46 protein-coding genes and 16 pseudogenes (2 of these 62 only partly in view) are annotated in these 57,671 nt (G+C 51.7%); 43 read left to right on the forward strand and 19 right to left on the reverse strand.

From position 1 onward, the window contains the following. Positions 1-1,571 carry the 3' portion of a hypothetical protein gene (locus KM295_RS06345; protein WP_256029120.1) on the forward strand. It extends 808 nt beyond the left edge of the window, so 1,571 of the gene's 2,379 nt are visible here — the last part of the coding sequence; the start codon falls outside the window, past its left edge; the stop codon is at positions 1,569-1,571. A gap of 181 nt (positions 1,572-1,752) precedes the next feature. On the opposite strand, the gene KM295_RS06350 is transcribed toward KM295_RS06345, so the two are convergent. The 3 genes from KM295_RS06350 to KM295_RS06360 form a co-directional block, all read right to left on the reverse strand. After that, positions 1,753-2,979: an RNA-guided endonuclease InsQ/TnpB family protein gene (locus tag KM295_RS06350; RefSeq protein WP_256029121.1), complete on the reverse strand. Its 1,227-nt coding sequence runs from the start codon at positions 2,977-2,979 to the stop codon at positions 1,753-1,755. Positions 2,980-3,131: 152 nt separating this feature from the next. After that, positions 3,132-3,437 carry a hypothetical protein gene (locus KM295_RS06355; protein ID WP_256029122.1) on the reverse strand — a complete coding sequence of 102 codons (306 nt, stop codon included), beginning with the start codon at positions 3,435-3,437 and terminating at the stop codon, positions 3,132-3,134. 263 nt (positions 3,438-3,700) lie between these two features. Next, a complete protein-coding gene (locus tag KM295_RS06360) occupies positions 3,701-4,528 on the reverse strand; it encodes a DUF4330 family protein (protein WP_256029123.1) in 828 nt (275 codons plus the stop codon). A 182-nt stretch (positions 4,529-4,710) separates the two neighbouring features. Between KM295_RS06360 and KM295_RS06365 the strand changes: the two genes are divergently transcribed. Then, positions 4,711-6,120, forward strand: a complete 1,410-nt coding sequence (locus KM295_RS06365; RefSeq protein ID WP_256029124.1) for a sugar transferase — start codon at positions 4,711-4,713, stop codon at positions 6,118-6,120. Positions 6,121-6,297: 177 nt separating this feature from the next. Here the strand turns inward: KM295_RS06365 and KM295_RS06370 are convergent, their stop codons facing one another. After that, the gene (locus tag KM295_RS06370; RefSeq protein ID WP_256029125.1) at positions 6,298-7,500 is read right to left on the reverse strand and encodes an RNA-guided endonuclease InsQ/TnpB family protein; all 1,203 of its coding nucleotides are present in this window, start codon (positions 7,498-7,500) and stop codon (positions 6,298-6,300) included. A gap of 794 nt (positions 7,501-8,294) precedes the next feature. Here KM295_RS06370 and KM295_RS06375 point away from each other — a divergent pair. The 10 genes and pseudogenes from KM295_RS06375 to KM295_RS06420 all read left to right on the forward strand — a co-directional run bounded on the left by KM295_RS06375 (position 8,295) and on the right by KM295_RS06420 (position 17,147). Then, positions 8,295-8,519 (forward strand): ribbon-helix-helix domain-containing protein, encoded by a 225-nt coding sequence (locus tag KM295_RS06375; protein WP_256029126.1) that lies wholly within the window; start codon positions 8,295-8,297, stop codon positions 8,517-8,519. A 39-nt stretch (positions 8,520-8,558) separates the two neighbouring features. Then, positions 8,559-8,828: a type II toxin-antitoxin system RelE family toxin gene (locus KM295_RS06380; protein WP_256029127.1), complete on the forward strand. Its 270-nt coding sequence runs from the start codon at positions 8,559-8,561 to the stop codon at positions 8,826-8,828. A 171-nt stretch (positions 8,829-8,999) separates the two neighbouring features. Further along, positions 9,000-10,316, forward strand: coding sequence for an RNA-guided endonuclease InsQ/TnpB family protein (locus KM295_RS06385; protein ID WP_256029128.1), 1,317 nt, complete (start codon positions 9,000-9,002; stop codon positions 10,314-10,316). A gap of 178 nt (positions 10,317-10,494) precedes the next feature. Further along, a pseudogene (locus tag KM295_RS06390) lies at positions 10,495-10,797 on the forward strand (helix-turn-helix domain-containing protein); the annotation flags it as partial. A gap of 223 nt (positions 10,798-11,020) precedes the next feature. Next, complete coding sequence (locus KM295_RS06395) at positions 11,021-11,542, forward strand: DUF7342 family protein (protein WP_256029129.1); 522 nt, start codon at positions 11,021-11,023, stop codon at positions 11,540-11,542. An 83-nt stretch (positions 11,543-11,625) separates the two neighbouring features. Then, positions 11,626-12,000 carry a hypothetical protein gene (locus tag KM295_RS06400; RefSeq protein ID WP_256029130.1) on the forward strand — a complete coding sequence of 125 codons (375 nt, stop codon included), beginning with the start codon at positions 11,626-11,628 and terminating at the stop codon, positions 11,998-12,000. Between the two features lie 445 nt (positions 12,001-12,445). Beyond that, positions 12,446-13,567: a glycosyltransferase family 4 protein gene (locus KM295_RS06405; protein ID WP_256029131.1), complete on the forward strand. Its 1,122-nt coding sequence runs from the start codon at positions 12,446-12,448 to the stop codon at positions 13,565-13,567. 75 nt (positions 13,568-13,642) lie between these two features. Next, a complete protein-coding gene (locus KM295_RS06410) occupies positions 13,643-15,109 on the forward strand; it encodes a flippase (RefSeq protein ID WP_256029132.1) in 1,467 nt (488 codons plus the stop codon). An 87-nt stretch (positions 15,110-15,196) separates the two neighbouring features. Continuing rightward, positions 15,197-16,096 carry a glycosyltransferase family 2 protein gene (locus KM295_RS06415; RefSeq protein ID WP_256029133.1) on the forward strand — a complete coding sequence of 300 codons (900 nt, stop codon included), beginning with the start codon at positions 15,197-15,199 and terminating at the stop codon, positions 16,094-16,096. 46 nt (positions 16,097-16,142) lie between these two features. Continuing rightward, positions 16,143-17,147 carry a glycosyltransferase family 2 protein gene (locus KM295_RS06420; RefSeq protein ID WP_256029134.1) on the forward strand — a complete coding sequence of 335 codons (1,005 nt, stop codon included), beginning with the start codon at positions 16,143-16,145 and terminating at the stop codon, positions 17,145-17,147. A gap of 1,269 nt (positions 17,148-18,416) precedes the next feature. Here the strand turns inward: KM295_RS06420 and KM295_RS06425 are convergent. Further along, entirely contained in the window at positions 18,417-19,289 is an 873-nt protein-coding gene (locus KM295_RS06425) for a glycosyltransferase family 2 protein (RefSeq protein ID WP_256029135.1), read from the reverse strand. 157 nt (positions 19,290-19,446) lie between these two features. Continuing rightward, positions 19,447-20,601, reverse strand: a complete 1,155-nt coding sequence (locus KM295_RS06430; RefSeq protein WP_256029136.1) for a hypothetical protein — start codon at positions 20,599-20,601, stop codon at positions 19,447-19,449. 122 nt (positions 20,602-20,723) lie between these two features. On the opposite strand from KM295_RS06430, the gene KM295_RS06435 reads away from it, so the two are divergent. From KM295_RS06435 to KM295_RS06445, 3 genes are all read left to right on the forward strand, one after another. Continuing rightward, positions 20,724-21,932 carry a glycosyltransferase family 4 protein gene (locus KM295_RS06435; RefSeq protein ID WP_256029137.1) on the forward strand — a complete coding sequence of 403 codons (1,209 nt, stop codon included), beginning with the start codon at positions 20,724-20,726 and terminating at the stop codon, positions 21,930-21,932. A gap of 211 nt (positions 21,933-22,143) precedes the next feature. Next, positions 22,144-23,034, forward strand: coding sequence for a glycosyltransferase family 4 protein (locus KM295_RS06440; RefSeq protein ID WP_256029138.1), 891 nt, complete (start codon positions 22,144-22,146; stop codon positions 23,032-23,034). Next, the gene (locus tag KM295_RS06445) at positions 23,027-24,736 is read left to right on the forward strand and encodes an asparagine synthetase B family protein (RefSeq protein ID WP_256029139.1); all 1,710 of its coding nucleotides are present in this window, start codon (positions 23,027-23,029) and stop codon (positions 24,734-24,736) included. The genes KM295_RS06440 and KM295_RS06445 overlap by 8 nt, the downstream gene beginning before the upstream one ends. Here KM295_RS06445 and KM295_RS06450 read toward each other — a convergent pair. Continuing rightward, a complete protein-coding gene (locus KM295_RS06450; RefSeq protein WP_256029140.1) occupies positions 24,729-25,823 on the reverse strand; it encodes a glycosyltransferase in 1,095 nt (364 codons plus the stop codon). The two genes, KM295_RS06445 and KM295_RS06450, sit on opposite strands and share 8 nt — an antisense overlap. A gap of 327 nt (positions 25,824-26,150) precedes the next feature. Continuing rightward, positions 26,151-26,354, reverse strand: a pseudogene (locus KM295_RS06455) (IS4 family transposase); the annotation flags it as partial. Between the two features lie 48 nt (positions 26,355-26,402). Here KM295_RS06455 and KM295_RS06460 point away from each other — a divergent pair. The 5 genes and pseudogenes from KM295_RS06460 to KM295_RS06480 all read left to right on the forward strand — a co-directional run. Next, positions 26,403-27,507: pseudogene (locus KM295_RS06460) on the forward strand (IS630 family transposase). 252 nt (positions 27,508-27,759) lie between these two features. Continuing rightward, entirely contained in the window at positions 27,760-29,280 is a 1,521-nt protein-coding gene (locus KM295_RS06465; protein WP_256029141.1) for a hypothetical protein, read from the forward strand. A gap of 521 nt (positions 29,281-29,801) precedes the next feature. Continuing rightward, positions 29,802-30,437: a hypothetical protein gene (locus tag KM295_RS06470; RefSeq protein ID WP_256029142.1), complete on the forward strand. Its 636-nt coding sequence runs from the start codon at positions 29,802-29,804 to the stop codon at positions 30,435-30,437. 72 nt (positions 30,438-30,509) lie between these two features. Next, a pseudogene (locus KM295_RS06475) lies at positions 30,510-31,470 on the forward strand (IS701 family transposase); the annotation flags it as partial. An 86-nt stretch (positions 31,471-31,556) separates the two neighbouring features. Continuing rightward, positions 31,557-32,378, forward strand: a pseudogene (locus KM295_RS06480) (IS630 family transposase); the annotation flags it as partial. Positions 32,379-32,409: 31 nt separating this feature from the next. On the opposite strand, the gene KM295_RS06485 reads toward KM295_RS06480, so the two are convergent. Next, on the reverse strand, positions 32,410-33,237 hold the full coding sequence (locus KM295_RS06485; protein WP_256029143.1) for an IS5 family transposase: 828 nt from the start codon (positions 33,235-33,237) through the stop codon (positions 32,410-32,412). A 78-nt stretch (positions 33,238-33,315) separates the two neighbouring features. On the opposite strand from KM295_RS06485, the pseudogene KM295_RS06490 reads away from it, so the two are divergent. Together KM295_RS06490 and KM295_RS06495 are read left to right on the forward strand one after the other, a co-directional pair. Beyond that, positions 33,316-33,483, forward strand: a pseudogene (locus KM295_RS06490) (IS630 family transposase); the annotation flags it as partial. 4 nt (positions 33,484-33,487) lie between these two features. Further along, positions 33,488-33,748, forward strand: a pseudogene (locus tag KM295_RS06495) (IS701 family transposase); the annotation flags it as partial. Positions 33,749-34,119: 371 nt separating this feature from the next. Here KM295_RS06495 and KM295_RS06500 read toward each other — a convergent pair. After that, positions 34,120-34,269: pseudogene (locus KM295_RS06500) on the reverse strand (ISH3 family transposase); the annotation flags it as partial. Positions 34,270-34,313: 44 nt separating this feature from the next. On the opposite strand from KM295_RS06500, the gene KM295_RS06505 reads away from it, so the two are divergent. Further along, positions 34,314-34,667, forward strand: coding sequence for a helix-turn-helix domain-containing protein (locus KM295_RS06505; protein ID WP_256029144.1), 354 nt, complete (start codon positions 34,314-34,316; stop codon positions 34,665-34,667). Between the two features lie 53 nt (positions 34,668-34,720). Here the strand turns inward: KM295_RS06505 and KM295_RS06510 are convergent. The 3 genes and pseudogenes from KM295_RS06510 to KM295_RS06520 all read right to left on the reverse strand — a co-directional run bounded on the left by KM295_RS06510 (position 34,721) and on the right by KM295_RS06520 (position 38,428). Beyond that, positions 34,721-36,338, reverse strand: a pseudogene (locus KM295_RS06510) (transposase). 274 nt (positions 36,339-36,612) lie between these two features. After that, on the reverse strand, positions 36,613-37,293 hold the full coding sequence (locus KM295_RS06515) for an IS6 family transposase (protein ID WP_256029145.1): 681 nt from the start codon (positions 37,291-37,293) through the stop codon (positions 36,613-36,615). Positions 37,294-37,468: 175 nt separating this feature from the next. Then, positions 37,469-38,428, reverse strand: a complete 960-nt coding sequence (locus KM295_RS06520) for a hypothetical protein (RefSeq protein WP_256029146.1) — start codon at positions 38,426-38,428, stop codon at positions 37,469-37,471. Between the two features lie 220 nt (positions 38,429-38,648). Between KM295_RS06520 and KM295_RS06525 the strand changes: the two are divergent. From KM295_RS06525 to KM295_RS06535, 4 genes and pseudogenes are all read left to right on the forward strand, one after another. Beyond that, a pseudogene (locus KM295_RS06525) lies at positions 38,649-39,220 on the forward strand (IS5/IS1182 family transposase); the annotation flags it as partial. A gap of 267 nt (positions 39,221-39,487) precedes the next feature. Further along, positions 39,488-39,784: pseudogene (locus tag KM295_RS17005) on the forward strand (helix-turn-helix domain-containing protein); the annotation flags it as partial. Positions 39,785-39,797: 13 nt separating this feature from the next. Beyond that, positions 39,798-39,980: a hypothetical protein gene (locus KM295_RS06530; RefSeq protein ID WP_256029147.1), complete on the forward strand. Its 183-nt coding sequence runs from the start codon at positions 39,798-39,800 to the stop codon at positions 39,978-39,980. Beyond that, positions 39,950-40,423: pseudogene (locus tag KM295_RS06535) on the forward strand (transposase); the annotation flags it as partial. The gene KM295_RS06530 and the pseudogene KM295_RS06535, both read left to right, overlap by 31 nt. Positions 40,424-40,518: 95 nt before the next feature. On the opposite strand, the gene KM295_RS06540 reads toward KM295_RS06535, so the two are convergent. Next, positions 40,519-41,817, reverse strand: a complete 1,299-nt coding sequence (locus KM295_RS06540; RefSeq protein ID WP_256029148.1) for a glycosyltransferase family 61 protein — start codon at positions 41,815-41,817, stop codon at positions 40,519-40,521. A 197-nt stretch (positions 41,818-42,014) separates the two neighbouring features. On the opposite strand from KM295_RS06540, the pseudogene KM295_RS06545 reads away from it, so the two are divergent. After that, positions 42,015-42,657: pseudogene (locus tag KM295_RS06545) on the forward strand (coiled-coil domain-containing protein); the annotation flags it as partial. Between the two features lie 231 nt (positions 42,658-42,888). Here KM295_RS06545 and KM295_RS06550 read toward each other — a convergent pair. Further along, positions 42,889-43,917: a glycosyltransferase gene (locus KM295_RS06550; protein WP_256029149.1), complete on the reverse strand. Its 1,029-nt coding sequence runs from the start codon at positions 43,915-43,917 to the stop codon at positions 42,889-42,891. Positions 43,918-44,212: 295 nt separating this feature from the next. On the opposite strand from KM295_RS06550, the gene KM295_RS06555 reads away from it, so the two are divergent. Both KM295_RS06555 and KM295_RS17010 read left to right on the forward strand, forming a co-directional pair. After that, positions 44,213-45,109, forward strand: coding sequence for a glycosyltransferase family 15 protein (locus KM295_RS06555; RefSeq protein WP_256029150.1), 897 nt, complete (start codon positions 44,213-44,215; stop codon positions 45,107-45,109). 150 nt (positions 45,110-45,259) lie between these two features. Continuing rightward, complete coding sequence (locus KM295_RS17010; RefSeq protein ID WP_418904760.1) at positions 45,260-45,520, forward strand: sugar nucleotide-binding protein; 261 nt, start codon at positions 45,260-45,262, stop codon at positions 45,518-45,520. Between the two features lie 734 nt (positions 45,521-46,254). Here KM295_RS17010 and KM295_RS17195 read toward each other — a convergent pair. Both KM295_RS17195 and KM295_RS06565 read right to left on the reverse strand, forming a co-directional pair. Further along, entirely contained in the window at positions 46,255-46,590 is a 336-nt protein-coding gene (locus KM295_RS17195) for a hypothetical protein (protein ID WP_256029151.1), read from the reverse strand. Then, entirely contained in the window at positions 46,508-47,650 is a 1,143-nt protein-coding gene (locus KM295_RS06565; protein ID WP_256029152.1) for a hypothetical protein, read from the reverse strand. The genes KM295_RS17195 and KM295_RS06565 overlap by 83 nt, the downstream gene beginning before the upstream one ends. A gap of 161 nt (positions 47,651-47,811) precedes the next feature. On the opposite strand from KM295_RS06565, the gene KM295_RS17015 reads away from it, so the two are divergent. From KM295_RS17015 to KM295_RS06615, 10 genes and pseudogenes are all read left to right on the forward strand, one after another. Then, positions 47,812-47,979 carry a sugar nucleotide-binding protein gene (locus KM295_RS17015; RefSeq protein ID WP_418904756.1) on the forward strand — a complete coding sequence of 56 codons (168 nt, stop codon included), beginning with the start codon at positions 47,812-47,814 and terminating at the stop codon, positions 47,977-47,979. A gap of 350 nt (positions 47,980-48,329) precedes the next feature. Continuing rightward, positions 48,330-48,605: a helix-turn-helix domain-containing protein gene (locus KM295_RS06570; RefSeq protein WP_256029153.1), complete on the forward strand. Its 276-nt coding sequence runs from the start codon at positions 48,330-48,332 to the stop codon at positions 48,603-48,605. Next, a complete protein-coding gene (locus tag KM295_RS06575) occupies positions 48,517-48,822 on the forward strand; it encodes a winged helix-turn-helix domain-containing protein (RefSeq protein WP_256029154.1) in 306 nt (101 codons plus the stop codon). The genes KM295_RS06570 and KM295_RS06575 overlap by 89 nt, the downstream gene beginning before the upstream one ends. A gap of 13 nt (positions 48,823-48,835) precedes the next feature. Further along, positions 48,836-49,360, forward strand: a complete 525-nt coding sequence (locus KM295_RS06580) for a transposase (protein WP_256029173.1) — start codon at positions 48,836-48,838, stop codon at positions 49,358-49,360. Between the two features lie 112 nt (positions 49,361-49,472). Further along, the gene (locus KM295_RS06585) at positions 49,473-49,979 is read left to right on the forward strand and encodes a transposase (RefSeq protein WP_256029155.1); all 507 of its coding nucleotides are present in this window, start codon (positions 49,473-49,475) and stop codon (positions 49,977-49,979) included. A gap of 147 nt (positions 49,980-50,126) precedes the next feature. After that, entirely contained in the window at positions 50,127-51,188 is a 1,062-nt protein-coding gene (locus KM295_RS06590; protein WP_256029156.1) for a GDP-mannose 4,6-dehydratase, read from the forward strand. Beyond that, positions 51,185-52,162 (forward strand): GDP-L-fucose synthase family protein, encoded by a 978-nt coding sequence (locus KM295_RS06595; RefSeq protein WP_256029157.1) that lies wholly within the window; start codon positions 51,185-51,187, stop codon positions 52,160-52,162. The genes KM295_RS06590 and KM295_RS06595 overlap by 4 nt, the downstream gene beginning before the upstream one ends. A 239-nt stretch (positions 52,163-52,401) precedes the next feature. Continuing rightward, positions 52,402-53,399 (forward strand): IS630 family transposase gene (locus KM295_RS06600; protein WP_256029158.1). Its coding sequence is split into 2 segments (ribosomal slippage): positions 52,402-52,894 and positions 52,894-53,399, totalling 999 coding nucleotides; the frame shifts between segments, so codons are not numbered across the junction. Between the two features lie 327 nt (positions 53,400-53,726). After that, positions 53,727-53,888 (forward strand): annotated as a pseudogene (locus KM295_RS06605) (sugar phosphate nucleotidyltransferase); the annotation flags it as partial. Between the two features lie 291 nt (positions 53,889-54,179). Continuing rightward, positions 54,180-54,919 (forward strand): annotated as a pseudogene (locus KM295_RS06615) (IS5 family transposase); the annotation flags it as partial. Here the strand turns inward: KM295_RS06615 and KM295_RS06620 are convergent. Beyond that, a complete protein-coding gene (locus KM295_RS06620; protein WP_256029159.1) occupies positions 54,908-55,147 on the reverse strand; it encodes a hypothetical protein in 240 nt (79 codons plus the stop codon). The pseudogene KM295_RS06615 and the gene KM295_RS06620 sit on opposite strands and share 12 nt — an antisense overlap. A gap of 47 nt (positions 55,148-55,194) precedes the next feature. Here KM295_RS06620 and KM295_RS06625 point away from each other — a divergent pair. Beyond that, positions 55,195-56,324, forward strand: a pseudogene (locus tag KM295_RS06625) (ISH3 family transposase). 146 nt (positions 56,325-56,470) lie between these two features. Here KM295_RS06625 and KM295_RS06630 read toward each other — a convergent pair. After that, positions 56,471-56,704 (reverse strand): hypothetical protein, encoded by a 234-nt coding sequence (locus KM295_RS06630; RefSeq protein WP_256029160.1) that lies wholly within the window; start codon positions 56,702-56,704, stop codon positions 56,471-56,473. A gap of 106 nt (positions 56,705-56,810) precedes the next feature. On the opposite strand from KM295_RS06630, the gene KM295_RS06635 reads away from it, so the two are divergent. Then, positions 56,811-57,281 carry a dTDP-4-dehydrorhamnose 3,5-epimerase family protein gene (locus KM295_RS06635; RefSeq protein ID WP_256029161.1) on the forward strand — a complete coding sequence of 157 codons (471 nt, stop codon included), beginning with the start codon at positions 56,811-56,813 and terminating at the stop codon, positions 57,279-57,281. Then, positions 57,278-57,671: the 5' portion of a glucose-1-phosphate thymidylyltransferase gene (locus KM295_RS06640; protein ID WP_256029162.1), read on the forward strand. 680 nt of this gene lie beyond the right edge of the window; 394 of the gene's 1,074 nt are visible here — the first part of the coding sequence; the start codon lies at positions 57,278-57,280; its stop codon lies off the right edge, out of view. The genes KM295_RS06635 and KM295_RS06640 overlap by 4 nt, the downstream gene beginning before the upstream one ends.

A 57,671-nucleotide genomic window follows, 5' to 3' on the forward strand; every position in this document is an offset into this window, starting at 1 on the left:
GTTGGCTCGCCGTTGACCTACAGCGGCGGCGTGAGAGTCGAACGGAGAATATAGTTGCCGCCAAGTGCCATCTCCGATCGCGGTCTTCGTGGATCGTTGCCGGCGTCGTTGCGTTTGCTGTCGGGGCCTCAGCGCATATTTGGACCGGCTCGCCACTGACGTTCGTTCCGGTTGCGATATATATCGCGCTGCGAACCGTTTCGGATGTCAGAGCCGATGTCCCGCCGCTTTTCGCCAACGGGCCAGCGATCGTCGGGCTCGCTGGCGGAAGCCTACTAGCGATCGGCGCACACGTCGGCCTCGGCTGGCACAACTCTCTCGCTGCGCTCACGCCGGCGCTGGTTGCGGTCGGTGCCGTCGCTGTCATCGGAGTCGGGGAGCTGTGGCACCGACTCGAGCGTCCCGCATACGAACTGCTTGCGATAGAGGGGGTCGTCGCGATCGCCGGCCTCGCTGGCCTGTTTGTTTTTGAGTTGATCGAGCCCAGCCGGATAACTAACAGTCTTACTCAGGTGTTCTTCCGGGAGGGGGCGACAGAAACAACCTCGCTTTTCGCTGTCAAGCACGCGGTCATTCTTGGACCGCTCTGGCAGATCGGACTCCCGTACTATTTCGGTCTCGCTGCGCTGGCGGTCGCGACGACGCTCGTTGTCCAGCGTTATGAGCCAGCGTGGCTCCTTTCGGTCTGTTTCGCGTGGTACTACATGGCTTTGGCAGCGTTTCAGGTTCGATTCGCCGCCCAACTAGTACTGTTCAGTTCGCTGTTTGCCGCCGTCAGCGGGGTATATTTGCTGGCCCACATCGGGTTAATTCGTTCATTCGTTCCCTTTGCCCGGGATGAAGCAGAACGTGACAAACCCTTCAAGATCCCAGGCGGCCGCACGTCCGGGTATTTGTTCGGCACTATCGGGTTACTCTTGATTTTGAATCTTATTTTAGTCCCCTCGCTTGTCGGGCAGGTAACCTACAGCGACGAGCAGTTCGAAGCGGCACTCACGATCGACGAACACGCCGACGAAATGGACCGATCGTACCCCGAGACAGCTGTCGACACTGCGTGGGGCGATGTTCGGATGTATAATTACTTCGTCAACGGTGAATCGAGTAGCTACGGGAGCCGATACGAACAGCTGTTAGGGGCCGAGCATCCCGATGGGCGAGCCGATGGACTCCGGCAAAATGGGAAATACGTCGTTGTCAGCGAACGTGAGGACCCCTCCTCAGAGAGCTACGAAATTCTCTTCGAGGGCCTCGGCGTCGGCCATGGAGATGTTGAAACCACCAGCGGTCGGTTCCAGCCGGTATACGTGGGTGACTCTCATCGAGCATTCACCGTCGTTGAGGGGGCGGTACTGAACGTGAGTAGCTCAACTGCAACCTCGGTAACCGCGTCAACGGTTCTCGAGGTCAATGACGAAGAGATCATGTATGAACGACACGGCGAGATCGAAAACGGATACGTCGAAATTCGAGTCGCCCATCCCGGAGAGTACACTATCGGCACCGAATCCCGGACCGTCAACGAGACAGCTGTCCACACCGGCGAACAGATCGAAGTGCATCTGGACTGATCGGTCAGTCATCTATGGACCCGTTCAGGCGGTCAGAGTGATATCCGATTCAGCGCCCACCGACAACCGCATCGTCGTCGATCAACGCGACTACGTTGCAAGTCACGTATTTGAAGACGTGATTGTTACTGCGTCAATCGCCTCGGGGTCAAGCCCCGAGGCTTGTCAGTGGACTCCCGCTCTATCCGCGTAACGCGGTAGGTCGAAAGTGACCATTCGCGTTCAATGTCCCTGACTTGAGGGCCAATTGACTCGTGGCCCGTTCAGCACCAGACTTGAGCCAGTGCTGAACAAGTCGCCACCCGACGTTCCGAGCAGCGTTATAGTCGGCGTGCAACTGCTTCCCGCATTTCAGACACTCAAACCTGTCACCGTTACGGTTATGTTCGTGCGTGAATCCGCACTCACCGTGACTACATCGCTGGCTGGTATAGGCAGGAGCCACGTCATCTACGTCAATACCGTATTCTTCGGCTTTGTACTCAACGTGACGCCGAAGTTCACGGAACGCCCACTGCTGGAACTTGCTGGCGTTCGAGATGCGGTCTCGGATATGTTCCAAGTTCTCGAACGCAATCGCCGTACAGTCGTTTTCAACGGCTTCTCGAACAAGTGCTTTTGACACTCTGTGAAGGTAGTCTGCGCTCCACCGGGCGAAACGACTGCCGATGCTCTTGATGGTGAGATGTGCCGACCGAGTTCCTGTCTGTCGCAGGTTGCCACGCCGACGTTCGTACTCGTCACGCTTGTGGTTGAGGTAGTCTGCATTGCCGAGGAACGCTCCAGTTGACGTGACGGCGAGGTAGCCATCCACGTTCAAATCGACACCGAGAACCACTCCGTTCTCGGATGCTTCGTCGCTAGAATCAGGTTCGACTTCTTTCTTCACGGCGACGTGGAGGTAGTACGTGCCATCCCGTTTGTGGAGCGTTGCTTCGCCTTTCTCCCAGTCATCAGTCCAGTAGTCCTCAAACGGTGTCCCTTCTTCGTTGACTGGTGTGACATATTCGGCAGTCACGCGGTCGTCAACCGTTGCGAGAGATACGTGGTCGTCGTTGTACGTAATGGTTCGACCATTGTAGACGACAACTGTGCCTTTGAACTCAGGCTTGCTAGCGTTTTCACCGTCTTCGATGATACGGTCTTTGCAGTTACCGAGTGCTGTGGCCGCAAGGTTGCGGGCACTCTGGACAAGACTGGATTGCAGAGAGAGTTTGTCACGAACGTCAGCGTACGTTTCGTCGTGGAGTGTATTCTTCGTGTCCGTGATTTCGTAGGGGTTGTCGTTCCATCCGTGGTCAGCGACGTGTTGCGCTGCTTGACGGAATTGCTCGAACGTCTCATCGAGAACACTGTGTTTGTCCTCGGGAACGTCGAGCTTTATCTGGATGTTTCGGACAACCTCCATACTTCATAAGAGCAGTTAGAGATACTTGAATTTATATATAAGATGTGGGAGAGTTGGTCTTGCTATTCAGCGTGATTTGCATCGTCGAGTGTCGGCTTCCTCCCCGACCTCAAGGGTCGGGGTATCCGCCTCGACAGCCGATGAAGCAACTGCTAGTCCCGTCGGTCCAGAGTCGCCATCGCACCCGTAAGTGTCACGAGACCTCCGAGGACGAGAACTCGGAGTGCGACCCCCGACATCGCTTCCGTCATCAGGAGCGTTCCGATCGTAACCACCGCCCCGAGTAACATCAAAATGAGCCCGAGAACACGAATCGGGACCGCTCGCATCGCCGTCGCCGCCGCTACGGCGAGAGCTGCGGTTCGTGACTGTTCGAGCGAACGGTTCAGTTTGGGGAGGATCCGATCGAGCACAGCAATAAATGGCCCTACCGTCCATGTCTCCCGTAAGTCGATCACGATCACCTCCGGGTCCGGTTCCGCCGTGAACCACTGGGAGAGAAATGAGCCACGTACGTAGCGTCCGAGTTGAGCGCTCCACGACCGTACGGCGCCGACGATACGGGATCCAGACTGATAGAGAACCGAAGCACGCACGTAGGGCCTAGCCTGGGCTATCCACGACTGTACGGCACTGACGATACGGGACCCAGAGAGCGCTTGTGTGGCCGTCTGTCGGAATACTTCGCGGGCCGATCGCGGTTCCGAAGCCTCTGTCACCGTTACTCACCTCTATTGATCACGGTTGTCTCGACGGTCACCGTTCCGAGATCAAGCGTCGTCTGAGACCCGACACGGAGGGGTTCGCCCTTGAACTGGGGCCCCGAACTCGTCTCACGAACGAGCAGGTCGGCGGTGATCGTCACCTCACGGTCGGTTGGGTGTTCGACCACATTGACTGATCCGTCATCAGCAACCGCGATGAGGGGGGAAGGCTCTGTGTCCACGTCGGTGACACGGGCGATAGTGCGGTCGCCGATCCGCTCGGTCAAGCCAGGGGCGATGGCTTCAGCGATATCCGCATCAACCTCCTGCATGCGAAGAGTCACGGTTCGCATCCTGGACTCCATCGCAAGCGTGTCACGCTCACCGATGGCTCGAATCTGGCCGTCTACCTTGTATACATCCGTTGAGATGCTAAGTGTTCGTCCCAGCCGTGGTGGCGCATTCCCGTACATGAGACGCCCGTTGGTCACCTCGCCGGTCAGGTTAACACGGAGAAATACTCGGACAGCATCGTCCTGTGGAGTGAGATGTACGTCGGTGATCCGGAGCTGTGCGGCGCCCCCTGGCGCGTACGTGTCGCCTTCGTTGATCGCAGACGCGATGTAGTTTGGCTGCGTACCGAGATCAAGCGTCACATACGTTGTCTCCGTTTCCGGCTCCGACTCGGATTCCGGGGACGGACTGTCCGGAGAACCGTCCGAAGGACTGTCAAAGAAAACGAACGCGCCGCCGCCCACAATCACGGCAACAATCAAAACTACGACGAGTGCATCAACGATGTTGACAATTCCGAGGAAGTTTCCCTCGTCATCAATCAGCCCCATCGATAACCCCCAGAGCGTGACATTAGTGACTCCCACTCAATAAGCGAATAAAACGGTAACGCTATCGGAGAGTTGGATGCGTGTCTATCAAAATCAAGTGTATTAGCAGTTGACACTAGATGGGCGACGCCTGAAAACCAGAACATAGTTATTAAAACGTCTTGATCACTAATCGCGCAGTAATGGAGACCGGCTGGCGCTATCGGCTCGTGAGCGTCCTTGGCGTCGCCGTACTCACAGCTGTCAGCGTTGTCGCCCTGAACAACGGGACTGTTCAAACAGCCGTGACATCGCTGCCGGTCCTGTCGCGGCTGCCGAAAAATCCACCGAGGGGAGTCGAATTCTCGCTTGAGGTGCTGTTGACTGTCGCCGTGGTAACTGGGGCGTTTCTCCCGCTATACAAGCCGCGACCACGGCGGATCCTCGATATCATCGCGCTCACCCACAAGCGGGCCCTCGTCGCTGTATTTGCGCTGGCGACGATCGGGTATTTCGATTATACCTACAAGCTGCCCCGGCTCACACTCCTGTTGATGACGCCAATCCTGCTGGCCGTGCTGCCGCTGTGGTTCGTCTGGCTTCGCCAGCCCGACACGCAAACCGAGCGGGCAGTCGTTGTCGGCGACGACATCGACGCGATCAGGCAGGTCGTTGCAACGGTCGACGCCCAACTGCTTGGGTATCTCTGTTCGACGTCCACGCTGGCGAGGAACAGACGCGACGACGTCGGACAAGTCATTTCGGATGGCGCCGGGGCCGTGGACATCGATCGACTCGGCGGGCTCTCGCGGCTTGAGGATGTCCTCGTCAAGTACGATATCGACACCGCCGTGTTGGCGTTCGCAGAGGCCGATCGAGCGGAGTTCTTCGGTGCGCTGGACGCGTGTTATGAACACGGTGTCGACGCGAAGGTGCACCGCGATCACGCCGACGCGGTATTGAGCGGAGGTGGGACTGCGGGCCCGCTCGTCGATGTCGAGATCGAGCCGTGGGATATACAAGACCACCTGTGGAAACGCGCGTTCGATGTGGTCTTTTCGCTCGTCGGCCTACTGGTGTTGCTGCCTGTCGTCGCAGGAATCGCCGTAGCGATCAAACTAGAGGACGGGGGCCCGATCCTGTACAGCCAAGAACGGACCGCCGTGTTCGGTGAGACGTTTACCGTATTCAAGTTCCGAACGATGAGCCCCGACGGCGAATCCTCAACACCCGTCAACGACGAGGAAAACGACCGGATCACGCGTGTCGGGCGCGTGTTGCGCAGGACGCATCTGGACGAAATCCCGCAGTTGTGGTCAATCCTCCGTGGCCAGATGAGTGTCGTCGGCCCGCGGGCGGTATGGACCGAAGAGGAACACCTCTTGGAGGAAGATTCGGAGATGTGGCGAAAGCGGTGGTTCGTCAAGCCCGGACTGACAGGGCTAGCCCAGATCAATGACGCGAGCAGCTTAGAACCAGCCGAGAAGTTACGATACGATCTGCAGTACGTCCGCGAGCAATCGCTTCAGTACGATCTGAAAATCGTAGCCCGACAGCTATGGAAGGTGGCAGCCGACGTATGGAAGACGCTTTTCGGACCAGAGGATTCCTGATGAACGGAACATCTTCGATGCCATTCCTCGACGAGGTCGTCTTCATTGCGCAGCGTGTCATAGAATCCTTTACAGTCGATTTACTACGGTACAACCGGAGGTAAACTACCCTACTTCGCTCGGGGGCAACCGCCCCGCTCGCTCGTTGAGGGTAGGGCTTTCGCGTGGACTCCCGTTCTACGCCGCATCAACGGCGGGAAGGTTGTACTCTCCACTCACGTTCAGCGTCCCGCGATTCAAGCGCACGTCTACGGGTGCGCCTCCGTCATCTGCGTTTTGCCGACGCCGGAGGTACTGAAGGCCGATGTTCTTGGAAGCGTTGTAGTCGGCGTGGTTCTGGTAGCCACAGTCCTGACACTCGAAGTCCTCGTCGTGGCGGTTGTCGTTGTGGGTAAACCCACAAGTTGAACACCGTTTCGAGGTGTTCCGTGGGTCCACTTGGACGGCTTCGACACCCTGCTCTTTGGCTTTGTATTCGACGTACTCGTAGAGGCGACGGAACGCCCACAGATGGTGCCACGACGCCTTTGGCACGTTCTCACGAATGTCGGTCAGGTCCTCGAACACGATATGCGAACAGTCGTGTTCGGTGGCTTCGGCTACGATTTCGTTGGCGACACGGTGCAGGAATATTTCGAAGCGCCCGTCCTCCTTGCGCTTGACGCCTGCTATTGCGTCATGTGCCGCCCGTGTCCCGCACTGCTGGAGGTCGTCACGTCGCTTCTCGTACTCTTGCTTCCAGTGGTTGAACTCGGCTGCCGACCAGAACCGTCCGGTCGAAGCGACCGCGAGTTGATTCACACCGAGGTCCACACCGAGGACTGTTCTGTGCCCGGTGCCGGTGTCGTCGTCCTTTTTGAGCATCGACGCATGGAGATACCAGTCGCCGTCGCGTCGATGGAGTGTTGCCCGCCGAAACTCGTAGTTCTCGTTGGCGACGTACTTTGTCGGCGGTGTGTCGTCGTCCTCGGGGAGAATGTAGTCGCACTCGATTCGTCCGTCCACAGTCGAGAGCGAAACGTGGTCACGGTGGAACGTGGCACTTCGCTTGTCGTAGACGGCGGTATCAGTCGTGAACGTCGGACGAGACGTATCTTGGCCGTTTTTGAGCCGTTCGACGCCGCTCTTGATGGCTTCAACGGCTTGGCGTATCCCTTTCTGGACGAGATTTGCGGTCAACTCCGTATCCTCGCGTAGTTGGCCGTACAGCGCATCTTCAGCCTTCGCTTTCGATGTAACGTGGTAGCCGTCGTCGCCGTGCCAGCACCATTCGCTTGCGGTGTTGGCACAGTATTTGAATTGCTCGACGGTCTCCCGCAGGTGTTCATTCGCGCCTTCGGGTGTGTCGAGTTTGATTACGGCGGTTCGACGGGACTCCACGATATTTCACATATATGCTTTCAGTTACTTAATAATTGGGAGTTAGCAGGCAAGAATCTGGTCGCCAGTTAGTACCGTGTCGGCTTCCTCCCCACCCTACTCGCTTGTGCTTCCGCCGGAGCCGGAAGCCCGGCGCTCCTTAAGGGTGGGGCCTCCGCCTCGAATTAGTGAATTAGCCGCACAGTGTATCACCTACTGGGTCGTTCTTAGCGGCATTAGTAACTACATAACAAGGTATGAAGCAGCATGATTTCTGAGATATGAGCGTATATGGTGGATTGCATCTGATTGCACTCGGAGGGTTTCTTTGGATTTTGGCTATTAGCGTGGTCTGGATGCTCTTGTACGCATATGGCGAAAAGAACGGAACTGTTTCAGTTCCCTCGAAGTAGAGACAGCCTGTAACCGACCCCACCCTACTTCGCTCACCCTGAGGGGTTCACTCGTGGAGGGTGGGGCTTTGATGTGGGACTCGCCGTCAGTTGTCGCCGGGGAGGAAGGTCGTTCCTCGCCCGTATTGAACGACCTTCGGGGTCGGCGTCTCCACCATTCAGGGGCCGGGCTACTGCGGCCCGTGATACTGGCGACGTGTGCGACGGTATCACTACGTACAGATACGGTAGCCACCGGAAAAATGTATCGGGGGGGGCGAGTCAGTCAGCAGCAGCCACGTTACTCGTTTCACACCGTGTCGACTTCCTCCCTGGCCTACTCGCTTGTGCTTCCGACCGGATGTCGGAACCCCGGCGCTCCTTGAGGACGGGGCCTCCGCCTCGAAATGGGTGAAGCTCAATGTGAAGGTGCCGAAGCGGCTTCTGGAGGAGATCGACGAACTGGCCGAGGAACTGGAGTACACCAACCGCTCGGAGTTCATTCGGGAGGTGCTGCGTGATGCCACGGAGCCGATTCTGACGCCCGGCGCGAAAGAGGGCGCCTCAGAGGGCTACGCGGACGTTGCGGCGGGCCGGACGATGTCCACGGACGAGGCCCGCGAACGCCTCGGCATCGATCAGAACTGAGGGCAGACCGGTGCTCACGAGGTCGTTCTGACGGAGACTGTGGTCGAAACGCTGGAACAGTTCGAGACGGAAGACGCCGAGCGGATCATCAACAAGCTGGAAGACATCGGCGACTTTCCGGACCACTTCCTTGACCGGTTGAAGAACCATCCCGGCTACAAGCTTCGTGTCGGTGGCTTCCGCGTCCTGATCGAGTGGGACAAAGACAACGAAGTGCTCTACGTCATCGATGCGTTCGAGCCGAAGAAGGAGTACCGCGAGCTCGGCAAGTACCGTGAAGTGTGGGGGTCGTGGCGAGATGATGAGTAGGTGGTGACTGATTATAGGCTGAACAGGCGCAATACCACGGCCTTCAGGCCGTGGATACGCGCCGTCACTCAGTGACCCATTCCCCTGCTTCGACAGGTCTGGATATTCCACCGTTCCCAATCCGAATATTTACAATAGAAACGGCTATAAGTGATTATACAGGCGTTCAGAATGTTGGAAGTCCACCGCACCCATCAAGCGAAAATCCGCAACCACGGACAGGTAGCGGACTCGCTTGACAGGCACGGGTGGAGTGCCAGCAAGCTCTGGAACGTCGCTAATTACTACTCCCGCGAAGTGTGGGAGAATACGGGCGAGATCCCTGACCACGGAGACCTCAAAGACGAGTTGAAGGCTCACAACACGTACAAGGGACTGCACAGTCAGTCCAGTCAGCGGGTTCTTGAGGAACTCGCTGAAGCCTTCAACTCGTGGTACTCCAGTGATGACAATAGAGACAATCCGCCCGGCTACCGCAAGAAAAACTACTACGACAACCAAGGACGCCGCGTCCACGAAGAACACCCGCGTTCCACCGTGACGTGGAAGCAGAACGGCATCAAACACGACAGGGAGAATAATCGCGTCCGGCTCTCGAAAGGCGCGAACCACAAGGAACACCCCAAAGCGTGGGAGTACATCCTCGTCGAGTACGAAACTCGTCCCGGTGTCACGATTGAGAACCTGCAACAAGTTCGCGCCGTCTACGACAAGGCGAAGGGACGATGGGAACTGCACCTCGTCTGCAAAGACGAAATCGAAACTCCCGACGCACCCGGCACCGAGACAGCGGGGATTGATCTCGGTATCTGCAACTTCGCCGCTGTCGCGTACAGCACCGAAGAAGCCGACCTGTACCCCGGCAACCGCCTCAAACAGGATGGCTACTACTTCCCGAAAGAGATCGCTAAATGCGACGACTCGGGTAGTGAACGAGCCACTCGGTTGCACGCGAAGTGGTCGGAGCGCCGCACCCACTTCTTCCACTCGGTAGCGAGACACATCGTTGAACAGTGTGTCGAGAAGGGTGTTGGGCGAATCAATGTTGGAGACTTGGAAGGTGTCCGCGAGGACGAAGACGGCGACTCGAAGAATTGGGGTCGGCACGGCAACCTTGACTTGCACGGGTGGGCGTTCGACCGCTTCACGTCGATTCTCACGTACAAGGCGAAGGTCGAGGGCATCGAGGTCGTAGAAGTGTCGGAGCGTGACACGAGCAAGACGTGTTGCGTGTGCGGTAGAGAAGACGACAGCCAGCGCGTCGAGCGTGGCCTGTACGTCTGCGAGACGTGTGATGCGGCGTTCAACGCAGACGTGAACGGGGCGGAGAACATCCGTCTCGACATCAACGACGAAAGTAACTCCGAGTCTGCGTCCAATTTAGACGAAGATAGGAGTACCGGCTGGTTGGCACAGCCAGGTGTCTACCTTCATGACCTCTCCCGAGGATTCCAACCTCGGACAGAGGTGGTAGACTGCAAACCCTAATATCCCAATCCAGCGGTGCGGTACCGTGGGATTCACCCGCGTTCACGCGGGTGAGGATGTCAAGGCGAGGGAGAAAGACGAAGCTGCCGAGCGAAACACCGAGACCAGAGGAAGCATCGACAAACGGCGGGAAGAGAGAGCCGAAATCAGTCAAGGCTACAGGGAAGCCCGTCAGGAGTTGCCCGACAACCGAGATCCCGAGCGCGCCGTCAATGGTCTGCTGTCAGTCGCCCAGCTACTGGAGAAGCCGCGGCTTGCACGGCTGTACACGTTCGTTCTCCGAGAGAGATGTCACTATCGACGACATCGGTGGTGAATTGGAGATACCGCGGACGACAGCATATTCGGATGTCGGAACACTCGTTGACCTGGGAGTTCTGACTCGAGACGAAGAACAAAAGACAGACAAGTATTCGGCAATCTCGATACGCTCTCCGCGAATCTCTACGGGCACGAATATACGATTATCCGAGGCTTGATCCCGGGGATGAAGCCAGCCCGCCCAGCATCCAGCCGGCAGGAAGCCAGCAGGATGTTACGGTCTGGTAAACGACCACGGGTCGGGTGACCCGTGGAACTCTCGCTGTTTCCTTTAGATGAACCTCTCCCGTTTTTGTCGGTCGGACGAATTCGCTTCCACGCGCAGATTTTCAACATATTTTCGTTCCAGTAGATATATATTACGGTAGAATATAGATATATGTATGGGGAGTAAAAACGACGGCACTAACCGTGGTCACGAATCCATAACGCGTGGCGAACGGATACGAGCAGCGGCTCGGACACTTCGAACCCCCCGGACAGCTTCGTGGATTGCCGACGAAACGGATGTCTCTGTGCAAACAGCCCAGAAATATCTCGATCAGCTCGTTGCGGACAACGTGCTTCGGAAGATGGATCAGGGTGGACAGAGTGTGTACTGTGTCGATCAACTTGTAGCAACCTATCGAGAGGTCGCCACCCTCCAGCGAGAACACGATCGGGAGGAACTCACAGATTCACTTGCGTCTATGCGACGTGACATTGCCTCGTGGAAGAGGACATATACTGTCGAGACACCGGACGAACTTCGTGCGAGCATCGGTGATCTCGACGATCCCGAGACCATTGCCGAGCGACGAGATGTAGCGAGTCGATGGGAGCACTTCAACGACCGCATTCCAGTCATCCAAGCGGCACTCAACCACTACGAGTGGGCTGTCGAGCGTGATCACCTCTCCACCTAATACTGATGGGGCTTCCAGGAACGACCGATAACTCAGTCTATGAGGGGCTAATCGATGTCCTACAGCGCTATCCCAGGGTGACGATGGCCACGTACGAACCCGACAGCATTGTCAGGCGATATCTTCGCGCAGAGATTGCGCCGTCCCGTGTCGTACCGCCAACCGGTCCTGACTCCCCATCGATCGAAGTCGAATGGCGGTTCGTTGGGCAGGAACCCTACTATCGCATACACTATGCGGATCCAAATACCGGGTTTAACTGTGGGTGGCACCGCGACGATGATCACGCCGACCTCGGTCCGATTCACTTCCAGTATAAGCATCCGGAGACAGGGTGTAGTAGTCACGAGCGTGCGACGTTCGAGAAGACAATCCCGACTGAGATCCTTTGGAGCGCCCTTGACACTCTCTTTGAGGAACGGATTCCGAAGTTGACTGACGACGGAGAGCCGACGTAGGGATATCTTACTTTCGTGAGTGCCATGTACATCTGGATATGTCCCGCGAATCGAAGTCGAAACAGCGGTGAACGAGAGCGACCCGATCACGATCCCAGCAGCAATAGGACGGGAGGGGTGACAAACTCCGCTGGCACGTAGACGAAGACGGGACAATTTCGGTCGAACTCGTCAAACAACACTACAGCGCGTTTTCACAGTTGACCCGATCGGCATCGGCGGACCAACCGATATCACAGAGGATCATGACCTCATTACAGGCGATAATTAACGGCCAGTATTGTGATCGATGCGTAGCGAGCGGAAGCCCACTCGTTTACTCAATCGATCACCGATAGCTGCTCAACTGGCACTGGTTTCATCGATACTGAAACGTAGCTGAACCGCCGTCGAAAAAACCGGAGATTAAATCACCGAGGGCCATCACTGCGTTCGTGAACAGCAGATGACGGGCCGAGAACGGCCGCACGTGTTTCACCTTATCACGCGATTGCTCAAAGGTGGCGCCGAGGCCAAGACGATCGCCACAGTACTCGGCCTCGAGGAGTACGAGTTCACGGTCGGATACGGCGCGGCGTCTGATCAAGCGCAGGTTGATCGACTCGAACGGAACGGTGTCGAGACGAAACGGTTCCCGTTGATCCGTCATTACAATCCGGTGACGACAGTGCCAGCCGTCGTCTCGCTTGCCCGGTATCTACGACGGAACGAGTTTAATATCGTCCACACCCACAGCACGGAGGCGGGGATCATCGGCCGGTTTGCGGCTTGGCTCGCCGACGTCCCCGTGGTCGTACATACGGTTCACGGCGTGCCTTTCGCCGAGGATCGGAACGCACTTTTGAATCGGTTCGTACTACAGTGTGAGCGGGCTGCGGCACGGCGGACGGATCGGATCGTGACGAACGCGGATGCGATCACTGAGGAGTATCTTCAGCGAGGGATCGGACGTTCTGAGCAGTACACGACAGTTTACAGCGGGATCGATCTCGATCGGTTTCGGGACGCGTCGCCGGCCGAGGATATTGATGGGTCGGACGTTCGCGTGTTGATGGTAAGTCGGCTTGTCGACGGCAAGGGGTTTTACGATCTCTTCGATGCGCTCGAACGGATCGAGTCGGATGCGGTGACAGTATACATAGTTGGTGACGGGCCGCTCAGGGAAGATCTCGAAATGGCGGTTGAGCGTCGGGGACTTCCGGTTCGCCTGCTTGGCTATCGATCTGATGTTGAATCGATTATGGCGGCCTGTGATCTCTTCGTGTTGCCCTCCTATCGGGAGGGGACGCCGCGGGTGATCACCGAGGCGATGGCGAGTGGGTTGCCCGTGGTTAGTACTGATATTGCAGGCATCCCGGAGCAGGTTGTGGATGGCGAAAACGGGTTTTTGATTCAGCCGGGAGATGTTGACGGACTTGTGGATCGTCTTGAGCGGCTGATTGAGTCGGCGGAGTTGCGCGAGGAGTTTGGTGCAGTCGGACGCAAGCGAGTTGAGCAGTTTTCTATCGAGGCGATGCTGTCGGATCTGGACGCGGTGTATCGGGACATTCTCGAAACAAAGTGCTAACGACACGCTACGGGATCTTCGCGTGTTTCGAGAAATAACAAGTATAAGGGTTATCTGGACTGTCAATGCGAGCAGATGGCCCAGTTTTCGGATCTCCTAACGCGGGTCAAGGGTGAACTTTTAGGGCAGATACTGACAACGTTTCTCGGTGCGGCACTCATTTTTCTTTTGGCCCGCTTGCTCGGCCCCGAGCGGTACGGATTATTGTTTTTGACAATTTCGATACTCGGGTTCATGCGGGTATTCAGCGAAGCCGGTGTAGCTAACTCCGGAGCTCGGTATATTGCAGAGTACAAAGAGTGCGATCCGGATCAGATCCCACACATCCTCCGCATTTCATTCGGATATAACCTGGTGACGATCGTTACCGTCGTCGCTGTACTGGTCGGTAGTCGTCACTATCTTGCGGGACTGTTCGGCGAGAGCGAGCTAGCTGTACTGTTGTTATATGGTGTTTTCTTCGTCATCTTCGGAACGCTCGTGAGATATGTTCGAATCGTTCTGCAGGGATTCGAGAAAATAGAACTCTCTGCGACGATTCATGTGTTGACCATTCTGTGTCGGTTCGTCTTTGCGATCGGATTGGTACTGTTGGGATACGGCGTCTGGGGGGCATTCGTCGGCTATATTATCAGCTTTATACTGGTTTCGATGCTCGGGCTGGGGCTTGTATATGTACGGTTCTACCGAGCGGTGGAAGCGGACGCTACTGTAGCGCATACACTTCGGAGACGTATCGCGGAATATACGGTCCCACTAACCGCGACAAACACGGCTAGAGCCATCGATCTCCACATTGATACGATCTTAGTTGGCTTCTTTTTGACACCGGTTAGCGTCGGGTTTTACGTACTCGCAAAGCAGATCACTCAGTTCCTCGAAACGCCAGCGTACGCGGTCGGGTTTTCGCTTGCACCGACGTTCGGTGCTGAAAAAGCACGGGAGAACGTTCAGCGATCCGCCCAGATGTACGAGACGAGCCTAGTTTACTCACTTCTCGTGTACCTCCCTGCGTCGGTAGGGGTAGTTTTAGTTTCCGAGCCGGCTATCCAGTACGTTTTCGGGACGGCATATCTCGGCGCAGTTCCAGTACTCCAAGTTCTCGCACTGTATGTCGTTTTTCGATCAATGACGACGATCACGGAGAACAGCCTAGATTATCTCGGTCGAGCCCGCTCGAGAGCGATTATAAAACTGCCAACTGTCGGGTTAAATATCGTCTTGAATGTTCTATTGATACCGCGTCTCGGCGTTGTCGGTGCCGCTCTGGCGACCGTAGTTAGTTACGGGCTCTTCACGATGGCGACGATGTATGTTATTCACACCGAACTGGGCCTTCGAATTCGCTATCTCGGGAGACAAGTAACGAGTATTCTCGCAATTACAGTGATAATGGCAATTGGTGTCGCGTTCGGATTGCAGTTTGTTAGTGGTCTGTTCAGTCTGCTGCTCGTTGTTCTTTCTGGAGCGATTATATGGGGTATTTCAGCGGTGTTCTCTGGCATATTTGATTTGAACAAATTTGACATATACCAGTCGTGAACTCTCTCAATATTCGGTATACGATGAAATCGGCCGTCAAGATAATCAGACACGAATGACTTATTCCGACCCGTAAGATAATAGCGAATGATGGATAGCGATGCTCCCATATTTAGCGTAATCTGTGTTTACAACGATCGGGAGACACTCGAAAAATCACTTCTATCTAGTCTGAAAAACCAATGCGAAGACTGGTATGAAACTATTCTGATCGATAACCGTAACCAAGATTATCACTCCGCAGCAGCAGCGTTGAATGCCGGTGCCGAACGGGCGAGTGGCAAATACTATCTGTTTCTACATCAGGATGTCAAACTACTCGGCGATAAGTGGTTTAAAAAAGCAAGACACCAAGCCGAATCTATAGGAGATCTCGGAGCTGCGGGATTCGCTGGTGTCACGGTATCTGGGATTGATCCTGAAACAAAAGGACGCAACACTATATCCCAAGGTGCTGACAAACGGAAGTGGAGGTTGGGAACAGAGATTACCGCCCCCCGACCGGTACAAACTGTCGATGAACTCGGTTTGTTGGTTCCGCGTGATGTCTTTTCTGATCATCAATTCGATTCGACAGTCTGTGATGGATGGCATCTATACGCTGTTGAATATTGCCTGCGAATGAAATATCAAACAGATCTCGGGGTCTATGCATTGCCAATGAACATATGGCATAATTCTTCAAAAAATGCAGCATCCGGAGCAATCCAGGACATCGGTTATTATAAAACGCTTGTTTCTGTCGTTGAATCATATTCTGACCTAGAAATGATATATACAACATGTGGATTTTGGCCAGCAAATATCTGGTATACGAAAACGATACTCTACAGCCTATCGATTCTCAATACGATCTTACCCAGTAGCCTATCGGAACGAGTGATAAATTCCTGGCCATCAATCTGGGGTGGCGCTGTTCCACTACTCTGGCAAGAAGGGAGGAAGGCAGTCCCAGTACTACTGAAAGAGATACGACAGCAAACATGAATTCTTGTGAATATTATCCATATTTTCAGATCTCCCGAATTAATGCATGAATGATCAGACCAGCGTAATCGTTGTCACGTATAACAGCGAGAACGTGATCGAACGATGCGTAGATTCTATACTCACCGAAGACCCTCACGAGATCATCGTCGTTGATTCGGGATCGACAGATACAACCACAGATATTCTCAGAGACGACTATCCGACCGTATCACTGTTTGAATTAGAGGATAATCCAGGCTACGGGAGTTGTGTTAACCACGCTGTCCGTCAGATATCCTCCGAATATCTTATTGTAATGAACCCGGACACGGAGCTTCACTCCGGAGCGATCCGGACACTCGTTGAACCACTTATCGAACAGCCGAGGCGTATCACAGTACCACAGATACGCACTTTCGATGGGACGATCAATACATGTGGTAACCGTGAACATATGACTGGGTTGGCGTTCACCCGTGGCTTTGGAGAGCATCCCGAAGCACACGCCACTCGCGAGCAACTTGCTGGATTCTCTGGAGCCTGTTTCGGAGTCTGCAGGGACACCTTTGAAGAGTTGGGCGGGTTCGAAGAAGAACTCTTTCTGTATATGGAAGACGCGGAACTTTCCTGGCGAGCGCATTCGAAAAGCGTTGAGGTTCTGCTCGTCCCGGCCGCAATCGTCTACCACGAGTATAGAGGGCCAGTCGTTGACGCAAAAAAGCTGTATCATCTGGAGTTCGGGCGCTACGTCATTCTACGGAGATACTATGATTTCCCAACGGCGTTGCTTTTCGCCCCGTCATTGCTTTTGACTGAACTACTCACCTGGGGCTATGCTCTACTGATCGGTATCGACGGTATCCGTATGAAGTCCCGTGGAGTGTTTGATGGCCTCCGAGTTGATATCGAAACGGAACCATCCGCCGATCCAAGCATCTTTGCGAAACTCGATATCACACTTCCGGAAGTTGAACTTACAGGTTCGTCTGCGGGCCGTCTCATGCGTCGAATTGGCAACAGTATTTACAAGATGAATTACGCTCTCTATCGGTTTTTTAAGGATAATTGACCTGTTGAAACCGTATAAATTAAGCGCAGCGGGCATCCAGAAGCCTACATCTCAACAACAGTCTTGATACCCCTTTCAAACCATGCGGACCAACTATAGACGATCAATTGAGTGGGCTCGGGTCGATATTGCTTTCATTACGGTTGTCGCACTCGTGGGTCGGGTCGGTTACTGGATGATGAGTGGAACAAGAACTGGGGGCGACACTCCCACTTACACGTCCACGTGTGAGGTTTGGCTCTCAGAACCGTGGCTACTGCCCAGAATTATTAATGCCGGATTCACAATCCCCTTTTGTCTTTTCACAGAACTACTGGGGTTGTCGTGGGATCTCTGGATAGCAGTCCAGATCAGTTTATCTACGATCGCATGTATCCTGATCTATTCGATCGCGAGCGCCCACCTTGATCGAATCGCTGGTCTTGTTTCGGGACTCTCGATGGCCGTCCTCTGGGATTCCTTCCAGTGGGACATTTATATCCTCACGGACTCTCTCTTCGTGTTCGCAGTGACGCTAGCACTGTGGGCCGTGTCTCGACACCATCGATACCAGACTCGGCAAACGTACTGGACCGCGTGGGGAACGCTGATATTTGTGTTTCTAACTCGGGCGCACGGATTCCCCATCGTCGCAGGATGGCTATTGCTCGATTTCCTCCCGCGAGGACATCGGTATCGGTTGAACCTGATTCCGAATCCCCTGTACGGTATCGCCGTAGCTATGCTCGGCACTGGTATTCTGTTAACCCAGTATTTCGAATTCCTCACCGGGACCATCTTTCAGTGGTATGCTGATGGGCTGTTAGTCTGGGATTCTTCGATGTTCCAATATCCGTATGCATTATCGGAACACACCTCTCCGATCGCGTTCGTCGTTTTCAACATTCACCATATCATCCTGATAACGATGCTTCGGTTCGTGCTGATTTTCGTTCCAGTCCTCCCACGATGGAGTACGATTCACAACGTGGCAAATGTCGGGACTCTCATTCCCGTCTTGATTGGGAGCTTTTGGGGTTTCATCGCGATGCTTCGTTCGAGACGTGATCTTTTTCGGCTATGGGCAATACCGCTGGTGATGCTATTGATTACTATCTCGCTGACACACGTCGACTGGGATTGGCGGTATCGTGCTCCTGCCGCACCGATGTTTTCGCTGCTGACTGGCTATGCTGGGTGGCGACTTTGGCACAGTGGGCACGTGGAGTTCCTCAAACAACTGTGGCCGACGACAGAGAGGTAGTACGACAGGCACTCTTCGGTTGAGAGTCAGTTGTTCCCTTTGAGTCTCACGGTATCGAGGATCAGCGCAGCCGTGATCAGTTGCGTTCCAATAATCGAAAACAGCATCGAGAGCATTGCTCTCCCCGGCCAAAACTCCTGTGTCGCCCAGTAATGGGTGGCCGTATCGTAGCCCAGATACCCGCCGAAAAGAAGGGATAGAACACCGACGACACCAAACACCAACAGAGGGTGATCGCGCCGTACGATTTTCAGCAATGAATTGAGGACGGTGAGCGCGTGTCCGACTGAATGTTGGTTCGGCGATGCGGTTTCTGGGTAGTGTTCTTCGATCGGAACTTCGGAGATGCGTGCGCTTGCGCCAGTCGCTTCGGCGAGCATGGTGGATTCAATTCCCATACCGGCGTCCTCGAACTCTACTTTTTTGAGTAATTCTGCACGCATCGCCCGAAAGCCACTCTGGGTATCGCTAATCGCGGTGTCGCTGACAGCATTTGTGACCGTATCCAGTACGGCACGGCCAAACTTCCGATGCCGAGGCGGTGTCCCATTCCCTTGCTTCACTCGCGAACCGATCACGAGATCTGATTCGCCGCGTTCGATCGGCTCAACGAGGTCGGGAATCGAGTCCGGATCGTGTTGGCCGTCGCCGTCCAAAAGTACGAGTACGTCGGCACCCTCCTTTACCCCGGCACGAAGCCCCGTTTGTATCGCAGCTCCCTTCCCCCTGTTTCGATCGTGTGAGAGCACCTGTGCGCCAGCCAGTTCGGCTACTCGTGCCGTTGTATCCGTCGACCCGTCATCGACAACGACGACCGTCTCAACGTACGGTTGTGTCTGTAACACAACCGATCCGATCGTGGCAGCCTCGTTGTGGGCCGGGATAATTGCGACTCGCACACTCGGTATCCGGAGAGCGATGTTATAAATATAGATATGTCAACTGTCTCGAGGTCAGGCCCCGTGGCATACGACTCGTATCGCCCATGAGATCGATCATGACCCACGACCGAACAGTGATTCGAAGAAAATCGAGTTTTAGCGAGATCTGTTGCTGTTAGTCTCTATCTTCGTCTCTTTCTAGGGTGATTGTCGGTAATCCGGTAAAACGCACGTGCTCGGCGATTCCGATCCCGCCGAACAGAAAGATGATCCAACTGAACATCTGACGGTGTCGCATGCCGGTTCCGTAGTTCACCGTTCCGACGCCGTAGAAGACAACCGCGAGAAGTAGACCGACAACGAGTGCGGCGGTGACCGCTTTGTTTCGCTGTGCGAGTGTTCTGACACCCCACACTGCGGCGACGGTAAATCCCATCGTGATGAGGCCTTCGGTGCTTACCAGAAGGTCAGGGATCGTTTCGATCATCCAGGGGAAGGGGGCATAGAGGAAGTAGGCTGCGCCGATCCAGCTGAACGCGGCGAATTCGGGGAGCGTTTGCGGGATCGTGTTGAGAAGGTAATCAGTTCTTCCGCCTCCACGTACGTCACGGATATATGATAAGTATTCTAACCCGGACTGGATGAAGGACCACGAGGCGATGACGAGAAGTGGCGAGAGTGCCGCTGTAATACCGATCGTTCGTTTCGATAGATATCCCGACTCGAACGCGTAGACGAACCCCCCGACGCCGAACGCCGCAATGTAGATGATGAAGTTATCGGGCCGGTGGATATGTGCCGCATAGAGAGCTATCACGGCGATTCCGTACGACAGCCATCTGAAGCGTTTCTGTGGCGGGCAGATCACGAAACGAACCGCCGTCGTAATCCCGAACAGAATGATCGCCTCACGAAGGAGTGTGCTGTGAACCGCGACGATACTCGGATAGAATATGAGCGGGATGACCGCGATAGCGCCCGCTTGGTGGGAGTGATAGTAGCGAGCGATAACATAGACGTTGTAGATCGCAAATGCACCGAGAAAGGCGTTACCAACACGTCCATAGAAGCCGCTCGGGCCCGGTAATAGCCAAAACGGAGCAAGGAATAGGCCCCACAATCGGAAGGTAATTGAGACATCGGGGAAGATAAATTGTCCTTGCAGGAGGCCATCCGCGATGTATTCGGCGGTGGATGCAAATACACGCGCATCGGCGCGTGAGTCGGGATTAAGGTTCGTCACCGTCGTTATCGCGGCGGCTACGAGTCGGAGACCAAAGGCTACGAGGAATATCCACAGTCCCTGGGTGGCCTCCGATCTACGTTTCAAAACGTGTCGTGTACTGGAATCTGGGCCATAAAAAATGGTTCGGTGATTTGTCGCTCTCGTTCTACTTCGTGTATAATTGAAGGGTTTTTATTGTCTCCATCACTCGGATTAGATACCGATCTATGGTGGATTCTGAACGAAGACACGTTCTCTATATCTCCTATACCGGATTACTGGAGCCGCTCGGACAATCTCAGGTCTATCGGTATCTACTACGACTCGCTGAATCCCACGATATTACGCTGATAACCTACGAGAAGCCTGAAGATCTCGAGGATACAGAGCGGGTCGCCTCACTCAAAGAGGCCGTCGGATCGGCCGGCATCGAGTGGCATCCCCTGAAATACCATCATTCGCCGACCCTGCCGGCCACTATCTGGGACTTACTGAACGGCTTTCATGTCTGTGTTCGAGCCATTCGGCGGAACGATATCGAGATCGTTCACACCCGAAGCTACGTCGCCTCCGTGTTGGGGCTGCTCTGTAAGCGACTGTTCGGGACGGAATTCGTCTTCGATATGCGTGGCTTTTGGGCGGACGAACGCGTCGACGGCGGGCTCTGGGATGCTGATGGACGGCTCTACCGGAGTGCGAAATGGTTCGAAACGCAGTTCTTTCGACACGCAGATGTCGTCGTTTCTCTGACCGAAGCCGGAATCGGGGCGATCGAAGAGTTTAATCACGTTGATACCGACGATATGTGGTTCGAGAAGATCCCGACCTGTGTCGATCTCGATCTCTTTACCCCACAACTGGATCATCGTGAGGACGGGTTCGTTCTCGGCTACGTCGGATCCGCTGGAACGTGGTATCGGTTCGATGACGTGCTCGAATGTTTTGAGATTCTATTGGAGCAGCGACCAGATAGTCATCTCAGGATTCTCAATCGTGGTGATCACGAATACATCCGCGAACGGCTTTCCGAGTTCGATATTGAGGAGGAAGCTGTGTCGATTAAAACCGTCGAACACGCCGAAGTACCTGCCGAGATGAATCACACGGATGCGGGGATCTTTTTTTATAAGCCGACATTCTCGAAGAAGGGGACATCCCCAACGAAGATGGGCGAATTTCTGGCTTGTGGCATCCCGTGTTTGAGTAATGCGGCTGTCGGTGACGTCGAATCAATTCTGGAAGGGAATAGCGTGGGGATAGCGATCGATTCCTTTGATACCGAAGCGAAACAGCAAGCGATAGAATCGTTACTCGCGTTGCACTCGGATTCAGAAATCGTTGAACGGTGTAGAAGTGTCGCCGAGTCATATTACTCACTTGAGACTGGCGTGAACAAATACGATGAGATCTACCGATCGGTGCTCAATAGTGACTGATATGGATGTACTATTTTTGACGAAGTACGATCGGAAGGGGCCCAGTAGCCGGTATCGATCCTTACAGTACTTCCCACACTTCGAGGATGTTGGCATTCGATGTACACACGCACCGTTGTTCTCGAATAAATACCTCGAAGTGCTGTACGAGACGGGATCGCGGCCACTCGGGGAAGTGATCCAGGGGTATATTGGCCGGCTTCGAGATTTGATGGAAGTCCGTACACACGACGTGGTTGTCGTCGAAAAGGAATTATTACCATATGTGCCCGCAGTGTTCGAGCGCCTTTTGAGTCGTCTCGAAACACCGTATATCGTCGATTACGATGACGCCGTCTTTCATAACTACGATCTCTCCGATAACCCGATCGTTCGGCGGCTTCTCGGCCAGAAGATCGATATCGTGATGCGTAGGGCTGACGCAGTCGTTGCAGGTAACGAGTATCTTGCCTCCCGGGCTCGAAAGGCGGATGCATCTCGTGTGGAGATCATCCCGACCGTGATCGATCTTGACCGCTATCCCCACGTACCGCCCGACGACGAAGGGCCGTTTACGATCGGCTGGATCGGTTCGCCGACGACAGCACAGTATGTCGAAGGAATCGCTCCCGCGTTACGGGAAGTGTGTCAGGACCGCGATGCTCGTGTAGTGCTTGTCGGTTCAGGAGATGTGAAGCTTTCGGGCGTTCCGTTCGAGGTTCGAGAATGGTCCGAAGAGAGTGAAATAGACGATATCACCTCATTTGACGTCGGGATCATGCCACTTGAGGACACGCCGTGGGAGCGCGGGAAATGTGGTCTCAAGCTGATCCAGTATATGGGATGCGGAAAACCCGTTGTAGCATCGCCCGTCGGTGTTAATGCTGAAATTGCTGAACACGAGTATAACGGCTTTCATGCGAAAACTGATAACGACTGGGTCGCGTCGCTGATTGAACTTGCTACCGACAACACCCTCGCCAGCACGATGGGAACACGCGGGAGAGAACAAATCGAAGAACGGTACTGTCTCGAATCAACAAGCTCAAAGTGGCAAACACTCCTTATCGAACTCAGCAAGATGAACAAACAAAACCAAATGGGGCTTTCTAACGATGGCTGAGGTAATACAAATTTGCTTCCGAACAAAACCCGAGAGGGTTAACGCAGATAATATTGAGCGTCTCTCTGAACGAGTGTTACCTGATAATGTCTCACCTGATCCTCCACTCATTATTGAGGGGGATCGATATCTGATTGGGGTGTTGAATCCACGCGGTGTTCACCGACGTAATGACAGCATTGGATTAGGAACTATCCTTGACGAAGAGTGGGCTACTCCCGATACACAGCATCCTTCAGGGAGTTATGCCATCTTTCGGAACGACGCTAAAAATACTGAATTCGTCTCTGATATCGTTGGTTCACGGACGATTTGGTATGGATCCACCAATGGGCTGTTCGTCGCTTCAACATTACAACGTGCTGTTGTTACCTTCCTTCAGCAATATACTCCAGATCCACAGACACAGGCCTGGATGCTCTCTTCGGGCACGCTCGGACCATATCGCTCTTGGGCAAAGGAAGTTGAGCAACTACGACCAAACTCTATTTTGAGATTAGATCGAGAGTCGTGGAGCTGGGAGACTGACTATCATCCAGCAACTTTTGAGACAGTTTCACGATCTTTCGATGAGCACTACCGAGCCCTAGTGAACACAATTGAAGACACACTCTCAGCATGGCCAGTATCCACCGATACAGATGTTCTCACTCTTTCGGGTGGATATGATAGCAGAATACTTCTTCATCACTTCTCCAATCAGTATCCGGAAATCAAAACGTTAACCTGGGGAACTCCACAGTCTATTGAGACTGATCTAAGCGACGCAGCCGTTGCGAAACGACTTGCTGATTCATACGCTGTTGGACATCAGTTCAAGCCAATCAGGACGGACACTGTCCCAGTTAATGTCGTTATTGACCGATTTATTACGGCTGGGGAAGGTCGGATCGATCATCTCTCAGGATATCTTGATGGATTTGCGTTATGGGATGAGTTTCACGCCCAAGGCACCAAGCAGATCATTCGCGGCGATGAGGGATTTGGATGGGTACCAAGTATAACACGATTGACTGCAGAAAAATATGTTCGAAGGGGGATTGGTTTAACAACTGTTTCTGACATATCTGAGCTGGATAAGTTTGATATAGCGAACCAGCAATTACCAGATTATCTACGTAGGAATGAAAAAGAGCATCTCGGGGATTGGCGAGATCGGCTATATCAAGAGGTTCGAATCCCGACGACATTAGCTGCGCTAAATACGCTAAAGTCTCCGTATGTGGAGTTAAGCAATCCTCTACTATCAAAGGAAATCATTTCATGCGTTCGTCAACTACCAAGCGAACTACGGGATAGCAAAGGACTGTTTACAAAATACGTCGACTCTATCACACCTAAGATACCGTACGCGACAACAAGCGCAAATCCCGATCTCTCTACATTTCTTACTAGAACAGATACAGTTAAATATTTGAAATCGGAACTTGAGGAGGCAATTAGATCGACAGAACTACCTCCAGAATTGATCATATATATTTCTAAGCGCATTCGAGTATCGAATTCATCATCAACTACCCATCTCAAACTAGATTTTAAAAGGATTATTAAAAAAAACACCCCACGAGTGATAACAGATATAATAAAAAGATTGTATGATGATGAACTCTTTCCTGGTTATAATCGGCTGGGATTTCGAATCATTATTATTTCCAAGATGAACAAAAATTTAACTGAGGATTCAGAATATTTAACTAATTAGCAGCAGAAATCAAAACCCTCTCGTAATCGTCACATATTTTATCAATAGAGAATTCTTTAGCACGAGAGATCAACTCAATATCATCTGTTGGATTTAAAAGCATGGAATTAATTGCTTCAGCTATTGCGTGATGATCACCAACAGGTACAAGTGTTCCATACATCCCATCGTTAAGAATATCTGATGAGCCGCCAGGACAGTCAGTACATACTACAGGTGTCCCACAGGCCATTGCCTCAACAACTACGTTTGGAAATCCTTCCCAAGCAGACGAAAGTACAAAGACATCTGATTTCGACATATATGCATAAGGGTTATCTACAAATCCTGGAAAAGATATTCGATCGCGAACATCCAATTCTTCTGCCAAATTTTCCAAGTCCTTCTTAAGATTTCCTTTACCTAAAATTACAAGAAATCTTCTATCCTCTTGGTTAAGATCCCGAATTGCCCGAATTAGAGTTGAATAATCTTTTTGTGGTTTCAAATTTCCCACGCTGATTACAACATCCTTTTCAGGATCATTTATCCAGTCGTGATCAATTGGTTCCTGTGCTAGTTTCAGAATTTTTGAATGGTACGAGGGATTATTTATTGTTACAATTTTGTCTTGACTAATAGTATCCGGTAAGTCGTGAGCTACATCTTCAGAAACTGTTATGATTGACTCCGCATATGGATATACAAATTTTTTTAATACTGGAATTATTCTATACTTACCAGAACGCTCTTTCATCGAATTAGTGTTCGCTATGCGAAGAACTACCGGAATGGTGTTTGACGAATATGATGCAGTAAGGGAGACAATATTAGGTATTTCTAGTGTTGAAAGTAACACATCTAAATCATTTTTTTCTGAAAGGTATCCCCATAAATTATAAAATATCTGATATATATTTTTGCCGCCTATTTCTGCTACACGTAGTTCGGGATTTACAAGAGATTTATATGGGCCATTATTTTCCACAAGAAGTAATTCAACTTTGTGACCTCTATTAGATAATTCATTCCCAATTCGCACCATTATCTTCTCAGCACCACCACCTCTAAAAGAGTGCATGAATAATTTAATTTGAAGCGAAGGCATATTGCGATTAGCTCATCAACATATTTGGTTATGTCGACTTAGTGTAGCTTCAACCGTGAACGTATAGTGTTATCTTCTCTGGGCGCGTATCTACAGGAATGGGAGCAAAGAAGTACATCGTCAATCTCAGCGACGAAGACCGGAAGACGCTCGAATCGTTCATTTCTACTGGTGAACGGACTTCTCGATCCTAATACACGCGCACGCATCCTTCTGAAAGCTGATGACGTGCTCACTGATGGAACGTCAGTGAGCACGTCGGCTGTCACCCACAAACCGCCCACAACACGCGCAAAGACTACACTGACCGAGGGCTCGCGGCGATTGCTCGACGAGGTCGCGGAGATACTCTGCAAGAGTTGGTGTCAACCGGTGATAGAAACCGCCTGAAGAGACCGGTTCGTCAGCTGTAGCGTTGTAGCACCGTCTGAACCCAGCGAGTGTTCGGCTCTCGCCTGCGGCGAAGCCGAACACGAGCGCCCACACGAGGACAGGAATCTGAAGCTTGCCCTCTCGCTCGACCACGCCGAGTTAATAGTGGTCAGGGGAAGTTATGGAGGTGGCATCTGACATGAGAGTATGTCTGGAGATCGCCGCAAAGATATCGTCCGTCACCTCAGTGAGGACGATCCCGACCGGCTCCTTTCGGGGTCTACTAATGAGAAACTCACTGAACGGCTGATCTTCATCAAACGGATCTATAAGGGAGCAACGCTGGAGGACGCTGCAGACGATGTCGGCAGGTCCTCCGGGACAGGAACACGCTGGGCGCACCGGTGGAACAAGGGCGGATCGGCCTTCTGATGCCAAACTTCGGGGGCGGCAGGCCCCCGAAGCTCGGCGAGGACCAACGCGAACATCTCTTGGAACTGCTTCGTGACGGACAACCGTGGAAGAAACAGGAAATACAACACCTCATCAACGAGGAATTCGACGTAGAGTTCCACCCGGTCTATCTGAGTACGTTCCTCGAAGAGCTTGGCCTCTCCTACGCAATTCCACGGACAAAGCGTCCATCACGACCAGAAAACGCCGAAGAGATTCTCGACGAACGCGTCGCTGACGTGTTCGACGAGGAGTCTGATGACACTCCGCACAACAAACGCGATGGAGACGATGAGGAAGGATGGGTCGTTGACGAGGAAATTTGCACAGATGGCGGAACCGTCCTTGGATTTCTCGACACATCGCATCCACAGCCGTGGGACAACTCACAGCGGCTCCATACCGTAGATAATCCGCATATCACCCGACCGCTGGTGAAGTTAGACGAACCAGCGGTCGGGTTCTATGCTCTTTCTGGTGAGAGTGTCGTTCAGTTTCCGGCCAATCAAGAGAAAGAACAGATCTGTGAGTGTCTCGAAAGGATCCGCGAGCAGAATCCGGGCCAACGGATTCTGCTCATCTTGGATAACTTCTCGTCGCACGTGTGCGAGTACACGCGTAAACGGGCTCATCAACTTGGCATCGACCTCGTTTTCTCCCAGTTGGCTCACCGGATCTCAACCCGATTGAGCAAGTCTGGAAGAGTCTCAAATGGGAAGCCTCACCACTGATCGTGGAGAGTGCGGCAGAATACCGCACTCTCCTCTCGGAACTTTTCGAACAACTAACTACCCAGCTGAGCTTCGCAGCCTCTTGGATTGACGAATTCCTCGGCGGGTATCTCCAGAAGTTACGCTAAGTACTATTTTCCTCGGCGTGCTCTTCGAGGAACTCGGAGGGAAACAGTGTAGTGAGCCGACGCATAATTCTCGATGAGGAGGCGTCTTGGTGCACACTTTCCGCCTCCTCGTTCCTCTCGAAAAGAAGCCTCGATAAGCTACTGCTGTACTGCGGTTCTTCTCTTAGCTAAAGACGTATGGACTCAGCATCTATTCAACACAGCAGACTTCGACACTAATTTTATTATAGGCTGTATATAGTTGACTATCCGATGAAAAATCCATCAATTGAAGCGATGAAAAGTTTTCTGAGAAAGGCTGGAACCCCTGTACATTATCAAACTGCAATAAAATATAAGCATAAATTTCCCGACACTTTTTGTAGGCATTTTCTTAAATGGCAATATGTCAATGAATACGATACCCCTACTGCCATACATTATTTATATAAAAATAATGAAAGTGAACTATTAAAAGGGAGTCGTCTGACAGAATTAAATCTGCCTTTTGATCCTACTACTGTGTATCCAACTAGTAACGACGATTTACCCAAAGATCTAGGCAAAACTACAACAGGCCGACCACAGATTTTAACCACAACCGGAACAGTTATGTCGCTTGACGTCCTGGCAAATCTCCGACCAGACGTGATTTTCTTTGTAGACCCCAACCCAAATCAACTTATTTACCTAAACTTATTAATAAAATTGATAATAGAAAATGACTCTCGGATCGCTTTTTTGGCTAATTTATTTGGAAGAGAAAAATCTGGCATCGAAAAGATAATTGAAAAAATTGACCGTTCAAAGTCTTTGAACGATAGAGAGGTACTTTCCATAGAAAATAAATTTTGGGAAATATCAAAATCTCCTGAGCCGTTGTCAAGAGTTCATGAGTCTTTCTTAGATTATGATGTTGTCACTCAAAATAAGCAAAAAGTAGGGGTCGCTTTTGAAGAATTTGGCAAGGATGTGGTTGGGGATCTACGTGTCTTTACTAGCCTAATTTTAAATGAAATGGACTTCATCGATTCTTTACAGTATTTTCACGCTATTATGCCCATATACAGAAAAGATGGTTTTTTGTCGTCTGAGGAGGCTTATCAAAATGTACGTGAAACACTAAGCGATAACGATTGGATAATGTTTCCTAGAGTTATAAATTCTGATTTGATACATCAGATTTTAATGGAATATAGCTATTACGAACATCATCTCTGGCTTTCAAATATTCTTGGCCATAATTACTTTTGGTCACATATTCAGCCACAATTGGCTGACAAGATATGGTATCTCAAACATACTGTCGATGAATCTCATAATATTCAAGTGTGGGAGGATAATAGATCTCCATTTTTCAAAAATTCATATGATAAGAGATTGAGAACGTCTCACTGGGATGCATTTAGCATTGTAAATAAACATCGTGAGGGAAAGACTATTGAACTTGTAAATGAAGAAGCACAGATTGAATCATCTACTCATCTATCAAACACCACAAAAATAGTATATTATGACCTTAATAAATATATTAATAACGCCAACACGATTTTTTTCCACATCCTCTTAGGACATGGTATGTCATTTGATAAATTTGCATACCTTTTAGATACATGCCTAAGTAAAAATAAAAAGCTCATTATACTCGAGCATAATTCAAAAAGCAACGATTTTTCAGATGGAAAGGGTATTTCCCCGGAGAAAATCATTGAAAAGTTTGGAGAACCAAATGAGTATGAGTATACCATGGGCAAAAAAAGCAAAAACAGAAATTTTGTTATGGTATACGGTTAGATCGGCAGTAGTGAGTAAATGGGGATGTTCAGATAAGAATCACTCGTATATACTAATTTCAGTACTTTACAAGGCCCTGTTTCGACGCTAAATCTTGGAGGTGATAGCGGATCTGACGTTTTTCAGGATTTTAATCGGAAATCTGCTGAGACTATTCAAGCGATTATAGCTGTTTATTCAGCTTACTGGGCCGATTTGTAGCCGACTTTGGCACTTCTGTCATCGCTTTCGCGACCCAGCCAGGACGCCAATTAGAAGAGAAGCGCTCTACCCACCGTTTCCGAGCATCTAAACAAGGCCAAGCCACTGTGCTTCCGAACCCACGGATCTATATCCAGAATCGTTAATAGCCTGTGGGTCAATTCTCTCAACATTCAATGGTAGAACAGTCTTTACCAGATAAGGCTCGGAAAATATACTCTGACCACGGTTTATTAAGTTTACTAAACAGAGCCCAATCGTACATCCGATATAAGGCACATTCGAGGTACAAAAGTGCCGTATATTCCTTGGTGCGTTTCATGTCAAGTGAACTGCGGCAAGTGAATCTAAATAACATTGTTGTATCAGTATATATCAGCAAAATCGATAAATACATTCCCTATTACGATCCACCATATCCAATAGAGAATGACCCTGAATATGAGCATGCTGAGGTTGAGTCGATCAGAACTTACGCTAAAAAAGGAGACGATGTGGTCATTATAGGTGGTGGCCTTGGTGTCACAGCAGTAGCAGCGTGCAAAGAGACTAATGGGGAAGTGACAGTTTTCGAACAGTCCAAACCCACATATCGGATATTGAAACGGACAATTGAACTAAACGATTGTAGTGACAAGATTGATGTAGAATTGGCGGTAGTTGGGGAGGTAGGCCATTCGAATTTTACCCATAAACAACCATCCAAAGTTGATAGGATGTTACCAACTGAACTTCCCTATGCCGATGTGTACGAGATGGATTGTGAAGGTGCAGAGACAACAATCTTACAGAAGATGGATGTAAGACCCTCTGTTTTGCTTGTCGAGACACACAATAATCATAACGAGGTATGTGATATTCTAAGCAGTATTGGATACGAGATCATTGAAGTAATTGATGATAGCATGGGCCAATCTCCAGTTAATACTCATATCCGGGCACGGTTGTCAGAGTAACGAACTGTCTTTCTTAACCTTATTTTCCACGTTGAAGTGAGAGCGTGACGTAGGCGGTAGCAAGAACAGGTAATGCCGATTACGGACCCCTTCTCGTGTATGCAAGTGTTTGACGAGTTTGAATCGCTGTCACCAGCACAGCGTCATTATGCGAAAACCTACGCCACAGGTCTTGTTGCGGCCAGCAACAAAACCGTGGCAGGCATCGCACGCAAAGTCCTTCCAGTCCAAGGCAAACGTGCTCTCAACAAGATCCTCACCGAATGAGACTGGGACGAACAGCAATTCAACCACGACCGGCTTGAACAACTCCAGAAACACGGTGAAACACGCTGGGCAACGGATGGCTACATTATCCTCGACGGTACGATCACTGAGAAAACCGGGGACGAAGTCCCCAGAGTCGGCCACTTCTACGATCACACCGAAGGTGACACTGTCTGGGGCCAAGACCTCATCTACGCCTTCTACGCCGACGGCAAAACCGCCCACCCGCTCACCTTCCGCCTCTATGAAAACAGGACGAAGACGACCAAGACCACGACAGCAAGTACGATCTCGCTCGCGAGATTGTCACCGAACTCAAACAAGAGGTGGGTGTGCCTGCGGCCACCTACCTCTTTGACTCGTAGTTCGCCCACGATTCTGGCCTTCCCCAACACATCGAATCCCATGGCAAGGACTGGATCGGTCCGCTCCGGAGCAACCGACAGGTAACCTACGGTGGAGAAGAAATCCGCGTCAATGCGCTGGCAGAGCGCATCAACACGTCGAACGCAACATCGAAGACGAAACCTACCACATCTGGACGAAGAAGCTTCCCGTCTCCCAACTGGGAGACCTGAAGCTGGTCATTGCGGAGAAAGGGACCGACGAAGACGAAAAGGATCCGATCAAGTACCTCGCCACGAACAAGATCGACGCACCGACCGAGCACATTATTCGCTCCTACGGAATGCGCTGGCGCATTGAGACGTTCTTTGAGGACTCGAAGCAGGATCTCGGATTGGGAGATTGCGAGATGCAGACTGATACTGAAGGCTAAAATTTCATGAGGTTCGCGTATCTAACCTCCATACGGTGACGTTGGAGAACGTCTCAGCGGATCATCTCCGTTAGGTGTTGGAACAGGTCGAAGAAGCTGCTGCGTCGGAGCGTCTGATGGCTGCAATCACGTACAAAGAGTTCGGCGACGTTACGCAAGAAGACGCAGCAGAACTCTACGGCTACTCCGAAGGGTGGGCTTCGAAGTGGTTCAACCGCCTCGAACGGCTCGAAACTTAGCCGTTCGAGGCGGTTGTCTACGACGAACCACGTGAAGGCAGACCAACGGGACTCTCCGACGAACAGCACGAACAGTTCGTTGAAGCACTCCACGACCCACCTGAGGAAGTCGGATATGACGCGCCCGCGTGGTCTGTTCCACTGGCGCGTCACTATCTCGCCGAGGAATTCGACGTTGAGTACTGTGAACACCACGTCCGGCGATTGATGTCCGGGGCCGGGCTGTCCTGGAAGACAGCCCGGCCGGAGTTCCACAAATCCGACGAGAGAGCCCAAGAAGCCTGGCAAGAAGGATTCAAAAAAAAGCACAACGACCTGGACGACGAATACACCATCCTGACCATCGATCAGACGCGACAGGTACTCTCGACGCTGACCTGTGCGTGGTTTCCGGAAGGAGAGCGCCCGTCACTGCCGGTGACGAACGCGTGGGACAGCATCAAGCTACTCGGTGCAGTCAGCGATTCCGGCGAGGCGTTCTTTCTGCCCTGTGCCGAGAACTTCAACAGCGATACGACGATTCGCTTGCTAGACGCCCTCCAAACCGAGTTCGGAGAGAAAATCTGCGTTGTCTTGGACAACGGCTCGTATTTCACGGCCAACGCTGTGCAGGAATTCGCCGAAGACACGCTGATCGAACTGTGTTCCCTTCCGCGGGCTCTGGTGAATCGCCAGAAGGCGGTTGATTTCACTGTTTCACGGCTCGCTTGATGTTGTAGACCGCACACATCAGGACGATCTCACGAAATTCGTGGTACCATGCTCGGGCACGCACCGCGTGGCCGAGCGTCCGCTTGATCGTCGAGAAGACGGTCTCAGACAGTACTCTTTGGCCGTATAGAGACCCATCGATGCGCGCGTTATGCGCGCAGTCGATAGGTCGGAACTCACGGTGCTTGATCAGCGGTCTCACGCCCTCTTCGCGCAATTTCTCGCGTAAGCGCTTCCAATCGTAGCCTTTGTCAGCGGCGAGGCTGGCAATCTCGCCCGCGTTGCGGAGGGCGAGTTGCCAGCCGATCTGCGTGTCATGACGTTTCTTGGTCGTACAGTGAACGTCGAGCACAGCTTGTGTTTTCGTATCGACGAGCGCGGTCGTTTTCAGCGTTTGAACGCGGTAGTTCGTCCGGCGACAGTAGTGCTTGCTAGCGGTTTCACGGTCGAAGAATGTCGCGTCCATCGCAGCGTGATCGGCGGTGTCGTGCAGCTGCGCCGAAAGGCGCAGCAGCACTCGCCAGATCTTCATCTCTAACCTATCAAACGCCTTTACTAGCGTCGAGTGATGCGGGAGATCGCCCGGATCAAGGCCGATATCGGCCACTATTTGTGGCATCTCACTCAGCAGATCAAGCGCCTCGCGGTAGGATTTCTCTAGGTAAATCCGGAGACAGTGGAGCGAAACGACGGCGTAGTCGGCGAAGTCCCCACCCCCTTCGGGGGCGGCGGCTTCGCCTCGGCCACCAACAGCATTTTTAGCCAACGACACCGCTTTGCTCGTGAAGCGGGAGATCTTCGACATAGATCATCGCCGATTTCCCGCTTCACTTCCTTTGATTTGACGACCTATCCCGCCGCCTTACAGCGATTCACCAAAGCCCTTCCGCGGGGTTCAGCTCTGCTGAACCCCGCGGAAGAGTGCTGGCGACAGCTCGATCAAGAAATTGGCAACCGTCTGTTCGACACCCTCGACGCTCTTCGTGATGCTGCGCTCTCTGCACTCAATCGGATTGAAGTTCCAGATCTCTTCATGTACTTATGTCCGTGAGTATGACGAAGGTGCCAGTCGGCACTGGCACCTTCTGATGGCTGCCTACAGTCTCGTTCGCCTTGATCCTGAATCGAGCGCCTTGGGAACGGTTCGCTCGAAAGCGCCATCGCTTCGAGCGAACCTCGAACATTCCCTGAAGGAAGCCGTCTACAACCTTTTCTCATGGGTTCGAGACGACGATGATCGTGGCGTCGATGATCTCATGAACGAGATTGACCACCTCTTCGTTCACTCAATAGCTGAGGCTAACGTGCAAAGCTGACTTAACAGGTTCTTTCGGCTCGTTTATCATACCTTTTTTACAAACAGCCACACATCATTCGGTGGAGCGGGCTAGTTTTGAGCGCATAATCGACTGTGCACGCTTTGATACCTCGCTAATCCGATATAATGACAATATTACTACCGTCTAAACCCAGCCTACGCCTTCTATTCAGTAATGGTTAAGTGATAATTATCAGTACCTCACAAAGTATCGCCAGTTAAGCTGGCCTGACTCTCCCGTTCTGTTGGAATGAGTTGTCGATAGTGGTGGAAGAACGCTAATCGAAGACGGAGCTACCGCTGTCGGCGGCGATCAGCCGCCGACAGCGGCAGCGTTGCCACCCACAAGACGGCGTCCTCGGTCGGCGATTACCGGTTGAACCGGTCGTCCGGTGGCCGGTCATCGGGGACGGCCCGACGCACCGCGAGGGCCGTCCACGCAGCCCGGGGAACCATATTGATGAACTCCTTGTACGGCCACCACCAGAAGCGACGCCCGCCTCGCCGGGGCGTCGCTATAATAATCGGTAGAAATTTTTACTCGAAGACTGCTGCAGTATGTAGTGAATTATCTCGACGAGATCTCCGTCGAGGAATTACAAGACGCCCTCGACAACGTGGACGAGAAGAAGCCGACACAGCGACCCTTAGCCGCAATCGCGTTCAAAAACGGTGTTTCGCAAACTGAGCTATCTGAGCGGTACGATGTTCAGCGGCGGACAATCTACAGCTGGCTCAAGCGACTCGACACCGACGAGTCGTTTGAGCAGGCCGTGTCTAATGATAAACGAGCTGGGAGAAAACAAAAATTATCAGAATCACAGCTGGAAGACTTTGAAGAAACTGTGCACGAACCATTCGACGAGGTTGGCAGCGAGCTGATCCGTCGATTTCGACTGATGTTGCAGCGAAAATAGCCAGATTGCGTAGAGATGTCTCTCACAAGTCGGCGTTCCGCCCGGCGGAACGCCTACGTCACAGGCATCTCCTTGCGCACGATATTCAGGAACGTTCGTGCAGGCACGCGCGGCTTCAACCGCTGTTCAATATCGAGACTGATCTGTACCAGCAAGTCAACGACTAACCACATATCGTAGAGAATCACTGCAAATCCGAAGTAAAACACCCTCACAGCCGTGTTCCGTGATGTTGTCCACGCCAGAAAATCTTTGATTGACTTGTAGCTGTTCTCAATTCCCCCCTGCGGGCGTACCGCCCCATGACACGGCGGGTACGCCCGCGTGCTGCTTTCGTGCCATCGCTCACCTGGAGATTCGTCACGAACGTCACCGTCGTATCTTCCTTCCGAGTCGAGGGAACTCCGACCAGGGTCGGGGTGACCGTCACAGATTCCCCTCCACTCGTCTTCTCCATCTCGTGGGATTGCTTGACTGCTACTTCGTGATCCATAGCGGCGACAAACCGATCAACGCGGTTGTCCGATGACTTTCGGATCAAGTAGGAGAGACGCTTCTCTTCAAGCGTCTTGACGACGCCGATGCCGTCAAATTCGGCATCGGCATACACCGTTCCAAGCGAGACATGATCACTTGCTATATCAAGAAGTTGCTCAACGAGGACGCTTCGAGGGATGTAGCCGCGAAGCGGCCGCATCCCGAGCGTGAATTTCACTTCCTCACCAACGACCGAAATCGTTGCCATCTTGTAACACCACGAGTAGGACTTGCTCGGTGGAGCGCCGGGACTCATCTGAAACTCATCACGGTCACCGTAGTATGCGACGTAGGTGATGTCGATCGCCACGTCGGCGTGGCGATCTATCGAATAGTACTGCTCAGCAGCCCATACCATCTCACCAATCGCACCGTTGGCCATCGACGCGATCTCAATCGCGTCGAGTTGCTTGATGTATTGGAGATGCGTATCGCCGGCAGGACCACCAGCATCACGAGTGGTTTCCTCGTCGAATATCCGGCTGCCTTGGTTGGCAGCTGTCCCGGTTAATCCGAGGTAGCTCTGGAGATCGAGGAACGCAGTATCGACATACCGCGTTCCGGCATCGGGACGGTCAAGGTCAATCGCGGGGAACACGATCTGACAGAGTGTATCGGTCACGTCCTTGACTTTCTCGGTGATGTAGCGCTGTTCTGAGCGGTTCGAACAGTCGCCTTTGTCAGTTGGTTCGAGTTCGCGCATTCCGAGCGGGTTGCCCATATCGTGGGCAACCGCGAGGATGCGTTTTGCGGACTGTGTAATGAAGGATGTGAGCCGATCAGAGAACCGGTCATGCCATGCACGGCCGAGTGTGGTTCGGTCTGGAGCAGTCTTGTCAGCCGCGAATTGGTCGGGGTTGAAGCCGAGCGTGCGGGCACGCTCGGCGTCGGTGAGATACTCGTACAGTTCTGTGGTGGTAATCCCGCGAGTTCTTTGCAGTAGAACGCTCGCACCATCGGACGATATCCGTACTGCGCCTCCCACCCGTTTTCAGCTGGACCTGATACAGGCGTATCAGTGAACGCAAACTCAGTGACAACGGTTAGGAGATCAGTGTCTTTGGGTATCAATTCGGCAGCTTGGCGTTCGAGCCGCCTGATGGCCGGCTCGAACTCAGATGTCTTCTGTGACATCCTCTCAATGCTGGTGACCAAGTCTGGTTAGCCACCGGTCTCGTGCACAAAATCTGTCGTTCCGAACTCCTGACTATAGGTATTAGACACACCTTCAGCAAGCAGACCTCCTAACTAACCAGCTTTGTGGGGTACTGTTTATAACTCAAACCCAGTAGTCGCTCGCATAATCTGATGTCCGACTATCTGGGGACAAGCCGGACAATTTCTTCAACAGTTCAATCCGTTTTACTGAAGATTGAATTCGCAGTCAATACTGGTTCTTTGGCACTGTCTAGTTTAGCACCTCGTCAGCTGGCGTTCTTCCATCAAGCGATTGATGCGGTCGTTGGCGGTTGTAGTAATGCGCAAACTGTTCAAACCATTCACGTGCGCTTGACCGACTGCCCACCCATGAATTATGGAAGCGGTCGACACGCATTTTGAGTGTATGAAACCACTTTTCGATGAGGTTTCGGTCGACGTAGTCGAGCCGACCGCTCAGTCTTAATCGAGCAAGGGCAGTCTGATATCCATAGCCATCAACGAGAAATATGGTGTCAGAGAGATCGTGTATCTCGCGGAGTCCATGCAGAAACGCAGCCGCCGGATCGGTGCCATGTCGTCCAAACAATTGTACGTCGAGGATCAACTTCGTCTCGATGTCTATTGCAGCGTACAACCAAGACCACTCACCATTGATTTTGATAGCGGTTTCGTCGACCGCGACCCGCGACGGCTTCACCGTCGGCGGGTCCGGAACGCTATCAGCGATTCGATGTACCCAATTCCAAACCGCCCCGTGAGAACGTTCTACGCCTAATTCAGCGAGAATCGAAGTTGTTTCTCTGAGCGAACATCCGGTCGCGTGGAGCCGGACGGCGAACGCCCTAACGGGCGTCGCCGTCCGCTCACGCTCCCAAGTTTCTTCTAAATCCGCCGCAAAACACTCGCTGAGCAGGTCTGCGAGCATCATCCCAAACTAACTCAACGGCTCGTTCCTCAAGCTAGCTTAACTAGACAGTGCCGGTTCTTTCAAAGGATAATTGCTCCAAGTTGTAGGAGGTCCGAGCCACTGCTGGTGAGGGAAGGAAAATCACGTACTTCCACAGATTACAGTTCGGGAGTTTTGAACTGGATGACATAGTCATCTAATTTTTATATCCCAATGCTTTGAGATTTTCCTCGATATTGGTTTGGGTATGTTGCGTGTCAACTGGTTCTGAAGCGATTATATTTCTCCTATTATCACTCGGATAGACTACCCACGGAACTTTTCTCAATTCTTCACAATAGATATTACAATGATGACCATATTCCTTAGCTAAAAGGGGTAACAAACGTTCCCCCAATAATTCCCCATGGTCAGCAGTTATGATAGATTTACCATCCAGTTCATTTGCAAGTTTCTCCCCCCAATTGAAACCTGTCTTCACCTCTTGTTTATATATCTCATATAATCTATTATCTGATATGTATCCATTTTTTGCGGCCCCCAACAAAGAATAGAATTTATTTGGATTAGTTTTATTTTTTGCTTTTTCCTGTGTATTAGCGCCCCTACCGCCTTTAGAATTTACAAATGTAATATTTTTCTCTTCAGAAAGTTTTTTCCTTAAATTTTCAGCTTCTGAACTAATATATGGTGCATGTGGAATCATCGAATGGATTATTAGTTTTTTATTTGGATTTTCATGTACCATTCTCTGACTTTCTTTTCGTAAATTGTCAAGCATAGTTCGCCTTTCATTTATGTTGAATGAATCCTCATATTCATCATATATCTTCTTAATAATGAAAAACTCATTTTTTTCGATTTTTTCTATATGCGGGTTAGTCGTTATATATATGGTATCATGCAGTTGTTTCTCAAAATTATTTTTGACAAATTCATAGCTACTGGATCCTCTAGAAATGATTGAACTCGACTTATTTTTATTTGTTATACTTTTTAATGTATCATATCTACAGGAATCAAGTATGATCAAGTTATCCCAATCTTTTGAAAAAATATTTGTGCCGTAGTCATGGTTCCAAGAAAATATTAGAGAATTAAGATTTCTATTGACCTTCCGAACCCGATTAAACAGAGGGTTAAGATTGTCCACCATTGAGTTCCTCGTGTATATTATATAGGGAAGGATATTAATAATTAAGCTTCCGGATTATCTGAGTTGATATTGTAACTGATATTGACTGAATTTCCTTGCTGCATATAGAATATCAGCTCAGCACTGAATGCAAGTCAGAGCGAAGTTTGAATGTCGGAATTTGTAGTAAACAAGCCTGTCATAGAAAACGTCACGTACGAAGCGGCAGGGTGCGCGAAGCGTGTCCAACACAAGCGCAACCCTGCAAGATGTAGCTTGGGTAGACGATTTCTTGAATGTCGCGGCTACCGAACGGTGCCGCTGTTCGAACATCTTGAGTTCGAGTTTCTGCTAGAGTACGACGTGTTCGCCCCCTCGAAGCGGGGGCGAACACGAGTTCACAAACCACCAGATCTCTTTCGCGGCTTTCTCCACTGCTACTACGAGGATGTCTACGGTACGCGTACGGTTACACGAGAGCTCCAGCACGGCCTCGTCTGGTACTACTGCGGACTCAACAAACCGCCATCTAGAGACACGATTGATCGCTTTCTCACCGATCTTGAACACGTTATCGACGATATCTTCGGGAGACTCGTCAAGCATGCCGCCGTCCGCGGCGTGCTCGACTCCACATACTCCATCGATTCGACCCACGTTGATGCGATCCAACGCAACGATGCTGCCTCGTGGAATTATGATCCAACAACTGAGGAGTACTACTACGGCTTCGGCTGTACGACCGTCTCAACTGGTGCAAAGATCCCGATAGCAGCGGAGTTCACACAAACCAGAGCCTGTCATAGAATGACTCTATGAAAATCATGCAACTAAGTGTAGCTTCAACCGTGAACGTATAGTGTTATCTTCTCTGGGCGCGTATCTACAGGAATGGGAGCAAAGAAGTACATCGTCAATCTCAGCGACGAAGACCGGAAGACGCTCGAATCGTTCATTTCTACTGGTGAACGGACTTCTCGATCCTAATACACGCGCACGCATCCTTCTGAAAGCTGATGACGTGCTCACTGATGGAACGTCAGTGAGCACGTCGGCTGTCACCCACAAACCGCCCACAACACGCGCAAAGACTACACTGACCGAGGGCTCGCGGCGATTCATCGCCGCAAGCCCGACCGTGAATACGACCGCAAATTCGATGGATTAGCCGAAGCACGCCTCATCAAACTCGCCTGCAACGAACCGCCAGAAGGCAACTCATGCTGGACGCTCCACCTTCTTGCCGACGAACTTGTTGCCCTCGACGAGATCGACTTCAAGTCGATCTCCCACGAAGCCGTCCGACAGCGTCTAAAAAAACGCCCTGAAACCTCATCTCTCCAGTTATTGGGAGATACCGCCCGAGCAGGACGGTGACTTCGTCTACTACATGGAGGACGTTCTCGCCCTCTACCACGAACCCTACGACGAAACGCGTCCAGTCGTCTATTTTGACGAGTCTAACAAGGAACTGCACAAGGAAGTCCGCGACCCGCTCCCGGCCGCCCGGGAGCGGTCGCTCGGTACGACTACACCTACGAACGGAATGGCACACGCAATCTCTTCGTGGTAAGCGAACCGTTGACTGGCTGGCGGCACGTTGAGGTAACCGAGCGACGGCGCAAACAGGAATTCGTCGCTCAGATGCAGTCGCTGGTGGATGATCACTACCCGGATGCGGACTGCATCCGGGTGGTGATGGATAATCTGAATACGCATCAACGGTACGCCTTCTACGAACATCTCCCGCCAGCAGAAGCTCGTCGGTTGCTCAGGAAGCTCGAATTTCACTTCACGCCAGAACACGGCAGTTGGCTGAACATGGCGGAAATCGAGTTCAGCGCCCTGTGGACGGAGTGTCTCGACCGGCGTATTCCTGACGCAGCGACACTCCGTACGGAGGTCGCTGCGTGGGAACGCACCCGAAACGAGGACGAATCCGAGATTGATTGGCAGTTTACCGCCAATGACGCTCGCATCAAACTCCGCCAGCTATATCCAGCAAATCACGATTGAAGCTGCACTAGCAAGTACAAGCCTGAAGCTACGCTAAGCAAGCCTGAGTGCCAACGCAGATGTGTTTAATTAGAAAAAGAGAAATAAATTGAAAATTAAATAATTTTTTCAAGTAGATCTGTGACCTGATCGGGGGAAATGCAGAAGTCTTGATGATGTGGGTTTATTGTGTTGTCGTTTTCATCAACGCCGTCTCCAAATAATGCATGATACTCGTGATCAAGAACTTGTGAAAGTTCAAATTGCCAAGTAATAAAATTTTCTGGTTGAAATAGTTCAATAATATTAGCATCAGCCGAAAAAATAATATTGGTGAAGCTACTTCCTGTCGGTCCAATTATGATATTTGCTTGTTTGAATAATGCCACTTGCTCAGCAAACTTCATCGACTCCGGGCTATAACTTTCGAAGCCGTAATCTGAAATTGTATCTACCAGTTGTTCTCTATTAGTAACCTGCCGACGATCCATATTCGCCCGAGATAAATAAATCCGCGAAGAGAACCGATCTAAATGTTTTTCGTAATCTACACCGTTCGCAATTTGTTCTCTAATCCAATCAATATCGCTGGTACACCATTTGGTTTTTGCCCACATAGGGAGTACATAGCGATCAACTGATGCTTGACCCCCTTCCCATTTTATCAAATTGCTAGTATCAACTCCAACTAATTCTAACGTTTCTATCTGCCAATCAGTAATATTTGGATTTACGAGGATTATTGGGTTCTTGCCTGTCTGCCTCTGGTAATGTTTAATTCTGCGGATGCGGGGCAAGATCTCAACAAGCCAATGGCCGTACGCTGGTGTCGTATTTTTTCGCCCGGTTAGAATACTTGCAGCGACCTCAAAGTTTTGATCAGATGGGCCGGGATCAATAATACTCTTCATAGTGTTTACTCTTCCAAACCAACGTAATGTAGATCGAAACATAGCAGCAAAACTTCCACCCCTGTCTCTAAGATTCGCCTTTACCTCGAGGGGTAGTTCTCTGTTTGGGGTTCTTGCCAATGCGTGCGGTCCGAAAATTGTTATGTTTGGCAGTTCAGCTACAAACGGTTCATGACATTCAACACTGTACTTGGGATCTTTCTTGTCATCTAATGTTGTGAGGTCATCTCGCCATCTATCCCGTCGTATCGCTTCCTGAATTATGTCGTCTTTTCCAGGTACCGTTGGTGCTACAAATGTATGCTGTTCAGGTTTGTCGTGAGCATAATACTCAATTTCTGGGTGCGATTTGAGATCGGACCTATCTAATGTAGATATTACATTTGTATCGAGTAGATACATAATAGTACTGCGTTCAGTCTCTTTCGTCAAATTATAACCCTTCTTGGCTACATATTGGGCTTCGTTTGGCAAGGATTCATAAAGACGACGTAAGGAACTCATTTGCCGTGGAGCATCATATTATTCTATACATTAATACTTTTTTCGTGCGTGTTTACTCCCAGAAGGATTTCGGCACTCTCTCGTAGGTTGCTCCTGACCTAACAGTAGAGCAATGCAGACGACAGGGTGTTCTCTGAGGGACGGTCTCCCTGCTAGATACTGTCCTGTGTTGTCTGCACTGGCTGAGGGGAGTTGTAATGGTCACTGATGAGAAGGTAGAGCAACTGCTTGAGCGGATAACTGCACTCGAAGATCGTATTGATGAACTTGAGCAGGAGAACCAGCAACCCCGAAAAGAGAACAAGCGCTTCAGAGCTAAGGTCCGATGGCATGAGGGACCACATACGCCACCGAGCAAGGAACAATCAGATCAAGAGGAGTCGTCCTCGACTGATGAAGACGAGGATGACGGACAGGCGCGTACTGACGGCGGCACGCTTGGTGGAAAACCTAGGCACGACCCTACATGGCGGCCTGCACCTGAACCAGACGAAGAAATCGAGGTCACCTGTGGCTGCTGTCCAGAGTGTGGCGAACAGTTTGACGAGTCGGCGGGCGTCAGCCCCTGACTCGTCGAGGAACTTCCTAATCCACAGCCACCCGAAGTGACACAGTACAACCGCCATCACTACCAGTGTCACCTCTTGTGGGTCCGAGACTGTCGCTTCACACCCCGACTGTCCCTATGAGGAGCAGTTCGGGGTGAACGTCATCGCACAGACGGCGTTCTCTAGGTACGACCACTGCCTTTCCTACCGGAAAATCGGAGACCACTTCGAACAACCCCACAGACTGGAGCTATCCGGCGCGTCCGCGTGGCACGCGACCGAGCGTGCGTCTTCGCAAGTGGCAACGCTGTCGCTGTCGGCGGCGCTTAGCCGCCGACAGCGACAGCTCCGGCTTCGGTCAGCGTTGGTTAACCGCCACCGACGACTCACTACGACAAAACAGGTCATTCAGGTTAGGTTAACTGGCGATGCTTTCTGAGGTACTGAGCTTTGTCGTTTGGTGGAATTCGCTTAACTAAACACGACGCACAAAGCATCCCCGTCTGCCTCTCACAGATCCACTTCAGTATTTACCCTGAAAAAGTGCCTCAATATCATTGAGTCGATCCGAGATTGTATATTTCGATGCGATAAGGTCGGCACCACGCTTACGACGGCCAATATATGCTTTTGGATCATCAAGATACGCGTCTAATTTTTCTTTAAACTCTTCTTTTGTACGAAAGATAACGCAGTTTGAATCATCAAAATCAAGCCGCTCGAAATCCTCACAGTATTGAGCGAATAAAAGACTTCCAGCTGCCGCGATCTCGTAGTATTTTGGCACGACATATTGGTATTGGTCTTGTAGCGAACCTGCGGCAATAGCTGCATCAAAATTACGCAACCAATGGTAGTATTCATCATTGGTCATAATTTTGTTCTGCGTTCCTGAGTTGATGTGTTCTGTGACACCTGGCTGTTGACGACACCAGTCGCGGAGTTCATATTTTTCAGATCCACCCGCACCAGAAATATGAACGTTGGTTCCACCGCGATACTCAATTTCTTCGGGCTGCACAATATGTTCATCTGGGATAGGCCAAGGAAAATGAACCAACCTACTCTCACAGAGATCCGGCAAATGGTATAGTGATGGATTATACAACGGAGTAGCTACATAATCAATTTCATTATCCCGTATGTAATTTTGGATATAGCTTGGCTGGATATGTGGATCACTTAGAAAGGCTATAATAGTTTGATTATTATTTTTACTGTAATTTATGGATGGCCCTTTTTTATTTCGAATTCCAAAAGAAAATATATATTCTAGATCATTACATCGACGTTCATACATTTGCTGAGAGGTAATAATTACAGGTTCAAATTTTTCTATAAATTTTTTAACAAAATAAGGCGTACATGCTGCAACCCAATGATCAAGTTGATGATGACCCCAATTAAGAACAAGACCATATGAAGAATGTATATTCCGCTGAGACCATCTCTTGTGTGCATTAATCGCTGCGTACTGGATTTGGTCGATTTGCTCAGAGAGTTCGTATTTCGCCTTAGAGGGATTACTCAACCCCCGCCAAATTTGTTCCAATGAATATGGTAAAACCATGATTGATTAATAAGTCATTCTAATCGGGTCTTATAAAGCTTTTCGCTATATGTTTGATAGCTTGAAGTCGTGTTCCGAGTCTTGGGTCAGCGCTATGGATCGAGGTTGGCCTCGCAATCTTGGTATCGTCAGTTTTGAGAAGCCATAATTAAAGCCGCCGTCAAAAATATTGGCGACAGTATTAACCCCTGTTACACCTGGTTACAAGCTTTTAAATATGATCAAAAATTCAGCGGCTTATTGGGGTTTTATCATCAAGGCCCAAATGAACGTAGATATGGAAGCAGCCATCATCGGTCTCATCCGTTCTAATTCAAGCCTGCAAGAATACGCCTATTTGCTAAGACGAAACAAATTATTACATAAAAATCTAGAAATGAGTTCTGATTATGATATTTTATTGTTCCACGACAAACCAATAAGGACTAGTATAAAAGATACTATTAAACACGACTGTGAAAATGTGCGTTTCATATATATAGAAAATGAATTTACTATCCCACCGTGGACAAATCCAAATAATTGGGTAAGTGATTGGAGAATTGGTTATAAACATATGTGTAGATTTATGTCGATTAATCTGTGGGATTATGTATCCGACTACGAGTATATACTTAGATTAGACGACGATTCCTGGATAGAGTCAAGAGTAGATTACGACATTTTCAAACGCACTTCTGATATGGGATATGAATACGGACATCCATTAAGAAGGCGTGAAAGCCATACGTTAACGAATGAAACATTACCGCAGTTCACTAAAGATTATGTGGAACAAAATGGTATTGATATAAACTGTGGTATGGATGAATTAAATGATGAGATATATTATAACAATTTTTTTATTACAAAGACCTCTTTTTGGTTTCGTGATAATGTTCAAGATTATTTAAGAGCAATTGATCAGAGCGGTGGCATTTATAAATATAGGTGGGGAGACGCGCCCATACACACACTTGCAACTAAGATGTTTATGGAAAGCGACAAGATACACGAGTTTGAAGATATAAAATATACCCATAGCGGATGGTCAAATTACGATAAAACGTCTTTATCGGAATTAACACCGGAGTGGATTTTTCGTGCGAACCTAACCCCAAATGAATATATTTACTGGATATTACTTTATCCTAGAATTCTAAAATTCAAACACAAAATATCAGGCTTATCTTAAGAATACTCAAAATGGACTAACCCCAAATATTCGGGTATGCAGTTACTGGTGACCGGGGCGGCGGGTTACTCGGTGACAAAATAGTGTGGACGGCGAGCACTGCGGGGTTTTCAGTTATTGGCACCTACCACACATGAGCCGGCTATCGAGGTGACCTGCGAGCAGCTCAATATTACCGACTCGCAACGATTTGAGGAGCTACTTTCGAGGTATACGCCCGATGTCGTAATCAACTGTGCAGCGATGACAGATGTCGATACGTGTGAGAAAGCGCCCGAAACGGCACAGCGTGTTAATGAGCCACGTTTTCGGGATGTAGAGCGTTTACAAACGAATAGCGGTCGAATCAGACGGAGTTTGAGATGTTCTCTCGGGGATATGATGCATCGGTTACTGGCTGCCGGGGAGTGACAGTGAGGGAATGGGAAAACGACCGATATCGTGCTCAGGCCGCGAGTCCTGCGGCTTGCCGCAGGCGAGCAACGAGTAGAGGGTCAGCTTTTCACCCGACTTTCCGGAGAGAGTTGCCGACCGCCCGGACGAACGTATTGGCGGTCACGACTGGCGGTGACCTGATTTCTCGTTCTATGCCGACTTTCACCAGAAAGTCGGTGAGTCTCCATAGATTGTACAGTAACGCTGCGAACGTGAAGTTGAACAACCTGTCTCTTACCCACAAGTCTCGGCGTTAGCTCTGCGAGACTAATAATTTCCTCGGAAAACCGCAAGAAAGCGATAGGATTACTAGTTAACGTACATTTCCGCAACTGAGGCACACAACGGTTTTACGGTAATATAACCCTATTTTACCGTAATTTGACCCTCCCGCGTAGTTCATTGATTGCCCGAGTGATCTCAAGATCCGCCGTAGCGTAGCTGACACGGCCATTGGAAAGTGTCGTGTTCATTCGAAAGATGTAAGTAAGAGACAGGTTGAACAACCGCACTCGGTAGTCGGGCGAGGAGGTCTTCGGAAGGTACGCTTTCACCGACTTGTACTGGTTTTCGATGTCCCAGCGACGGCTGTAGCTGTTCGTCACGCGAGCGATCTCGTCGGGATCGACGTGATCGCGGTCACGAATACGGCGTATCTGCCTTCAGCGTCGTCACTGGTGGCTGGAACGTACAGATATTCTGCAGTATGATCAACGTCCCCGTCTATCCCGACGGGGGACGTCATGATTGACAGCAGCGTCTACCCCGTCTTTGCTCTTGATTTGCTTGATCGCCTCGTAATCTGATTCGTATTTCGGCACTGGCACCGTGTACAACAGTCCACGACCGTCGATCTCTGCACGGACGTTTCTGGCGTAGAAGCCACGATCCAACAGCACTTCGTCCAGATCGACGTACTGCTGGGCTCTCGAAAGCAGACGCCCAACCGCGTCTGCTTTCGAGTCAGCTGGTGCCTCGACTGGTTCCCAGTCTGAGTGTTCCTTGACACCCTCGATCCCAAGAATGATTGTAACGTCGTCCTCCAACGATCGTGATCGTCGCAAACGTGTAGCCGTGTTTCAACTCACCGTCGTCGACGTACCCGCTTACCATGGGCGGGTACGTCGACTTTGGGATCTGGTCGTCCTTGTCGATCCACGGCCAGACGTGGTAGGGGACGTGAGTGAAATCGACGGCCGCCACGACGTGGCGGTCGTCGAATGGATCTTCGTAGCGGATCGTTTGGAGGATATTTTCGGTCGCTGTATCGAACGCATCCATGAGATTCTCACGGAATACCTCGGTGAACGCAATGATATCCTCGATCTGTTGGTCCTGGAGCGGAACAGAGACTTCCTGATCAGCCGGCATTGCAAACTGCTTAATCATCCGGAGGAACGTAGAGTCATCACAGGCATCGTTCTCGTCAAGAAACCATCCAGCTTCGCCCTCGGAATGGGCGCTTCCCTGAGTGAGGCATGCCGAGGCGAACAGATCGAGGATCTGTTCGTCCTCGTAGACTCTGTTATCGGCTCTGTGAGAGTTGAATTCGCCGAAGGCGTGCCTTCGGGCGAGTTCGACGATCTTGTTTCCCTGCTTTCGAACGCACTCGCGTGTCACGGTCGGTTCATCACCGTCGTTTTTTTCGATATCGTCCTCATCAGGAATGATCGGAATCCGTGCTTCCAACACGACGCCACGATCAACGGCTTCTTGTGCGATCCCCGTAGCTGCGGCAGTAAGCGTCCGTTTTGTCTGTTCGCTGAACTGCTTCCACGCGTACGAGAGTGATTGTTGTGACAGTGCCTTCTCCAAATCAAGTGTCTTCAGGAGTGATGGTCGGTTTTCAAGGCGATCTGCGACCTCGCTCTGGGCGAGGTCGTAGATCTTCTGATAGAGATACACTCTGGCCATCGATTCAGTCCCGTTTGCGACCTTGTGTTGCTGGCAGCGGTCGGTAAGCCCGTCAACTGGAATCGATACATCTCCAAGAACACGCCAGAGGTGATCTACTGATTCACAGACTTCTCCAGCATGATAGACGATCGCCCCCGTGAGTGCGGGGGCGTCGTCATCACCCGCCGACACCTGCTCAAAAGTCATCATAGTTCTGAGCCCGTCTGCGAGAGGTTTCAAGTCGTCACATTGGTTGCCAAATCGACTGGTCCGGATCTCTATTGAACTTATAGCTGTCTCATCAATCGATACTATGACCAAACGGTATTGTCAGTAGTCTAGTGGTTGGTAGGATTTGAGATCCTGAAAACGTGGTTAATGAAGCGGCCCCGAAGGAAATGGCGCGGATTGCAGACGAACAGGGTGTTGGATTTATCCAAATATCGACGGATTACGTCTTCGATGGCGAGAAATTGGATCGATGCGAATTAGACGATACGCCCAATCCGATACAAGCTTATGAGGAGTCCAAACTTTAGGGCGAACGCGCAGTCAAAGATGCGCATTCGTCCCCGTGAATCATCTGGCTGTCTTTCGTCTACGGACGAAATTACAGGGAGATCCCGAAGGCTTTCGAGCGTGGGTTCTTGAACGGCTTGAAGACGACGAGACAACGCCGCTTTTGGTCGGTTAGTATATAACGCCGACGCGAGCTGGCTCGGCAGCTGAAACGATTCTCGAACTTGCTAAAGAACAGAGGGAGACACAGTACACGTCGCAGCACAAGACTGCATTACGCCGTACGAGTTTGGTATGAAACTGGCGGAGATTACGGGCCACTCATACGGTCGTGCGAAAGCATTTGCCAGTGCAGCCGTATTCTATTGTAATGGGTCGACTGGATGATTTCACTATAGAGGATCTACATGAACTACGCGAGCAAACAGAGGGAGAGATCCCGCGAGAACGTGTTCTCGCGGCGATTGGCCGGAAGCAAGGTGATGAGATCAGTACACTCGCTGAACGTCATGGTGTTGTCGAAAAGACGATTCGAAATTGGCTCGATCGGTTCGAGAATGAACCGATCGAGCAGGCTCCGTACAATCAACCCCTACCCGGACGCCTGTCGAAGCTCGAAGGTGATCAGCGCAAAAAAACTGTTTGAGCATCTGCAAGAACCCCCGACTGAACGCGGCTACGAGAAACAAGCTTGGTCAACAAAACTCCTGTTACACCACGTCAAAGAGAAGTACGGCGTTGAATACAGCAAGGGTCATCGACGGAAGCTAATGGGGAAGGCCGGGCTGTCCTGCCGGACAGCACGGCCGCGTAATCACGAAGCTGACCCAGAGGAAGAGGCCGAATTTCAGCAGACAGCTTAAAAAACGACCCGAGCTGAGCGAGAAAACTGTTGTTGTCGTCGATCAGTTTACCAAGCGTGTCGGTACCGTTCAACGCCGTGGCTGGTACCGGATTGGGTCAAATCCGACGATAGAAACATCGAATTCGTGGTATAAGGTGACAGTACTGGGCGCTGTCACCGACGACGGTGACAGCTTCTACTGCTGGACCGAAGAGAATCTCACGTCAAAACAAGGCATTTGGCTGCTTGGTGCGCTCCAAGAGAAATTTGGGGAAGAGCTGGTTGTGTTTCTTGACCGTGCTGGGTACTTCTACAACAGAGATCGCTGGGAGCATGTCAGTGATGAGCACGGAAACGAAGGAAATGAGGAGCATCTTGATGTCTGGTACTTTCCGTCGAAATTGCCGGAACTCAACCCGGTCGAAGGACGCTGGGATCGGCTCAACGAGTGGTTCAAGCATCGTCTCATTCCAGGTCTTTCGGCGCTAAAACAACAGATTCAACGAGGACTCTCTACAGTGTCTGAACCGAATATCTGGAACAATCTCTGTCCATGATCACCGGTAAAAGCTAACGCACGACCGTATCAATGGAACTACTTGAGGAAGGTTCGATGGCAGATCTCGGTCGGGCTGCCGGTCGGCCGAGAAATTCGTGTCTATCTGTAGAATGGATCGGATCGATTCTGAGCCGTTCTCATCCGACCGTCGAAGCGGATCTTCGAGGACTTGTTCAGTCCACCCGATAGGTGTCGCGATTCGCCTAGTAGTGTTCTTGGATATCGGCTGGGCGTTCGTCAAATCGGTGGACGTTGTCGCAGTCCAGCCCAAGACAGATGATCGCTTCTTTTCCCGATTTACCGAATACGTCACTGCAGACCACGCAAAACATTTCATTTTAGCACTATGTAACGAATTTGAAGAGGACTTGATTGTTGTCCTCGATGGAGCGCCGTATTTTCGGGCGTCGGCCGTCACGGACCTAGCGGCCTATGACGACCTCGCCTTCGTGACGTTACCGTCGTATTCACCGGAGCTAAATCCCGTCGAGGAATGCTGGAGACAGCTTCAAGTGGCTCTCAGCAACCGCTTCTTTGACTCGCTCGACGAACTTACGACAGCAATTGATACAGCCCTCGACCAACTCTCTATTCCAAAGGTGAGCAATTATTTCTAGCCACTACTATAGTAGTTCAGGGCTGAAGTGGTACTAGAATATCTTCTGGTGAGTCTCCCGAAGAGATTCGACGAGACAAGCGACTCACCTTTGTCGCCCACAAACATGAAAACAATAAATTACTCTTAGTACCCATTTCGTAATCAGATGAACCTCGATTCAGGACTCTCAAACCGATCAGTCTTTGTCACTGGTGCCGACGGCTTCATCGGCTCACACCTCGTCGACCGGCTCGTCAAGCTTGACGCAGACGTCCATGTATTCGTCCGAGCGACGTCAAGCGGCGAACTGAATAACATCCGTTACCAAACCGACAAGATAAGTATCCACCGAGGTGACCTTCGTGACAAACACTCTGTTGATAAAGCGCTTAGCGCACTTGAGGGCCACGCTGATTCCCTCATCTTTCATCTGGCGGCCCAGGCCCACGTCGGCGAATCATGGGAGCGACCGTACGAAACCGTCGATACGAACATCAACGGAACGCTGAATCTTCTCCAATCAGTCGTCGATCTGGATCTCGAAATCGCGAAGTTCGACACTGCTGGTACGAGCGAAGAGTACGGCAACGTCAAAGAGGAGATGCTGGAGAAACACGAGTTCGAAGAGGACGGCCGCGTGCTTCTCAGCGAACGCTCGCCGGTCAACCCCACGAGCGTCTACGCCACCTCGAAACTCGCCGCCGACTTCCTGACAATGAACTACCACGACGCCTACGGGTTGCCGACCGTCACCACTCGGATGTTTAATAATTACGGCCCCAGACAGAATCCACGCTACATCACGGGCACGATCATCACGCAAGCCTTGGAACGCGACATCGTCGAACTCGGCAATCTCACTCCGAAACGAGATATGTGTTACGTGAGCGATGGCGTCCGCGGCCATCTCCACGTCGCCTTGGAAGGCACGCCGGGTGAGCAGTACGTCTACGGCTACGGCGAGAACATCTCGATGCAGGAGTGGGCGGACACTATTCTTGAGGTCGGTACTGAATACGACTACTGGGATGCTCCTGAGATCATCCAAGACGAGGATCGGTTCCGCCCTGGCGACAGCGACGTTGAGGAGCTACTCGTCGGATATGAGAAAATCAACGAAGAGACCGGCTGGGAACCCGAGGTTTCGTGGCGAGAAGGCATCCGCCGCACGATCAATTGGTACGCAAACAACCCAGATAGCTGGTACGGACGAGTTGATTGGCGATGACCACAACGAACTCCCACGAATTCTGGGATGACCGCACGGTGATGGTTACCGGCGGTTCTGGCTTCCTCGGCAAACATCTCGTCGAAGACCTCGAATCCCGCTCTGACGATGTCGAAATCTTCGTTCCACGAAGCAATGAGTACGACCTTCGAAAAAAAGCGGATATCAAACGTGCGTTCGAGGATTCCAGCGCGGATACGGTCATCCATCTTGCCGCAACGGTCGGCGGTATCGGAGCGAACCGCGAGAACCCAGGCCGATACTTTTACGACAATGCGGTGATGGGAATCCAGCTTATCGAACAGGCCCGCCAATACGGCGTCGAGAAGTTTACTATCCTCGGGACGATCTGTGCCTATCCAAAGCATACGCCGGTTCCATTCAAAGAACAGAACCTCTTCGGCGGCTATCCCGAAGAGACAAACGCCCCCTATGGCATCGCCAAGAAAGCCCTCCTGACGCAGTCAAAAGCCTACCGCAAGCAGTGGAACTTCAACAGTATCTACTTGCTGCCGGTGAATCTCTACGGGCCGCGTGACGATTTCGATCTCGAAACATCTCACGTCATTCCCGCGATCATCCGCAAGTGCATCGAGGCGCGCGAACGCGGCAACGACGCGATCACGGCGTGGGGAACCGGCGAACCAACACGGGAGTTCCTCTACGTCAAAGATGCCGCCGAGGGAATCCTCGACGCTACAGAGCGGTACAATGCTTCAGATCCGGTGAACCTCGGCAGTGGCGAAGAGATCTCGATTCGCAAACTGATCAACATCATCGCCGACCAAACCGGCTTCGAAGGCGACATCGAGTGGGATACCTCGAAACCGGACGGCCAGCCTCGTCGGAAACTCGACACCACCCGAGCGAAAGAACGGTTCGACTGGGAAGCCTCGACAGCGTTCCGTGAGGGGCTTCAAGCGACGATAGAGTGGTACGAGGACAACCGCGATGATATACACGGCGATGAGTGAGTGGATTCCGGACGAGAAGTGGGAGACGATTGTCCAGCACGTCCCAATCGTCTCGGTCGATCTCATCGTCGAGTGCCCCGAGGGCATCGTGCTTGGCCAACGGGCAAATGAGCCCGCGAGAGAAGAATGGTTCGTCCCGGGAGGCCGCATCAAAAAGAACGAACGACTGAACAAAGCGGCCCATCGGATCGCTATAGTATCCGTTAGAACTTTCCGCCCGGAGATCGTGGCAGTGCATAATGGACCACCTCGACGAGATCTCTCTCGAAGAACTCCAAGAGGCTCTCGACAACGTGGACGAGAAGAAGCCGACAGAACGACTGTTAGCGGCGATCGCGTACAAGAACGAAGTCTCGCAGACCGAGTTAGCCAAGTGGCACGATACCGGTCGGCGAACGATCTACAGTTGGCTCAAGCGACTCGACACCGACGAGTCGCTTGAGCAGGCTGTTACTGATGCTAAGCGAACTGGAAGAAAACGCAAACTCTCAGAAATACAGCAAAAAAAGTTCGAAGACGCTGTCCACGATTCTCCCGAGGAGGTTGGGATCGACGCGCCGGCGTGGACGCCGGCGCTCGCCCAAGAATTTCTCGCTGACGCCTTCAACGTAGACTACTCAATCCCGAGCTGTCGGCGGCTGTTGAAAGAAGCGGGATTGAGCTATCAAAAACCCCGCCGTACAGCCGCTGAATCGGATAAAGACGAACAAGAAGCGTTCCACGACGAACTCAAAAAAAGCGGCGGGAGATGGACGCCACCGTAGTCTGTATCGACCAGACCAAGAAATCCGTCCAAGTTGAGCCGCGGGCCGCGTGGTTTCCGCGCGGCACGCGGCCCTCCGTCGAACTCTCTGGACAACGCGACTGGACGTGTTTACTCGGCGCGATCACCGAGAATGGTGATCGCTTCTTCTCCCGATTCACCGAGTACGTCACGGCCGAACACGCGAAACATTTCATTTTAGCGTTATGCGAAGAATTTGAGGAAGACCTGCTCGTCGTCCTCGACGGAGCGTCGTATTTCCAGTCGGCCGTCACGGACCTCGCGGACCGTGACGGCCTTGATTTTGTGACGTTACCGTCATACTCGCCGGAGCTAAACCCTGTCGAGGAATGCTGGAGACAGCTCCAAGCATCCCTAAGCAACCGTTTCTTTGACTCACTCGGCGAGCTGACAACCGCGATCGATACCGCTCTTGACCAACTCTCTATCCCAAAAGTGAGCAACTATTTCTAATCGATACTATAGTGAAGAACTCAATGTTGATGTCCAGATCCGCGTAGAGCTAGGCGCATTCGAACACTTCTACGAAACGTCGGAGGTCGGCTGTGCAAAACACTATGTCGCCCATGGCTTCCACGTTTGGACTGAGCAGACAGATTTTGAGTCGGAGGCTCAACACGACGAGATCGCTGTATTCGAACATCTGCCACCTGATCTCTACGAATACGTCGAGGCGTATATTGATGCTGCTGGTATCCACTGAGTTCTACTGCCAATACCCCTCATTGAACGGGATACTACTGCGAAAAGAATATTCCGCTTACAAGTGACAACGGCAGTATGCATGCAATTGTCTTGGCCGGCGGCTACGCGACACGTCTGTGGCCGATCACAAAAAATCGCCCGAAGATGCTGTTGCCGATCGGCGAACGAACCGTTATCGGAACGATCTTCGAAACGCTCGAAGCCGAGCCACAGATCGACGACGTATACATCTCGACGGCTCTGGTGAATCACTAGACAGCGTCGGATTCGACCGTTAGAACTAGTGGTATGAAGCGGGAAATCGCCGATACTCTATGTCGAAAATTTCCCGCTTCACAAAGAAAGCGGTACGGTTAGCTAAAAATGCTGTTGGTGGCCGAGACGAAGTCGCCGCCCCCAGAGTGATCACTGAAACAATTGAATATTCAGCGAAGTGTAATGCAGACCCCCGGTTCCGAGTGAAACACCTCAATTCGTTCACTGAGGCTCTCTTGTTTCGGCGCTGTATTCAGTCTTTACGCATACCACTCAGGGGGCGGCGGCTTCGCCGACTATGCGGTGGTGTCGCTGCACTGTCTGCGGGTTTACTTGGAGAAATCCTACCGAGAAGCGTTAGATCTGCTGAGCGAGATGCCACATATTCTCGGGGAGATCGGCATCAAACCGGCCGATCTCCCGGATCACTCGACGTTAGTCAAGTGGTTTGACAGAATCAAGACAGCCCTCTGGCGAGTGCTGCTGCGCCTTTCGGCGCAGTTGCACGAGCCAAGTGGTCACGCCGCCATCGACGCAACGTTCTTTGACCGCGAAAATGCGAGCAAACACTACTGCCGTCGGACGAATTATCGCGTTCAAACGCTCAAAACAACTGCGCTCGTCGATACAGACACTCAAGCGATCCTTGACGTTCATTGTACGACGGAGAAACGCCACGACACACAGCTCGGCTGGCAACTCGCCCGACGCAACGCAGGCGAGATTGCCAGCTTCGCCGCCGACAAGGGCTACGACTGGATGGAGTTACGCGAAAAACTCCGGGATAAAGGCGTCAGACCGCTAATCAAACATCGGGAGTTCCGGCCCATCGATCACGCGCACAATGCGCGGATCGATGGGCCTCAATACCGTCAACGAGCGATGTGTGAGACCGCCTTCTCGACGATCAAGCGCACGCTCGGCGACGCCGTGCGCGAACTTGGTACGGTGAATTTCGTGAACTTGTTCTGATGTGTGTCGTTCACAACATCAAGCAATCTCTAGAACCGTGAAATCAAGCTACGTCCGGCGATCCACCACGGCCGACGAGCATCCAGCGCGTTATCGAACGCCTGCTTTTGAATCTCCCGCGTGTAATCGATCACGAGCATCTCCTTCATCCACCGCACCAAAAATGTCGTCGTCCATCGCACGGCGAGTACGGCACTCACGCCGGCGATTACGAATCCCAACGTAAACGGGATTCCCAAGAACAGATACAGAGTCACGAAGGCCATCATCAGTACCTCACAAAGCCGGTTAGTTAGAACGTCTGCTTGCTGATGGTGTGTTCAAGACCAAGCAAGCAGACAATGAAATCCACGAAGACCAACTCCTTAACTTTCTCGTCAACACGCTCAGCGATGAAATCGATCTTGACCTCGGCGATAATGCTGAAATCGAAGCTGAGGACCTCGGTCTCTACGCTCTGTAGTTCCAGTGAGGACTCACCGCCTGCGAACACGATCCTCTACCATCTGCGGACGAAGTTCGAGCCGGAACGGCTCGAACGAGTCGCTAACACGCTCCTTCGGCGGGATGTCATCGAACTACTTCCCGAGCAGGTGGAGGTCTGCGCAGACCTCCACCTGCGGCCCTACTACGGTGATGAAGACGACACGGACGGTCTCTATCACTCCGAGGCCAAGCGTGGAACCACCGCATTCCACGCTTACGCGACACTCTACGCGCGTGTGAAGAACAAACGGCACACGCTGGCGGTGTCGCCGTCTCGAAGACGGCGACACCGCCAGTACCGTCCTCGCTGAGTTTCTTGGACTGCTCGACGGCCTTGACACCGGAGTCAAGGCCGTCTACCTCGACCGTGGATTCTACGACAGCAAGTGCCTCACGCTACTCCAAGCGCACAACTACGCCTACGTGATGCCGATCATCCGATGGGGTGAGGCGATTCAGCAGGAACTCGTGGAAGGGTGGAGTCGCGTCATCCAACATGACCTGACAGGGAAACTCGACGGTCACAGCTGGACCGTCGAGTTTCCCGTCTACATCGACTGTACGTACCTGAATGGACGGTACGATGAACATGGAGTGGCGCGTCACGGCTACGCCGCTGACGCGCCGTTTATCGAGACTCCACGCGATGCGCGATACCACTACAGCAAACGCTTCGGTATCGAATCGAGCTATCGCTTGTCCGAGCAAGCGATAGCGACGACAACGACGCGAGACGCGACGGTGAGACTTCTGTACGTCGTGGTGAGTCTGCTGTTGCAGAACGCCTGGCGGTATCTGCACTACGAATACGTGGCGACGCCTCGCCGAGGCGGGCGTCGCCTCTGGTGGTGGCCGTACAAGGAGTTCGTCAATATGGTTCGCCGGGCCGCGTGGACGGCCCTCGCGGTGCGTCGGGCCGTCCCCGCGAACCGGCCACCTGACGACCGGTTCGACCGGTAGTCACCGACCGGGAACGCCGCCTCGTCAGTGGCTACGCTGTCGCGTCGGCGGCTGACCGCCGCCGACAGCGACAGCTCTGCATTCGATCAGCGTTGCTCAACCGTAATCGACGACTCATCACAGCAGAACAGATGGCTCAGGTCGGGCTAACCGGCGATGCTTTGTGAGGTACTGATCATGACTCCGTCGGCCTCCGCCGCCGGGTCGTTCGCCTGGACGATCTCGACAATCGGCAGGAGAAATCCCAGTCCAACCCCCTCAAGCAACGCAGCGAACACCCCGCAGACGACGATCGCGACGGCCAACACTGGCTTGTATTTCGCAACCCGAATTAACGCCCGGAGTTGCGCACGCCGGTCGATCTCTTCGCCCTCGCTCATTATATGAATCCTTGCCTCGTCGCCGTTTATACGCGTCGGTCTCTGGTTGTCTCACCACGACGAGACTCAAAACATCTATTGTGCTCCCTAAACACTTCCAATCAAGATGAGCAACATCAACGGCGTTGAGTGCCGCGATCTCCAAGTCAACGCGGATGAACGCGGGCACCTCGTCGAGATATTCCGTGACGACTGGGACCTGTACGATCCCGCCCCCGAGATGTCCTATTACTCGCTTTCGTATCCGGGTATCATCCGTGCCTGGCACAAACACGTCGAAGGACAAATAGATCACTTCGTCTGTCCCCAAGGCCGAATCAAGGTCGGCATCTACGACGATAGAGACGAGTCCCCTACGAAAGGTGAAGTAAATACCTTCATCATCGGAGAGCACAACCAGAAAGCTATCCGCATTCCGGGGGATTGTTGGCACGGCTTCAAAGTAATCGGCGACGAGCAGGCGATGCTCATCAACTTCCCGACGAAGCCCTACGACTACGAGAACCCCGATGAGGAACGCCTTCCACACGATACTGACAAGATTCCATTTGATTGGGAGGCTGAACCCCACCAATGAAAGGTCTCATTCTCGCCGGTGGGACGGGCTCTCGACTTCGACCGATAACTCACACAGGTCCCAAACAACTTGTTCCTGTTGCGAATAGACCAGTGATTGAGTATGCAATCGAAGATCTCAAAGAGGCTGGAGTAACTGAAATAGGTATCGTCCTCGGAAACCTCGGTCGTGAGGCGATCCAAGAATATCTCGGTGATGGATCAGATTATGGCCTTGAAATCACCTATATTATCCAAGGAAATCCGTTGGGACTCGCCCATGCTGCTGGCTGTGCTGAAGAGTTCATAGATGGGGAGAATTTCGTGATGTATCTCGGGGATAATATCCTTGAGGGTGGAATTACAGAGCTTGTCGAGAGCTTCCAAGCCGGAAATCACAGTGCAGGAATTG

The organism is Natronomonas aquatica, from assembly GCF_024449025.1.
In the GTDB taxonomy this organism is placed as follows: Archaea; Halobacteriota; Halobacteria; order Halobacteriales; family Haloarculaceae; genus Natronomonas; species Natronomonas aquatica.

What these genes read in the sequence shown, in the direction of transcription:
- KM295_RS06385 (WP_256029128.1), top strand. Translation starts at nt 9,000, where the DNA reads ATGTTGGAAGTCCACCGCACCCATCAAGCGAAAATCCGCAACCACGGA.
- KM295_RS06595 (WP_256029157.1), top strand. Translation starts at nt 51,185, where the DNA reads ATGACCACAACGAACTCCCACGAATTCTGGGATGACCGCACGGTGATG.
- KM295_RS06570 (WP_256029153.1), top strand. Translation starts at nt 48,330, where the DNA reads ATGGGTCGACTGGATGATTTCACTATAGAGGATCTACATGAACTACGC.
- KM295_RS06590 (WP_256029156.1), top strand. Translation starts at nt 50,127, where the DNA reads ATGAACCTCGATTCAGGACTCTCAAACCGATCAGTCTTTGTCACTGGT.
- KM295_RS06540 (WP_256029148.1), bottom strand. Translation starts at nt 41,817, where the DNA reads ATGAGTTCCTTACGTCGTCTTTATGAATCCTTGCCAAACGAAGCCCAA.
- KM295_RS06350 (WP_256029121.1), bottom strand. Translation starts at nt 2,979, where the DNA reads ATGGAGGTTGTCCGAAACATCCAGATAAAGCTCGACGTTCCCGAGGAC.
- KM295_RS06450 (WP_256029140.1), bottom strand. Translation starts at nt 25,823, where the DNA reads ATGCCTTCGCTTCAAATTAAATTATTCATGCACTCTTTTAGAGGTGGT.
- KM295_RS06365 (WP_256029124.1), top strand. Translation starts at nt 4,711, where the DNA reads ATGGAGACCGGCTGGCGCTATCGGCTCGTGAGCGTCCTTGGCGTCGCC.
- KM295_RS06435 (WP_256029137.1), top strand. Translation starts at nt 20,724, where the DNA reads ATGGTGGATTCTGAACGAAGACACGTTCTCTATATCTCCTATACCGGA.
- KM295_RS06405 (WP_256029131.1), top strand. Translation starts at nt 12,446, where the DNA reads ATGACGGGCCGAGAACGGCCGCACGTGTTTCACCTTATCACGCGATTG.
- KM295_RS06420 (WP_256029134.1), top strand. Translation starts at nt 16,143, where the DNA reads ATGAATGATCAGACCAGCGTAATCGTTGTCACGTATAACAGCGAGAAC.
- KM295_RS06445 (WP_256029139.1), top strand. Translation starts at nt 23,027, where the DNA reads ATGGCTGAGGTAATACAAATTTGCTTCCGAACAAAACCCGAGAGGGTT.
- KM295_RS06465 (WP_256029141.1), top strand. Translation starts at nt 27,760, where the DNA reads ATGAAAAATCCATCAATTGAAGCGATGAAAAGTTTTCTGAGAAAGGCT.
- KM295_RS06395 (WP_256029129.1), top strand. Translation starts at nt 11,021, where the DNA reads ATGGGGAGTAAAAACGACGGCACTAACCGTGGTCACGAATCCATAACG.
- KM295_RS06360 (WP_256029123.1), bottom strand. Translation starts at nt 4,528, where the DNA reads ATGGGGCTGATTGATGACGAGGGAAACTTCCTCGGAATTGTCAACATC.
- KM295_RS06400 (WP_256029130.1), top strand. Translation starts at nt 11,626, where the DNA reads ATGGCCACGTACGAACCCGACAGCATTGTCAGGCGATATCTTCGCGCA.
- KM295_RS06620 (WP_256029159.1), bottom strand. Translation starts at nt 55,147, where the DNA reads ATGATGGCCTTCGTGACTCTGTATCTGTTCTTGGGAATCCCGTTTACG.
- KM295_RS06520 (WP_256029146.1), bottom strand. Translation starts at nt 38,428, where the DNA reads ATGGTGGACAATCTTAACCCTCTGTTTAATCGGGTTCGGAAGGTCAAT.
- KM295_RS06555 (WP_256029150.1), top strand. Translation starts at nt 44,213, where the DNA reads ATGGAAGCAGCCATCATCGGTCTCATCCGTTCTAATTCAAGCCTGCAA.
- KM295_RS06440 (WP_256029138.1), top strand. Translation starts at nt 22,144, where the DNA reads ATGGAAGTCCGTACACACGACGTGGTTGTCGTCGAAAAGGAATTATTA.
- KM295_RS06635 (WP_256029161.1), top strand. Translation starts at nt 56,811, where the DNA reads ATGAGCAACATCAACGGCGTTGAGTGCCGCGATCTCCAAGTCAACGCG.
- KM295_RS06565 (WP_256029152.1), bottom strand. Translation starts at nt 47,650, where the DNA reads ATGATGACTTTTGAGCAGGTGTCGGCGGGTGATGACGACGCCCCCGCA.
- KM295_RS06410 (WP_256029132.1), top strand. Translation starts at nt 13,643, where the DNA reads ATGGCCCAGTTTTCGGATCTCCTAACGCGGGTCAAGGGTGAACTTTTA.
- KM295_RS06515 (WP_256029145.1), bottom strand. Translation starts at nt 37,293, where the DNA reads ATGATGCTCGCAGACCTGCTCAGCGAGTGTTTTGCGGCGGATTTAGAA.
- KM295_RS06630 (WP_256029160.1), bottom strand. Translation starts at nt 56,704, where the DNA reads ATGAGCGAGGGCGAAGAGATCGACCGGCGTGCGCAACTCCGGGCGTTA.
- KM295_RS06575 (WP_256029154.1), top strand. Translation starts at nt 48,517, where the DNA reads ATGAACCGATCGAGCAGGCTCCGTACAATCAACCCCTACCCGGACGCC.
- KM295_RS06415 (WP_256029133.1), top strand. Translation starts at nt 15,197, where the DNA reads ATGATGGATAGCGATGCTCCCATATTTAGCGTAATCTGTGTTTACAAC.
- KM295_RS06470 (WP_256029142.1), top strand. Translation starts at nt 29,802, where the DNA reads ATGTCAAGTGAACTGCGGCAAGTGAATCTAAATAACATTGTTGTATCA.
- KM295_RS06485 (WP_256029143.1), bottom strand. Translation starts at nt 33,237, where the DNA reads ATGTCGAAGATCTCCCGCTTCACGAGCAAAGCGGTGTCGTTGGCTAAA.
- KM295_RS06530 (WP_256029147.1), top strand. Translation starts at nt 39,798, where the DNA reads ATGGAGGACGTTCTCGCCCTCTACCACGAACCCTACGACGAAACGCGT.
- KM295_RS06585 (WP_256029155.1), top strand. Translation starts at nt 49,473, where the DNA reads ATGGATCGGATCGATTCTGAGCCGTTCTCATCCGACCGTCGAAGCGGA.